The sequence below is a fragment of the Sutcliffiella horikoshii genome (assembly GCF_002157855.1).
Taxonomy (GTDB): Bacteria; Bacillota; Bacilli; order Bacillales; family Bacillaceae_I; genus Sutcliffiella_A; species Sutcliffiella_A horikoshii_C.
Window position 1 is genome coordinate 461,370 of the sequence record NZ_CP020880.1, and the last position, 56,437, is coordinate 517,806.

The following is a 56,437-nucleotide window of genomic DNA, read 5'->3' on the forward strand; positions in this document are numbered from 1 at the left end:
AAGCTAACAAAGTATTTCCCTTAATTCAAGCGATTAAAACCTTTTTCAATAGGAAGAAAAACACGCTACCCCTTGATACAATGGGGATACTTCCCACTTGACAATTAATTAAAGTAAAACTATTCAGAATTATCAAACACGTAATATTGCTGTAATATTTGCAACCATATTTACCATCACTCTACCCAGAATGCCCACTTATTTTTCCTCAAAAAAACCGAAACATACCACACCCAAAACAAAAACGATTATAGAGAGGAGAGAGAGGGTTTCTTTAGTGCACTAACGCATTGAGGGTCCCCCCCTCTTTACCCAACTAAAGAAATTTCCGCCAATATCCCGTGAGAATTGCTTGTGGGGGTTAAAGTTTAGTATGATAGGGGTATTGTGCAAGTTCGATTTTTTGTGGAGGTGAAAGAGGATGTCACGTATTTCGGAGGATCAGGTGAAGCATGTGGCGCATTTGGCCCGTCTTGCGATCAGCGAGGATGAGGCAGTTATGTTCACAAGTCAATTAGATGCAATTATTTCATTCGCGGAGAAGCTGAATGAATTAGATACAGAAAATGTTCAACCAACTTCTCATGTTCTACATATGAAGAATGTCATGAGGGAAGATGTGGCGAAAGACGGCCTTCCGGTGGATGAGGTATTGAAAAATGCTCCAGACCACAAAAACGGCCAGATTCGCGTACCAAGCATTATCGAATAGGAAGAGTGAAGAGTAAGGAGGGAACCCCCATGTCATTGTTTGATAAAAAGCTATCGGAATTACATAGCCTTTTACATAAAAAAGAAATCAGCGTTTCTGACCTTGTTGATACTTCCTACAAACGTATCAACGAAGTCGACGATAAAGTACAAGCATTCTTGACACTTGATGAAGAGAATGCCCGCAAATATGCAAAAGTCCTTGACCAAGCGTTAGGACTGGAAAAAGATCATGGCCTATTATTCGGCCTTCCAATCGGTGTTAAAGATAACATCGTCACTAAAGGCATCCGCACAACAGCTGCGAGTAAAATCCTTGGTGACTTTAATCCAATCTACAATGCAACAGTGGTTGAAAAGCTGAACCAAGCGGAATCTGTCACCATCGGAAAAATTAACATGGACGAGTTTGCCATGGGATCTTCCAATGAAAACTCAGCCTTCGCTGCAACGAAAAACCCATGGGACCTTGAACGTGTTCCAGGTGGATCAAGCGGTGGATCTGCAGCGGCAGTAGCAGCAGGGGAAGTATTTTTCTCCCTGGGCTCTGATACAGGTGGATCAATCCGTCAACCTGCAGCATTTTGTGGCGTCGTCGGCCTGAAACCTACTTATGGACGCGTTTCCCGTTACGGTTTGATTGCTTTTGCATCATCGCTTGATCAAATCGGACCAATTACGCGCACGGTAGAAGACAATGCCTACCTTTTACAAGCGATCTCTGGACTTGATCCAATGGATTCAACATCTGCAAACGCCGACGTACCGGACTTCCTTTCTAGCTTGACAGGTGATATTAAAGGACTGAAGATCGGTGTGCCAAAAGAATATCTGGCAGAAGGTGTGAGCGAAGAGGTGCGCAAGTCTGTTAAAGATGCACTGAAAGTATTAGAAGGACTCGGCGCAACATGGGAAGAAGTGTCCCTGCCGCACTCCCAATATGCTTTGGCAACTTACTATCTATTGTCATCATCAGAAGCATCCGCGAACCTTGCTCGCTTTGACGGTGTTCGCTATGGCTACCGCACGGACAATGCGAAGAACCTGATTGACATGTACAAGCAGACGCGCAGTGAAGGTTTCGGACCTGAAGTGAAGCGACGTATCATGCTTGGTACATACGCACTGAGCGCAGGACACTATGATGCTTATTATGTAAAAGCACAAAAGGTTCGTACGCTGATTAAGCAGGATTTTGAAGACGTTTTTGAAAAATATGATGTCATAATCGGACCAACTACGCCGACTCCGGCATTTAAAGTGGGCGAAAACACAAAAGATCCACTCACGATGTATGCAAATGATATCCTGACCATCCCTGTCAACCTTGCCGGCGTACCGGGAATCTCTGTACCAGCAGGCTTTGTGGACGGACTGCCAGTAGGCTTGCAGATCATCGGAAATCATTTTGACGAGAGCACCATTTATCGCGTTGCCCATGCGTATGAGCAGGCAACCGACCATCATAAAAAGAAGCCACAGCTGTAAGGGGTGAAAAATAGACATGAATTTTGAAACGATTATTGGCCTTGAAGTACACGTAGAATTGAAAACAAAATCTAAAATTTTCTCGGCAAGTCCAAACGAATTCGGCGCAGAACCGAACTCCAACACGAGTGTTGTGGAACTTGGCTATCCGGGAACCTTGCCTGTCCTGAACAAACAGGCGGTGGAATACGCAATGAAGGCAGCGATGGCCCTGAACTGTGAAGTCGCAACAGACACGAAATTTGACCGTAAGAATTACTTTTACCCGGACAACCCGAAGGCTTACCAGATCTCTCAACATGACAAACCGATTGGGGAAAACGGCTGGATTGATATTGAAGTAAACGGAGAGAAGAAGCGCATTGGTATCACGCGCCTTCACTTAGAAGAAGATGCAGGAAAACTTATGCACACAGGCGACGGCTATTCCCTTGTCGACTATAACCGCCAAGGAACACCGCTTGTGGAAATCGTATCCGAACCAGATATTCGCACTCCGGAAGAAGCGTATGCTTACCTGGAAAAGTTGAAATCCATCATCCAATATACCGGCGTTTCCGATTGTAAAATGGAAGAAGGGTCGTTGCGCTGTGATGCGAACATTTCCTTGCGTCCAGTCGGCCAAGAGGAATTTGGAACAAAAGCGGAACTGAAAAACCTGAACTCCTTTAACTTTGTCCAAAAAGGGCTGGAGCATGAAGTGGTTCGTCAGGAGCAGGTTCTTTTAGCTGGCGGAGTGATTGAACAGGAAACACGCCGTTATGACGAAGCGACGAAAAAGACGATTCTGATGCGTGTTAAAGAAGGATCTGACGACTACCGTTACTTCCCGGAGCCGGATCTTGTAGCGCTTCATATTGATGATGACTGGAAAGAGCGCGTTCGCGCAGACATTCCTACTCTTCCAGATGAGCGCAAAAAGCGTTATGTAGAAGAGCTTGGCCTTCCTGCATACGACGCTCAAGTTCTGACCATCACGAAAGAAATGTCCGATTTCTTTGACGGGACTGTTGAAGCTGGAGCTGACGCGAAGTTAGCTTCCAACTGGCTGATGGGCGAAGTGTCAGCTTACTTGAACGCCGAAAATAAAGAACTTGATGATACAGCTTTGACTCCAGAAGGGCTTGCAGGCATGATCAAGCTTCTTGAAAAAGGCACGATTTCATCCAAAATTGCCAAGAAAGTTTTCAAAGAACTAATCGAAAACGGCGGCGATGCAGAGAAAATCGTCAAAGAAAAAGGCCTTGTCCAAATCTCGGACGAAGGCACCCTTCGTAAAATGGTCGGTGAAACATTGGATGCAAATCCTAAATCGGTCCAGGACTACAAAGAAGGAACAGAACGCGCCATCGGCTTCCTTGTCGGCCAAATCATGAAAGCTTCCAAAGGCCAAGCCAACCCGCAAATGGTGAACAAGATCTTGATTGAGGAAATTAAGAAGCGATAAGTAATATAAGTAGAACCCCAACACAGGATGTCGGGGTTCTGTTTTTTTATGGGTGGTTTGTGTCGGTTTGTGTCGAATAGCGGTTATTCACGCTGACTTCGCGGATAAAATGAAAAGTTCGCGGATAAAATGAAAACATCGCGGTTAAACAAAAAATATCGCGGATATATATACAATATCGCGGATAACGCGTACTCTCCCATCCTATCCAAACCTAAAACTCCCTAACATCCCCCATATATTCCTCAAAAGTAAGCCCCTTCGTATAAATCTCCCCAGCAACATCCACACCAACATACCTAAAGTGCCACGGCTCGAACGCATAACCCGTAATATTCGTTTTCCCTTTCGGATAGCGCAAAATAAAACCATAATGATGGGCATTCGCAGCAAGCCACTTGCCCTCAGCTGTCCCCTCAAATGCCTCCACTAGCTCAAGCCCCACACTCTTCGCGGTAATGTCCATCGCAAGCCCAGTCTGATGCTCGCTTGTCCCAGGCAGTGCCACATAGAGGACCGCCTGCTCATAACCGAATGTTGCTACCTCATTTTTAAAAATAGCCTCCTGTGTTTCATAAGAACGGAAGCCAGACCGCGCATAAAGCTCGATGCCCTCACCCTTTGCGACATTGAACATAATCTCTAACGACTCAGCCGCTTCTGCACGCAATTTGGAGCGGTCGCTGTTTTCATCGCCAAAAGAAAACAGCACATTTGGCTTGATCAAGTCAGCTGGGCGGTAACCTTCCGGAAGCGACCAGAATTTGTTGACCATGACATTCATCGCGCCGGGGTTGGCGACAACTGGAATCGCTTCAGGCTCCGCTGATTCCTCAGGCTCTTCAGTTTTTTCCTCCTCTGCCGGTTCCGCAGGTTCCTCCTCGTTCGCAGGATCTTCCGTATCGTCTTCCGCCGCAGCCACATCGTCGCCATCGTCCGGTTCTTTTTCAAAAAACACATTCCAATCCATATCGTAATCTGCCATTTGCGGTACCGCCGTTTTAGTGGCGTGCTGAGTACCGATCAACACTTCTTTTTCATCTAATAAACTTTCAAAACCCGTACAACCAGCCAGCAAACTCAGGCCCACGCCGCAAATAATTCCTTTTTTTAGCATAAGTAATAGTTTTCCCCTTTTATATGGTTTATGATGGAATAGGTAAAAGTTTGTAAATTCCTACTATTATTTTACACCTATCATTGTCCTAGAAAAAGGTAGAAAAATAGAAATATTTTTGAAACCTTTAGGAGATTTGACCCGTATATAATAGCGGAAGGAAGTTTTGGAAAGGGGATCAGGATTCCAAAGGTGGTTGCCTTCAATACAACAGGAAAGGAAACGATGGCTTATGACGATGTTTGGAATGGACATGATGACACTCTACTTCTGGTGTCTCATCATATTTGGCGGCTTGACGCTGATTTACGTTTTATTGTCTGACGTAGTGGACGGAATATTCGATGCGTTCCCTATTGATCCAGCTCTTATCTTTTCATTTTTTACCGTGTTTGGAGCAACGGGCTATCTAGTCGAAAAATATTCGCCACTATCAGGGTTGCTGGTGTTGGCCATTGCCACCGTCCTTGCACTTCTACTAGTCATACTGCTTCACGTCTTTGTTTTTGTACCAATCAGGTCCGCAGATTCTTCACTCGGTTACACAGACGATGACTTAAAAGGAAAGCTTGCACGAGTCATCATCTCGGTTCCGAAAGACGGGTTTGGGGAAGTGGTACTAAGCATCGGAGGAAGCACCGTTTCGCGATCTGCACAGAGCTTCGAAAATGAAGAAATCCCTTACGATACGGAAGTCCTGATCATCGACGTCCAAACTGGAGTGGTCTCTGTCACTCCATACGAAAAGGTATTAGAAAACTATAATAAATAGGGGGAAGAGAAGATGGGAATGGAATTAATAATTGTCATAGGTGCCGTTGTTGCATTAATTTTCGTACTGATTGTCGTGTTCATCGCGCGCTACAAAACTGTCGGTCCTGATGAAGCGTTAATTATCACAGGAAGCTACCTTGGTGGCAAAAATGTTCATACAGACGAAGCCGGTAACAAAATCAAGATTGTACGAGGTGGCGGTGCATTCATCGTGCCGGTATTCCAACAATCAGAGCCATTAAGCTTACTATCTATTAAACTAGATGTAAAAACGCCGGAAGTGTATACAGAGCAAGGTGTACCGGTTATGGCAGACGGGACAGCCATCATCAAGATCGGCAATTCCATCGGGGATATCGCAACAGCTGCCGAGCAATTTTTAGGAAAAAGAAAAGAGGACCTGGAAAACGAAGCACGTGAAGTATTAGAGGGTCACCTTCGTTCTATCTTAGGTTCTATGACAGTAGAAGAAATCTACAAAAACCGTGAGAAATTCTCTCAAGAAGTACAACGTGTTGCATCCCAGGATTTAGCGAAAATGGGATTGGTCATCGTATCCTTCACCATCCGCGACATCCGTGACAGCAATGGATACTTAGAATCTCTTGGTAAACCACGTATCGCGCAAGTAAAGCGTGACGCAGACATTGCAACAGCTGAAGCGGATAAAGAAACACGTATCAAGCGTGCCGAAGCGGCTAAAGACGCACAACGCGCTGAGCTTGAGCGTGCGACGGAAATCGCAGAAGCGGAAAAAACCAACCAAATGAAGGTTGCCGAGTACCGCCGCGAACAAGACATCGCAAAAGCACGTGCTGACCAAGCGTACCATCTTGAAGAAGCACGCGCGAAACAAGAAGTTACCGAGCAACAAATGCAGATCCAAATCATCGAGCGTCAAAAGCAAATTGAGCTTGAGGAAAAAGAGATCCTGCGTCGTGAGCGTCAATACGACTCTGAAGTAAAGAAAAAAGCCGATGCAGACCGTTACGCTGTTGAGCAGGCTGCATCTGCAGATAAGATGAAACAAATGGCTGAAGCAGATGCAAACAAATACCGCATCGAAGCAATGGCCAAAGCGGAAGCGGAAAAAGTCCGTATCGACGGTCTTGCGATTGCCGATGCACAAAGAGCACAAGGGGAATCCGAAGCAGAAGTTATCCGCCTGAAAGGTCTTGCAGAAGCGGAAGCGAAAGAAAAGATCGCAGAAGCATTCGAGCAATTCGGTCAAGCGGCTATTCTAGACATGATCATCAAAATGCTTCCTGAATACGCGAAGCAAGTTGCAGCTCCACTTGGCAACATCGACAAAATCACGGTTGTGGACACTGGCGGAAGCGGGGAAAACAGCGGTGCCAACAAAGTGACCGGTTATGCAACAAACCTGATGTCCACGCTTCAAGAGTCTTTAAAAGCGTCATCAGGAATTGATGTAAAGGAATTAATCGAAAACTTCTCCGGTAAAGCAAATGTTCGACACAGCATTGATAGCTTAACGAGCGAAATCGCTACAAGCAAAAAGAGCGAAGAGAAGAAGACAGAAGAATAATTAAGAGTTTGGTGCCTCCATCTGCAATTGCTACTCACGATAAGTGGTAGTGCGGGTGGGGGCATTGTTTTCGGAAGCAGTCGCCCGCATTTCTCAAAATTTTCATTTTAATTGCATATCCATACTCAAATAGGCTAATATGTTATCAGTAGTGGGTTACAGGTTCACTACTTAGTGGTATTGGTAAATATAACTATTCTATATAACAACATACAGAGACAGACTACACATAAATATAAAAGAGGGCTTAGTTAAATATACGTTTAGGATGATGGGAAATGAAACGAGCTAGGGTAATATACAATCCAACATCTGGCCGCGAGCTGTTTAAAAAGCATCTGCCAGAAGTGTTGGTTCGATTAGAAAAAGCCGGCTATGAAGCATCCTGCCATGCCACAACCGGACATGGAGATGCGACAGAAGCAGCCAGGCTGGCAGTTGAACGCAGGTATGAGCTTGTGGTGGCAGCCGGTGGAGATGGAACAATAAATGAAGTAGTCAACGGTATGGCAGAACAGGACTATCGTCCACAGCTTGGAATTATTCCAGTGGGAACGACCAATGACTTCGCCAGAGCCCTTGACCTGCCGCGTGATGATATATTAGCATGTGTCGACGTCATCGCAGAAGGCGTTCCGATGCCAGTGGATATTGGAAAAGCAAATGAACAGTACTTCATGAACATTGCCGGTGGCGGAAAAATGACCGAGCTATCATATGAAGTGCCAATCAAAATGAAGACAATGCTTGGCCAGCTTGCCTACTACCTAAAAGGAATCGAGATGCTTCCATCTATTCGCCCGACGAACGTAACAATCGAATACGACGGAAAGATCTTTGAAGGCGAAATCATGTTGTTCTTAGTTTCCTTATCGAATTCAGTAGGCGGTTTCGAAAAGCTTGCGCCAGACTCCTGCATGAATGACGGCATGTTTGATATGATCATTCTTAAAAAAGCAAACATCGCAGACTTCATCCGTATAGCTTCCATGGCATTGCGCGGAGACCATGTGAAAGATGATTTAGTCATCTACACAAAGGCGAACAGGGTTAAAGTGAACACGCAAGAGAAAATGCAACTAAATCTGGACGGCGAGTACGGTGGACTGCTTCCAGGTGAGTTCGTCAACCTTTACCGTCATCTAGATGTCCTTGTTACCGAAAAGCGTAAGAAAATCGAAATGGCTAAATGCGAATAGTAATAAGCAGCGGAGGAGAAAGCCGCTGCTTATTTTTTTTGAAAATAATGCGGGGTCACTTCTCCATAGGAATCTCGCATCATTTTAATTTTATTGCAACATACGCAAGGAAAAATATGTTAATGTTGAATAAAATGGGAATGCCAGGAGGGGTTAGTAGTGGTTAGGAAAAAAAGAATGAAGTCTAATGGAATGTTTAAGAAGGTTAGCTTAAAAAGTCTAGCCGTTTTGTGTGTTCTCACCATCCTGTTAGCAGGTTGTAATATGTTCGCACAAACAGATCCGGACCCTGAATTCACCATTTCCTCCACTTCTGTCGGCATGGGTGGAAATGAGTTGGAAACCGTGCAATATGTGCGCTACTCCATGATTCTTACATACAACGACAGCCTGAATATAGCGGAAGATACGGTGGAGCCCTTGCTTGCAGGCTGGTTAGAGGAGCGGATGCTTGACCATGAAATTGAATTGGCAGAGGAAATAGGGAATGGTCAATTTAAGTTAGAAGGGAAAGTGACGTTTGATCCAAACGGCTTATCAAAGGTGGATATTACGAAACTTGAAGAACAAGAAGAAACCGTACAAGGTGTTCTTTTTGAAACGACCGCGGGGGATTCCTATCAAGCGGCAATCATTGATTCGGAAACCAAGCTTACAAAGATTGGGGAATGAAGTAGCTTACTAGGACCAACTTCCTAAAAATAAAAAAATCTAAAAAAACAGTCAATAACATTGTTGACAATTCATATAAGTATGGTAGGATTAATTTTATCAAAAACAACAAATGAATCGACGCTTATCTAGAGCGGCTGAGGGACTGGCCCGTTGAAGCCCGGCAACCTGCGAACAGCAAGGTGCCAATTCCAGCAAAATGGATACCCATTTTGGAAGATAAGGTGCAGTATACATACGATGCGCCTTTTCCATAATGGGAGAGGCGTTTTTATTGGCTCTTTTCTCAAAGGTTGTTGTGATTCACTGTAAAAAGACGGCAATTAGACTTTTTACTTCTTAATTACTCTAGAAATAGCAAGAAGTAAGCTTTATATGACAGAGAAAAGAGCACGACAGTAAGTAATATTATCGCTAAAATAACTATGCGAAACAGCAACAAGGTTTACGAAAACAGCTTTTTATTTGGTGAAATGGAGGCGAGCCAACTGGCAAAATCAGAATGGGAAGACGTTGTGACCCACTTGGAAAGAATGCTGCAGTCTATCAAATTTGGATCTATCACCCTAGTCGTACAGGATGGAAAAGTCATTCAAATAGAAAAAAACGAGAAGGTTCGCCTTCAGAAAAAATAAATACTCGCTGACCAGACAAACTGGAGGCGGTCACTTTACATGATGCTTGGCTTGGAACAACCAGCCAGCACCTGTAAAGGGACTGCCTTTTTTCGTTGGAAAAGAAAGGAGCCGTTACACCATGACGCAGAAAATAACGTACGAAAACTGGGAGGAGATCTCGTCCACCTTTGTGGTCGATGATGACTCAAAAGGGGCCAAAGCTGTTTTAAAATGGGCGTTTGGAACTTATGAATCCGATGAAATCATTTATGCCTCAAGCTTTGGGGCCGAGGCGGTGGTATTAATCGACCTGATCCAAGAAGTAAAGCCCGATGCGCAAATTGTTTTTTTAGATACCGACTTGCATTTTCCAGAAACCTACAAGGTCATTGAACAGATAGAAAGTAGATACCCAACTTTACAGATTGAAAAGAGGAAACCTGCGCTCACCTTGGATGAGCAAGCTGCAGCGCATGGCACGGCTCTTTGGAAAAGAAATCCCGGACAGTGCTGTCAAATCCGCAAGGTCGAGCCATTAAGAGAAGCATTCTTGCCAAGAATGGCCTGGATCTCCGGCCTGAGAAGGGAGCAGTCACCAACGCGTGCAGGCACGAATTTCCTCAACCAAGATGACAAATTTCAAAACATCAAGATTTGTCCGCTCATCCACTGGACATGGGAAGATGTTTGGAATCATATTCGAAGCCGGGGACTTCCGTATAACGAGCTCCACGATCATGGCTATCCAAGCATCGGCTGTTTTCCCTGTACCCAGGCAGTCGGTGTGGAAGGTGATTCCCGTGCTGGCCGTTGGGCGGGGAGCGGGAAGACGGAGTGCGGCCTGCATACAAATTAAGGCTGGTTGTGAAGTGGAGGAGGAAAAAACATGTTAGTTATCATAGCTGTCATCGTTGGTCTATTTTTCGCCATGAATATCGGGGCGAGCGGTGCGGCAGCATCCATGGGAATTGCCTATGGTGCAGGAGTTGTTAAAAGGAATGTGGCCTTGGTACTATGCGGGATTGCGGTGTTCTTTGGGGCGTGGCTCGGCGGTGGTGAAGTCGTTAAGACGATGGGAAGCGGCATTGTCCCACAGAGTACCTTTACGGTGGCCATTGCCCTGATCGTGATTGCATCTGCGGCCCTGTCTTTATTTTTAGCCAATGTATTTGGCATCCCGCTTTCCACCAGTGAAGTAATAGTCGGTGCAGTGGTCGGTGCCGGAATTGTCTATCAATCAGTGTTTGTCGGAAAGCTCGCCTGGATTGTTTCGTTCTGGCTGTTGACTCCGGTTCTGGCGTTTCTGCTCGCAATCGGTGCTACATGGGTGCTGAAAAATAGCGTGATCGATCGCTGGGTGAAATCTTCTAGGGCCGTTCCGATTTTGTCCGTGCTAGTCGTGGTGATGGGAGTGTTCGAAGCATTCTCAGCTGGTATGAACAATGTCGCAAATGCAGTGGGACCGCTTGTTGGAGCGGGTATCATGAGCACCAGCCAGGGAATTCTCTGGGGAGGTTTGTTTGTGGCTTTAGGCGCACTGCTGCTCGGCCATCGCGTCATGGAAACGAACGGCAAGAAGATTACGAAGCTTCGGCTGGAGGAAGGATGCGTCATTTCCGGGACAGGTGCCGGGATTGTCACCGTCGCCTCGGTGTTTGGGATTCCGGTGCCACTGACTCAGATCACGACGTCATCGATTATCGGGATCGGCTTTGTAAAGCAAGGACGGTCTGTTTTGAAAAAAGACATTGTCGTGCAGCTTCTGGTGGTGTGGGTCGTTTCGCCGGTGTTATCAATGGTTCTTTCCTACACGCTGATACAGCTGTTGATTGAGCAGAATGTGTATCCTGTGATTGCGATGATCGGGGTGCTGGTGTCAGTGTTCGGGGTGAAGTTTTTGATGCAGCGAACGGGCGGATCTGGAAGTGGTTCCGGGGCGGCGGTGGTGTCAGCTGGGAGCGAGGAGTGACGGAGTGGGGATTTCGGTTTCTGTGCGGGTTGTGACGGCCGGGCAAATGAATGGCTCTCAGAACAAATAGCAAATGTACGAAGTTTCGCTGAAAGTGACCGAAGATTTCGTTAAATTTTCCGAACCAATTTTTAAATGACCGAACAGCAACCCAAATGGCAGTGATTATGTCCGAACATATCCTAAAGTTGTCCGAACGATTTCAAATCACTAAAAAACTACAAAAAAGCGAGGTAAACAAATAATGACCTTACCAAAACCACATGGCGGCACGCTTGTGCAGGCCTACCAACCAAACCATGACACAACCAACATAACAAAAGAAATCCAAATCGATGCCATCGCCTTAAGCGATCTGGAGCTCATCGGAGTCGGGCTCTTCAGTCCGCTCACAGGATTCCTCACAAAATCGGACTACGAATCTGTCGTGGAAAACCTGCGACTAGAAAGCGGCACCATCTGGTCGGTCCCGGTCACACTGCCGGTCACCAAAGAAGTCGCCAACACCTTACAACAAGGAGAAACCTACAAGCTGACCCACCAACAAGCCACATACGGAATCATCACGGTCACCGAGTGGTATGAGCCTGACCTACAAAAAGAAGCCCGCGAAGTCTATAAAACGGAAGAGCTCGCACACCCCGGGGTCAAACGACTTTTCGAAAGGGGCGACATTTACGTCGCGGGGGAAGTAATCCTGACGCAAAAACCAAACAAAGGTGTAGCCCAAGATGTTTGGCTAGAACCTAAAGAAACCCGTGAACTTTTCCAGCAAAAAGGCTGGAAAACAGTCGTCGGCTTTCAAACGAGAAATCCTGTCCACCGTGCACACGAATACATTCAAAAAGCGGCCCTTGAAACGGTAGATGGACTTTTCCTCAATCCACTCGTGGGCGAGACAAAATCAGATGACATTCCGGCGGATGTCCGCCTTAGAAGCTATCGCGTACTCTTAGAAAACTACTATCCAACAGACCGTGTCGAGCTTGCAGTTTACCCAGCTGCGATGCGCTATGCCGGACCGAGGGAAGCAATCTTCCACGCCATTGCGAGAAAAAATTTCGGCTGCACCCATTTCATTGTCGGGCGGGATCACGCGGGGGTCGGCGACTATTACGGCACCTATGATGCGCAGCATATTTTCCATCAGTTCACTGAAGAAGAGCTTGGCATCAAACCATTATTTTTCGAGCATAGCTTTTACTGCAATAAATGCGAGGGCATGGCTTCTGATAAAACGTGCCCACATCCACCAACAGACAGAGTGATATTGTCAGGAACGAAGGTGAGGGAGCTGCTGAGAGCAGGAGAGCTGCCACCGTCCACCTTCAGTCGAAAAGAGGTTATCGAAGTCTTGATTGACGGACTAAAACAACAGAAAACAGCGGCCGTATAAGGGAGGAAATTAAAAATGAGTGCAAAAGCAACCAACATCACTTGGCACGAACAGACGATCACAAAAGAGGAGCGCCGGGCACAGAACGGGCATGGCAGCTGCGTCCTTTGGTTCACCGGTCTTTCTGGATCCGGAAAATCGACTATCGCAAACGCCGTTTCCACGGAATTATACCGCCAAAGCATTAATGAGTATGTTCTCGACGGTGACAATGTGCGCCATGGACTCAATAAGGACCTAGGATTTTCAGATGCGGACCGCAATGAAAACATACGTCGCATCGGGGAAGTGGCAAAGCTTTTCGTGGACAGCGGCAAGATTGTGACGACCGCGTTCATCTCGCCATTCCAAGCAGACAGGGATCAGGTGAGAAAGCTGTTTGAAGCGGGGGAGTTCATCGAAGTGTTCGTGGATTGCCCGCTAGAAGAATGTGAAAAGAGAGATCCGAAACAACTGTATGAGAAGGCGAGACGCGGGGAAATCAAGGACTTTACAGGCATTGATTCCCCCTACGAGAAGCCGCCACAAGCTGAAATAAATATAGAATCCGGCACACAGACCGTGGAGGAAGCTGTCAGCACGATACTCCAGTACTTAAGAAATCAAAAAATTATCTAGAAAGGGGTTGCACTTATGGCATATGTAAAACACTGGGCCGACAACGAAAAAATCAATAAAACGGAAAAAGCAAAACTGGAGAAGGATGGTCTCCGAATACTCGATGACATCCCTCATTATGCGAAAAATGGATTCGATTCGATCCCTAAGGAGCAATGGGACTTGTTCAAGTGGGCAGGGCTTTATCTGCAACGACCCAAAGAGGACGGCTACTTCATGATGAGGGTCAATGTTCCATCCGGCATCCTCACCAAGCCTCAGGTCGAAACACTGGCAGGCATCGCGCGCGACTACGGCCGTGGCGTGTTTGACATCACCACACGTCAGGCGATTCAGTTTCACTGGTTGGAAATCGAGCAGATCCCAGACATCTTCAATCGTCTTGAAGCAGTGGGACTATCCAGTGCAGGGGCGTGCGGGGATATCACCCGTACCATAGTCGGCAACCCGATTGCGGGTCTTGATCCTGACGAACTTTTTGACACAACGGCGATTGTAAAAGAGGTCTATGATTTCTTTCAAAAGAATGAGGACTTCTCCAACCTGCCGCGAAAATACAAGATGTCCATCAGTGCCAATACGAAAAATGCGTCCAACGCCGAAATCAACTGTGTTTCTTTTACACCGGCGACAAAAACGATAGATGGTGTTACAAAAAGTGGCTTCCACCTGAAAGTCGGCGGCGGACTTTCCTCCAGACCGTTTCTGGCAGAGACCATCGATGTGTTTGTGGAACCGGAGAGAACGCTTGAAGTCGCCATTGCCGTCACGACGATTTTCCGAGATTTCGGGTATCGTGAAAAGCGCCATCTTGCCCGCTTGAAATTTTTAATTGCTGATTGGGGGCCGGAAAAGTTCAAGGAGAAGCTGCTAGAGTACACGGGTCCGCTACCTTCCAAAGGCGATGAGCCAAAAGAAGAATGGAACGCGGGTTACTTTTACGGCATCCATGACCAAAAGCAAGAGGGCTTGAAGTTCCTCGGCTTCAATGTACCCGTCGGGCGACTGGATTCCGAAGAAGTTTTTGAGCTTGCGAGAATATCAGGAAAGTACGGAAACGGGGAGATCAGAACCTGTAACTCTCAGAATCTCATTATTCCGAACATCCTGGCGGAAAACGTGGAGACGCTGTTAAAAGCGCCGATTTTCGAACGCATTTCCATCAATCCGAACTCCTTTCTCGGGCATGCGGTTTCGTGCACCGGTATCGAGTATTGCAACCTGGCCTTAGTAGAAACGAAGGAGCGCATGCGCCTTATTGCAGAGGAACTTGATCAGCGCATCAGCTTGGACGTTCCAATCCGCACGCATATGGTCGGCTGCCCGAACTCATGCGGTCAGCGTCAGATTGCCGATATCGGCCTGCAGGGGATGAAGATGCGAAATGAGCAAAAAGAGATGATCGAAGCCTATGAGATTTATGTCGGCGGTACTCTGAACAAGGGCGGCAAGTTCAATGAAAAGCTGAAGGGGAAAGTGGCGGCAGAGGAATTGACGGATGTCCTTGAAGAGCTACTAATCTACTTCCGTGACCAGAAAACAAAAGGAGAATCCTTCTTTGATTTTGTCGGACGTGTGGGGGTATCCACTTTGCAAGGCGTACTAGATACTATTTTAGGAAAAGAAACCGATGGCATATCTGTATAGATTCGACGTAACGATAGAGGCCAAGGAAATTGTATCCGTCATCTTTGCAGAGAATGATGAAGCGGCTTTTGAACACCTGGATGTGGAGCTCGAGAAATTTTATTTGAAAGAGCCCGAAGTAAAAGAAGTTATTTTACGAGAGAAAAAACGTCTTGGAAAGAAGAGTGGCTATATTTTAGATCCAGAGGAGAAAGGGTGGTAGCGTATGACCGGAAAAGTATATTTGGTGGGAACGGGTCCTGGGGATCCCGATTTGATTACAGTGAAGGGGTTGCGCCTACTTGAGCAGGCGGATGTCATTCTTTATGATCGCCTGGTGAACCCGGAACTACTAAACTATGCAAAAAAAGAGGCGCAGCTTGTCTACTGCGGAAAGCTGCCTCATTACCATACGATGAAGCAGGAAACGATCAATCATTTTCTTGTGAAATATGCGAAAAAAGGGTTGCAGGTCGTGCGCTTAAAGGGTGGTGATCCCTTTGTGTTCGGCCGTGGTGGCGAGGAGGCAGAGGAATGCTTCAAGCAGGATGTCCCTTTTGAAGTCATACCGGGAATTACCGCTGGGATCGGAGCGGCTGCTTACGCAGGCATTCCTGTTACCCACAGGACCTTGAGCAAAAGTTTCGCATTCGTTACTGGACACCAGGCAGGCGACAAGGAAGCCGAGCATCAATGGGCAAACCTTGCGCATGCGGTGGATACAATCTGTGTTTACATGGGTGTGTCCCAGCTGCCAAATATACTTAAACGTCTGCAGGAGAATGGGAAGTCTTCTAAAACACCAATTGCCCTTGTACACTGGGGAACTTTACATGAACAGCGGACAGTCGTCGGCACGCTTGCCAACATCGAGCGAAAAGTGAAGGATGCCAACATCTCCAATCCAAGCATGATTGTAATTGGGGAAGTGGTGAAGCTCCATGAAAAACTGAACTGGTTTGAAGAAGAGGTCGTGCCTCATCTGCCGGTTGTGCACGGTTAGAAGGGAGGGGCTAATGTGACTAGAGCCATTTTATATGTGGGACATGGAACGAGGTCGAGAAAAGGCGCGGAGGAAGCGAAAGAATTCTTGGGGCGGGTGATTGCCAGAGTGGATGCACCAATTCAGGAAATCAGCTTTCTGGAACTGACCGAGCCATTTATCCCGGAAGGATTCGAACGCTGTGTGGCAAAGGGAGCGACCGAAATCACCGTCGTTCCCATCTTTCTTTTAACAGCAGGGCATATAAAAGAGGACATACCGGAAGCGCTAGCGGGGTTGCGCTTGAAATATCCGAATGTAAGAGTGGATGTTGCCTCTGCATTTGGGGTGCAGGAGCGGATCGTGGATGCGATCAGTGAATTAGTGAGAGCGACTGTTGGGCAGGTGGATGCGGAGGATTCTGTTTTACTGGTTGGCAGGGGGAGTAGTGATTCCGCCATTCATGAGGCTTTTTCACAGATAAGGACGGGGGTTGGTGAGCGGCTTGGGGTGTCACGAGTGGATGTCTGTTATTTGGCGGTCACCACACCATTATTCGCTGAAGGCATAGAATCGATTAGTTCTGACGCAGCTGGCCGGGTGCTGGTGGTGCCGTATCTATTGTTCGCTGGCTTGTTGTTAAGTGAAGTAGAGCGGGAAGTCCGGAAAAGGAAGCTTAGGGGACAGGATATCCTGTTGATTGAACCGTTGAGCCGCCACGAGGTAATTCAGGATATTGTCGTGGAGCGGGCTACTGTTTCAGGAAAGGAGGAGACGAGCGTTGCAACCGTTAATCATTGATTTGAAGGGAAAGAAGGTAGTCATAGCCGGTGGCGGGAGGATTGCAGCACGGAAAGCAAAGGTCCTGGATGCGGAGCGGGCGAATATCACGTTTATCGCACCGGAATTTTCAGAGGAAGTGCGGGAGTTGTCTGTATTAAGGGGTTACCGGCTGGTGGAGCGGGGAGCGGAGGCGGAAGATTTTGCGGAAGCTTTTCTGGCAATCTTGGCGACGAACAACAGAGAGGTGAACGCCTCTTTGGTTCGCGGATTGCGGGAGTCACAGCTCGTTTGTGTCGTAGACGAGTCGGGTGAAGGTAACGTCACCTTCCCGGCCACCGTGAGGCGCGGAAATCTGCAGATCGCCGTCACTTCCAACGGATCGAGTCCGAAATTGACACGTAAGTTGAAAAGAGAGCTTGAGGAACAGTTCGATTTTTCCTGGATTTCTTATACGGAATTTCTGGCAGAATATCGGGAGGTGGTAAAGCGGCTGCCGTTGTCTTTTGAAGAAAAAGGGGAGCTGCTTTGGGGGATCTTGGAGGATAAGTACCGGTTGGATGAAAAGGCTAGGGGGGAGAAACTGGGGGAGTTGTTGCGTTTGAAGCAAAGGTTGATATCATAGAATTTGTGTGAAAAGCGGTCGTACTTGTCGGATTGTACGGGCGCTTTTTCTGTGTGAAAGAAGTTTAAGATTCAAAAATTGACGTATACTAGTAAAATAATAGATTGACAAATTTTCCAACAAACCTATATAATCTTCTCAATATCAAACGTCGAAGAGGACCAGTAAAATGATTTTGTCTATCCAAGAGAGGGTGCCGAGTGGTGAGAGGCAGCCATAGATGAGCATTTGAACCTGCCTCAGAGTTCTGCATCAGAAACGGTGCAGCGGTTCAAAACCGTTACCATGAAAGAGAGTGAAGCTTTGCTTTGAATGAGGGTGGTACCGCCAGAAATGGTCCCTTATTTTTAGCGGGGCTTTTTTTATTTTGATGGCTGAAAGGTGGGTTTGGCACGAACTCGGGGTGTTTTGGCACGAACTGGACTTCTGTCAAGAAAATGGACACTTATATGCCTTGAATTGGCGTACTTTTTTCCTTCCGCGCTCCGTGTTCCACTACGCTTGCACGCCTCTACATAAACAAACAATAAAGTTCACATTGTTTCTTTATGCAGAGGTTTTACGACCCAAATTGGCATCCTTTTGTTGTGCCATTTCATACGCCATTTCGTACTCATTTGGTGTGGCGTATTCTAGGGTTGAATGGATTCTTTTTCTGTTGTAAAACTCCACATAAAATTGCACAGCTGCCATAGCCTCTGCTTTTGTGGTGAAACGAAATTTATTCAAGTATTCTTTTTTCATGGAGGCAAAGAATGATTCCGCACAAGCATTGTCGTATGGAGTGGCTTTCCTACTCATACTGATCTTTGCTTTGGCATCTTCTAGGACGTCGATGTAATCTTTGGAACAGTACTGCGACCCTCTATCTGAATGGTGGATCCAACCTTTTTTCGGTTCCCTTAATTTTATTGCCTCCTTTAACGCTCGAAGAGGTAAACTACGATCCATTCGGTCGCACATTGAATAACTAATAACTTTTCGTCCAAATAAGTCTAGAATTGGATTGAAATAGATGAAACCTTCCATGGTAGAAATATACGTGATATCAGTGACCCAAACCATATTTGGGGCCTCTGGGTTAAACGCTTGTTTCAAGTTGTTTTTAAACGTTCGGTTAGAGTGATCAGAATCTGTAGTGGCAATGAAACTCTTAGGCGGAGTGGCATACAGTCCTAGTACCTTCATTCGCTTGGCTACTGTACTAGCTGATACATTAAAATCGTCATAGTCTACTAACTTTTGATGTATTCTCACACTTCCATACGTCTCTAGATTGTCATAAAAATGAAAACGGATACGGTCATCAAGTTGCCTTCTCCACTGTTCTCGTTCCGTTTCTTCTCGTTCTAACCGTTTCACATACAAATAGTATCCAGATGTAGTCACACCAAGGGCTCTGCACATCATCACTACAGTGTGTTCATCCCGATGGGAATGAATAAACGCAAACCTTACTTCTTTTCTTGCGTGAAGATGTGCATGGCCTTTTTTAAGATCGTTAACTCTTCTTCTAATTCAAGTTTACTTTTTCTTTCTGCTTCAAACATTTCTCTGTATTCTGTAGCTGTTAGTAGTTGATTTTGAGCATTTTTTTCTTCTGCTTTCTTCTGATCCCGGTACTTCTTTAACCATTTTTGTAGGGTATCATAAGGAATATCTAGGTTTTGGCTCACATCGACTATTTTATGTCCGTCTAATTCAATTTGTTTCACTACAAATTCCTTGAATTCTGGGGAGTAGGATTTGTATTTTGCCATGATTAACACGTCCTTTTTATTGTTGATTATGATTAAATCATGACGCCAATAGGTGTGTCCACTTTTTATACTACATCCAGAACTCGAGCCATTTCAGCACGAACTCAGGTCATTTCGGCACGAACTTTTCAAAAAAGGAGCAAACTCACATGTCTAACAAAAATTTTGTAGAAAAAATCACTAATATGGACGAAGACTTCGCCCAATGGTACACAGATGTCGTCACCAAAGCAGAACTTGTCGACTACTCTAGCGTCCGCGGCAGCATGATCATCCGCCCGTACGGCTACGCACTATGGGAAAACATTAAAGACGCGCTCGACAAACGGATCAAAGAAACCGGTCACGAAAATGTCTATATGCCTCTTTTCATACCGGAAAGTCTTCTGCAAAAAGAAAAGGATCACATCGAAGGCTTCGCACCGGAAGTAGCGTGGGTTACACACGGTGGAGACGAAAAGCTACAAGAACGCTTAGTGGTCCGCCCAACTTCTGAAGTGCTTTTCGGCGAGCATTACAAAAACATCATCCATTCCTACCGCGACCTGCCAAAGCTTTACAACCAGTGGGCAAATGTGGTGCGATGGGAAAAAACAACTAGACCGTTTCTGAGAACGCTTGAATTCCTTTGGCAAGAAGGACACACCTGTCATGAGACAGACGAACAGGCACACGAAGAAACCGTGAAAATGCTCAATGTTTACGCGGAAATCTGTGAGAACATCCTGGCCATTCCTGTCATCAAAGGGCAGAAAACGGAAAAAGAAAAATTCGCCGGAGCGAAATACACCTACACGATCGAAAGCTTGATGCATGACGGCAAAGCATTGCAGTCAGCCACATCTCATCATCTTGGGGACGGTTTTGCCAAAGCGTTCGGCATTCAATTTTTAAACCGTGAAGGCAAGCAGGAATATGTGCAGCAAACTTCTTGGGGCTTTACCACCCGTATCATTGGAGCCATGATCATGGTCCACGGTGATGACCGAGGTTTAGTTGTTCCTCCAAGGGTTGCGCCAACGCAGGTGATGATTGTCCCAATTGCTCAACACAAAGAAGGCGTCCTTGATTTTGCTTATGATTTAAAAGAAAAACTGGCTAAAACCATTCGCGTGGGAATTGACGCCAGCGACAAAAAGCCGGGCTGGAAATTTAACGAGTACGAAATGAAGGGAATTCCACTAAGACTCGAAGCGGGGCCACGAGATATTGAACAACAACAAGTTGTCCTTGTCCGCCGTGACACCGGGGAGAAATTGATTACACCTATGGAAGGACTGGAAGCGAAGATTCAGCAAATCCTTGAAGATATCCAGAAAAACCTTTTAGAAAAAGCACGTTCCCACCGCGAAACCAAAACGAATGTGGCCATGACTTTCGACGCCTTTAAAGAGCAAATCGAAGAAAAAGGCGGCTTCATCAAAGCCATGTGGTGCGGCGATCAAGCGTGTGAGGACAAAATAAAAGAAGAAACAAGCGCGACGTCCCGTTGTATGCCATTTGAACAAGAACAGGTAGCCAAAACTTGTGTGTGTTGCGGAAAAGAAGCGAAACATATGGTATATTGGGCTAAAGCATACTAGACCGAGTAAGGGGAGAAAGCCATGCAACTGGAAAAATTCATCGACCGCAGAAAGACGCATTCTGTCAAATGGTTCATCGAAGATCAAGACATCATCCCGCTTTGCATCGCAGATATGGACTTTCAAGTTTCAGAAGAAATTGTCAGCGCAATCAGCCAAAAAGCGACGCACGGTATTTATGGCTACAGCACGTTTTGTGCCAGGTACTATGACGCAGTTGAATATTGGTGGAAAACACAGTACGACTGGGAGCTGAAGCGGGAGTGGATCTCGTTCAGCCCTGGCATTATCCCCGGGATGAACCTTTTGCTGAAGGCGTTAACGAAACCGGGTGACGCGGTAATCGTGCAAGATCCTGTGTATTATCCTTTCTTTTCTGCCATCCAAACACAAGGTTGCACCATCTTGCATAATTCCCTCCTCTATTCGGAGGACGGCTATAAAATGGATTTTGAGGACTTTGAAGAGAAAGCAGCCCAGCCTGAAACAAAGGTGTTCATCCTCTGCAGCCCGCACAATCCGGTCGGCAGGGTTTGGACTCATGAAGAGTTACGAAGGATTGGGGAGATTTGTGAAAAGCATGGAGTGATTGTCATCTCGGACGAAATGCATGGTGACCTGACTTATCCTGGGCATAAGCATATCCCATTTGCAAAAGTACATCCGGACCATCTGGACTTTTCCATCACCTGCGCGGCACCGAGCAAGACGTTCAACATTGCCGGAATGCAAAGTTCTATTTTCCTCATACCCAACAAAGAGATCAGAGAGCATTATGAAACATTGTTAACCGGATTTGGGTTGATGCGCCCCAACGCATTCGCCGTAGAAGGAACCATCGCTGCCTACTATAAAGGATTGCCGTGGCTGCAAGAGGTGAAAGAATATTTGAACGCTAACTTGGAGTACGTCTGCACCTACTTAGAAGAGCATATTCCTTCTATAAAAGTAGTGAAACCAGAGGCAACTCATCTAATTTGGTTGGATTGCCGGGAACTTGGAATTCCTGCTGATGAGTTGCACACCTTCTTTTTGGAAAAAGCGGGAGTCCGCTTAGATGAAGGAATGAAGTTCGGCGCAGGAGGCCAAGGGTTTGAACGCATAAATATTGCCTGTCCTCGCGAGGTGCTGACGGAAGCGCTGCTAAGGATGAAGGCTGCTATAAAAGAAAGGGAGACCTGCTGACGCATATTTTTGCGGGCAGGTTTTTTCGTTGTGGGTTTAAAGTACTTTGAGGGGGGGATGAAGACGTGAGTGGGCTGGATATCGAGTGAGAGATGTCTTCATGGAGGTTATGAAGACATGAGTGGCCGGGAATTTGAGTGAGAGATGTCTTCATGGAGGTTATGAAGACATGAGTGGTCGGGAATCTGAGTGAGAGATGTCTTCATGGAGGCTATGAAGACATGAGTGGCCGGGAATTTGAGTGAGAGAAGTCTTCATGGAGGCTATGAAGACATGAGTGGCCGGGAATTTGAGTGAGAGATGTCTTCATGGAGGTTATGAAGACATGAGTGGCCGGGAATTTGAGTGAGAGATGTCTTCATGGAGCCTATGAAGACATGAGTGGGTTGGAATTTGAGTGAGAGAAGTCCTCATCAACCATTTTAAAGCCCTCTCTTTAAAAATTTAGAAATAACCACTTAAACATTTGAAATATTTGGTATATTAAAAGAAAAGAAAAATAGGAGACCACACAATGAATCTACTAGAACACAACATATAAAACCGCATCCGCGGACCTCCGAGCCTATCAGGCACCAGCTACTGAATCTTAAAAATGGAGGGTAATTAAATGAAAACAGATCAACTTTTCCAACACTATTTAAAAGAAGCAGAAACCGATTTTTCAGGATGGGATTTTTCCCATGTAACAGAAACAGGTCGCCTTGCATCTGGAATGCTTTCCTGGTCATATGGCAGCATGGCGAAAACTTTGATGGCAGAATCCACTTCCATGCTCGATATGGGAACAGGTGGGGGAGAACTGCTTTCCAAGCTGCAGCCATTTCCGCCGAGAGTATGTGCAACGGAAGGCTACAAACCAAACTTTCCTATAGCAAAAGGAAGACTTGAACCATTTGGTGTAAAGGTGGTCGAAGTGGAGCCGGACAACCAGTTGCGTTTTCCAGACAAGCACTTTGACCTGATCATCAATAAGCACGAGGAGTACGAACCGAGCGAGGTTAGAAGAGTTTTGCAAGACGGAGGGACTTTTCTGACTCAGCAGGTCGGCTGGAGCGATTGCCAGGATATCAACAGACTGCTCGGTGCACCGGTTAATGAAGAGTATGCTCATTGGAACCTTGAATTTGCACACAAACAATTGGAGGGTCACGGTTTCAAGGTTCTCCTTAGCAAACAAGAATTCCCGGTGCAGCGCTTTTACGATATCGGTGCACTTATCTACTATTTGAAGGCCATTCCGTGGCAGGTGGTAGATTTCAGTGTGGAAGATTACGTGGATCTATTGTTTGAGCTTCACCTGAAAATAAAGCGGGCAGGGTATTTGGATATCAAGCAGGACCGGTTTGTGTTGAGGGCGGTAGGAATATAACCGGGTAATCTAATTGTTTGTCGAATCATGTCGGTTGGCATGTATTGAATTGTTTTTGGACAGTATTTGGTTCGGAACGGACAGTAAATGCCCCGACTTGGACAGTATTCAACCGAATTGCGACAGTAAATGCCTCGGTTCCGACAGTAAGTAGAAAGCCTTTCAAAATGCTGCGAGAGTTCTCACTCTAATTATCAAAATAGTGTGATAAAATTTATGTTGAGTCCTTAACCGCATATATATTGTCACCCGTCCCCCCAGCCAATAGGATAAAAAGGGGTTTAATCTCAATGAAACTAAAAAACGTAGAGTTAGAAACAATTTTAGCTAACATGGTACAAGAAATAGACTTTTCAGGTGTTATCCATGTGGAGAACGATACCGGAGTGATTCATACTAGTGCCCACGGCTTCTGCAATCGGTCAGACGCCATTCCCAACACTACCAATACGAGATTCGGAATCGCTTCAGGCTGTAAGCTTTTCACGGCAATTGGCATTTGTCAGTTGGTGGAGAGGGGCAGCAGCATATCGTTCCATTCAAAATTAAGCAATTTGTTGGATCATTCTTTTCCTCTTTTCGATGAAGAAGTTACAGTTCACCAGTTGCTGACACACTCATCCGGAATTCCTGACTACTTTGACGAGGATGAAATGGAAGATTTTGAAGAGCTTTGGGTGAAGAATCCAATGTATCACATGAGAGAACTAGAGGATTTCCTACCGTTGTTCCAGAAACAACTGATGAAATTCATCCCGGGAGAAAAATTCTATTACAATAATGCAGGCTATATAGTATTAGGGTTAATTATTGAAAAGGTAACACGGGTTCCTTTTACTGATTATGTGGAGGAGCACATCTTCAAGCCGGCACAAATGGAGGAATCTGGTTACTTTTCTTTAGATTCTTTACCTGCCAAGACGGCTCTTGGGTACATTGACAAAGAAGATGGTACTTGGAAAACTAACAGCTACTCCATCCCGATAAAAGGCGGTGCTGACGGTGGCGCTTATGTTACGGCAGGCGACTTTGCAAAACTTTGGCAGTCCCTACTGAATGGAAAGCTATTAAGCAAAGAAATGCTCGATAAAATGATGACACCATGGATTCAAACGAATAATGATAACGATTACTATGGCTATGGAATGTGGATGGAGAAGGCCGAAGACAAAATCGTAAAATATCATGTCATGGGTTATGACCCGGGCGTAAGTTTTGCGTCTGCCTACTATCCGGCTTCAGAAACAATCGTAGTGATTCCGTCCAATAAGGAACATGGCCCCCACAAGCTGATGTACTTGCTTGAGGACCGTATTTAAATAAGGAGGGAGGCATACCTGGTAGTTGCAGGTATGTCTTTTTTAATTTCCTAAGTGTCGATGTGTGTCGAATGACGGTTATCTAGGCAAAAGTCGTGGATAAAATGAAAAAGTCGCGGATAAATCTAAAAGTTCGCGGATAAAATCCAAAAGTTGTTGGATAAATGTAAAGATTACCTTGAAAATCTCATATGTATGGCTGTACAACCTCAAAACTACCTGCATCCCCGCCCACCCTTCACAATCTCTTAACCAAAACAACACCCTCTAAATGTATCTTTTTACGTTTCATTTTCCTTTAATAGGGTAAAGAGTAATATTTTCAACTTAATCACCCAAAAGGAGGAACACCAACATGACAAAAGCACTTTTCCTTAACTGTTCACTCAAATCTTCCAGCGAAGAATCTAATACAGAAGCACTTATGAAAGAGGTCATCAAGCACTTCAACAACGAAAACGTTGAATCTGAGATTGTAAGAATAGCTGATTACAACATAAAATTCGGTGTTAGCGAGGACGAAGGGTATGGCGATGAGTGGCCGGAAGTGTTCAACAAGGTAATGCGTGCTGACATTCTTATTATCGGGACTCCGCTGTGGCTTGGTGAGAAGAGCAGTGTCGCAACAATGGTGATGGAGCGGCTTTATGGCGGAAGTGGACTAACGAACGACAAAGGGCAATATATTTACTATAACAAGGTGGGAGGTGTGGTCATAACAGGAAACGAGGATGGCGCAAAGCATGCAGCCTCATCCATCCTTTCCGGCTTGACACATATGGGCTTTACTATTCCGCCAAATGTGGATACATACTGGGTTGGTGAAGCGGGACCGGGAGAGTCGTATATTGAAGCGGAAGGACATAAGAATGATTTCACGAGGGAGCATGCCAAAATCATGGCCTATAACCTAAAGCATTTTGCCAACATGCTGAAAGAAAATCCAATCCCTGCAGAAGGTAATGTGGTCGAACAAAGCTAGAATCCAATAAAAGGGGCGGTATCCATGGAAACACAAACGATAAAATCATTATCACAACGATTTATGAATGTGCGTGACCTCACCATGAAGCTTGTTCAACCATTAGAAACAGAAGATTTCATTATTCAATCACACCCAGATGTCAGTCCGCCAAAATGGCATCTGGCCCACACTACGTGGTTCTTTGAGCGCTTTGTCCTTAAAGAGTATTTCGAAAACTACCGAGAATTCCATCCAAAGTACGATTTTCTTTTTAATTCCTATTACGAGACGGTTGGGCCATTTCAGCCAAGGCATCAACGCGGCGTCCTCTCCAGACCAAGCATCCAAGACATCTTTCAATACCGCAGTTTTATCGATAATTATATAGTGGACTTGCTCGAGCAACACGAGGAAAGCAAGTCCGAACAAACGGACAAAATTTATAGCCTCATAGAAATCGGCATGCAGCATGAACAGCAGCACCAAGAGCTGATCTTAATGGATGTAAAATACAACTTTTTCGTTAATCCGTTGCACCCTGTTTATAAAGAATCCAACTCCGCACCATCTGTAAAAAGAGAACCCTCCTACCACACTTATGACGGAGGTCTCGTTGAAATCGGTCATAACGGCGATGGTTTTTCTTTTGACAATGAAAGCCCGAACCATAAAGTGTGGCTCGAGCCGTTTAAGCTGGCTGATCAACCTGTCACGAACGGTGAGTACCTGGAATTCATCAAAGCAGGCGGCTATCAGAAGCCTTATTACTGGCTGTCCGACGGCTGGAATACGGTAAAAAAGAATGACTGGCAGGCTCCGCTATATTGGAGTAAGGACAATGATGGTGAGTGGTTTATCTTTACACTCGGAGGAAAGAAGAAACTCGACCCAAATGAACCGGTAGTCCATGTCAGCTTTTATGAGGCGGATGCCTTCAGCAGATGGAGAGGCAAACGTCTTCCTACAGAGGCGGAATGGGAGCATGCGGCAAGAGATCTCGAGATAAACGGGAATACGATGGACACCGGCCACTATCATCCTGCAGCAACCAAGCAAACAGCCGGGTCCAGGATGTTTGGCGATGTGTGGGAATGGACGGCAAGCGCCTACTCGCCATACCCGGGCAGCAAGCCGCTTGAAGGGGCGCTTGGCGAATATAATGCTAAATTCATGTGCAATCAGATGGTGCTGCGCGGAGGATCCTGTGCTACCCCGCAAGACCATATCCGAAACACCTACCGCAACTTCTTCCCGGCGGACAAACGCTGGCAGTTCAGCGGATTCCGAATGGCGGAGGATGCGCTATGAGATTATTAGAAAATAATATTCAGAGTTATGATTTTTATATAGAAAAAGAGAATATGCGTGATGAAATCATAAAAGGTCTCTCAGCTCCAGTGAAAACAATTTACTCTAAGTTTTTATATGACCATAGGGGATCAGAATTGTTTGAATTGATCACGGAGCTTGAGGAGTACTATCCGACGAGGACGGAAATGAAGATCTTTAACGAAAAGATCCAAGAAATTACGTTGGCTGTTGGCGATGTTCACACCCTGATTGAGTATGGCAGTGGAAGCAGCAACAAAATCAAGGCGTTGCTTCACAATTTTGCAAGTCTAAAAGAATATGTACCAATTGATATATCACGGGAGTATCTCTTCCAATCTAGCTTAGAGCTTGCGATGCTTTTCCCTCACATTAAGATAAAAGCAGTTTGTGGGGACTACACCGGACCACTGACCTTGCCGTTAGAGGCGGAAGGCAAGAAGGTCATCTTTTTCCCCGGGTCTACAATCGGTAACTTCGAGCCGGTGGAGGTGCGGAATTTCCTAATGAAGTCCGCAAAGTTGTTGGATGATGGTGATGGATTCCTCATCGGTGTTGATACGAAAAAGGATACGGTAACACTGGAACGGGCTTACGATGATGCGAAAGGCATTACGGCTGCATTCAATCTTAACCTTTTGACCAGGATGAACAGGGAGCTTGGGGCCAATTTTAACGAAGATCAGTTTGAGCACCTTGCCTACTATAACGAGCAACAAGGCAGAATTGAAATGCATCTTGAGAGCCAAAGAAATCAAACCGTGAAAATCGGAGAGAACGAATTTTTCTTCCAAGAAGGTGAAACCATTCACACCGAAAACTCTTATAAATACTCCATTGGTCAGTTTCAGACGATGGCATTGGAGTGCGGTTTCAAGCCGAGGAAAGTGTGGACGGATGCTGAGGAGAAATTTAGTGTGCATTATTTAGAAAAGTAAGCATTAGAAAACAGTGCCTGAAGGTTAATCGGCACTGTTTTTTTCCTTTATAAATCTATACTCCAGCAACCAAAACCTCTACCCCGGCAGCCTTCAAGGCATCGACTTTCTCCTTATCGGTCTCCGAATCCGTTATTACCACATCCAATTTTCCAGTCGGATACATGCCAGCAAACATCTCCTGGCCGATCTTTGTGTGCTCAAACATGGCGACCAGTTTCTTGGAATTTTCATAAACCGTCTTATAAAATATAGCGACTTCCGGCGTTGCAGTGCTCAGACCTTTTACAGAAAGCGCCCCTGCCGTGGAAAAGCACAAATCTACTGTGAACTGTCTTGCGAATTCATTTGCCAAAGCATCGGTAATGTTACCTGAGCTTTTCACATTCCCACCAATCAAAAAGGTAGAGATATTTTCAGATCCACTTAAAGTATAAGCAACTTCAAGTGAATTGGTCAGCACCGTGAACGGAATATCCTTTGGTAAATATTTTAGCAGTACATAATGAATCGACGCTCCGCCGATAAAAACGGTTTGGTTTGCTTTCACATAGCCTGCAGCCATTTTTGCGATGGCATTCTGGTGTTCGGTGCCGTCCCCAAAACGCTCCGCTGGTGGGCGTGGCATGGTACGAACGGATGCTACAGGAATCGCACCTCCATGTGTTCTTTTCAATAATCCCTGTTCTTCCATGATGGAAAGGTCTCTGCGAATGGAATCTATAGACATATTGAATTGATCAGCCAAATCCTTCGCCAACACTCTTCCATCCTGCTCTAAAACTTTCAAAATTTCTCCCCGTCTTTCATCAGTAAACAAAATCATCACCCCAATGTTTAGTTTCAACTTCTTTCCTATTATTTCATGTTTATTCCTATTTAGTCAATATATAATTGCGTGTTTATGCTTGTTTATTCTGTTTATCTGTTTATAAAAGGATAAAACATGCAAAGAGTCGAAAAGTGTAGAATGCGTATTTTTGAAAGAAAAGGTGATAGAAATGTACAGGATTCCAGATAGTGTTAGTGTACAAAAGGTTTTAGATCTTTTTATAGATATGTGTAATAAAGAGTTACCAGGATTGTTAGTTGGACTGTATCTTCATGGATCCATCTCTATAGATGGGTAGCTAGAAGGGGAAAGTGACATTGATTTCGTTGCGGTGACAAGCCGGAAGCTGACGAATGAAGATGCAGCTATATTAAAAGATATTCACTTGAGTCTTGCAGAAACATGCAAAAAACCGCAGTTGGATGGCATTTACGTGCAATCTTCTAACTTGGCTGCAGAGGGTTACTTTTATAATGAAGGGTCCTTTGGCAAAGAGGTGCATAATATCCCGGTGACATGGTGGTTGCTGAAAAACAAAGGGGTAACAATCTTGGGTCAGCCAGTTGGAGAACTCTCCCTTAACGTAACAACGGAAGACCTAACAAACTATGTACGAAAAAACATGAACGAGTACTGGGCAAAGAGAGTTTCTGTCATGGAGAAGAGGAAAGAGGAACTGATCGACTATCCAGTCCAACAGGTAGAAAAAGAAATGGAATGGACAGTCCTTGGGCTGCTGCGGCAATTGTACACATTAAGGGAGCGGGACATCATCTCAAAGCTAGCTGCAGGGGAGTATGGACTGCATGAACTTGAATCGAAATGGCATGACCTCATCCAAGAGGCAATCAATATACGAACAGGAAATCCAAAACGAAGCTTTACGACAAACAAAGAGAGAGTGAACGTTACGATCCAATTTGCTAAGGAGCTTATTAGAACATGTAGTTTAAATGAGGTAAAACTAGAAAACTATCAGCCAAAACACTTAGAAGAACTAATAAAATATAAGCTCACTGAAAGTCAGTTGGAATTCACTTCACACCCCAAAGATGCGTTATTAGCTTGTGAAACAGATAAGGGAAGGCATCCCATAGTTATTTTAGAGAAAGGGCAGATTGCAGGATTTTTCGTTTTATATCAGGGGGAGGAGCTTACTAAATATACAGACAACCCAAATGCGATTCTTTTACGGGCATATTCCATTTCGGTCCCTTTTCAGGGTAAAGGTGTGGCAGGAAAATCCTTGGATCTTCTCCCTGATTACGTGGAGCGGAATTTCCCTTATGTGGATGAGGTGGTGTTGGCGGTAAATCTAAGAAATGAAGATGCACAGCGAGTGTACTTGAGGTCAGGGTTCAAAGACAGTGGAAGAAGGGTGATGGGGCGGATGGGAGAGCAGTATGTGTATCAACTGAAGATGAAAGGAGAATGATTATGGATTATGAAACAGCATTAAGCCAATACATAAAAGCAACAAACACCCACAACTTTGATAACGTGGAAAAATTGCTCCACACAAATGTCGTTTACTGGTTTACCAATAAATCCTGTACGACCATGGAAGAAATCCGCGCTTTTTTTGAAAACGCATGGGACACGATTAAAGAGGAAGTCTACTCGGCAAAGAATGTGCAGTGGATTGCGGTGGATGAACACACGGCCACTTGCCTCTATACCTTCCATTATGAAGGTTACATGAACGGGGAGTACATCTCGGGCAGCGGGCGTGCAACTAATGTCTTTGTAAAAGAAAAGGAAGAATGGAAGTTGATTCATGAGCATTTGAGCCGATAAAAAGAAAAATGGTTTATAAAAGGGGATTGTTATGAACTGCAAAATAGTATTTTTCGATATTGATGGTACCATCACGCATCATGAGGATGGCAGTATTTCAGAGAGAACAAAGGCTGCTATTCAAACGTTAAAAGAGCAAGGAATTATTGTGGTAGCAGCAACGGGCCGCCCGCTATCGATGTGCAAGGAGATTCGGGAGCTCGGGATTGATACATTCATCACAGCTAATGGAGGATATGCCAAACATCTAGAAGAGGTCATTCATAAAATCCCTCTGGACAAACAGGTGATGGAAGAAGTGGTTCAATTTGCTTCCGAACAGAAACACGGACTTTCTTTTTATACGGAAGGCTTTCATATGAACGAAGTGGAGGAACCGAGGATTGCCCAAGCGTTGAAAGAAACACTAGGGGTACTTGGGTTAGAGGATTTTTCTAAGATGGACCATAGCAAGGAGCAGGAAGTCTATCTCATGTGCTTATTTGCTGCGGAAGAAATGATGGATCCATATAAAGAAAGATTCCCACACTTAACTTTCAGAAGGTGGCACCCTTTCATTTTGAACGTCCTACAAGAAGATGTGTCCAAATCTGTCGCCATTATGAAACTGTTAAACTACTTCGGGATCGACAAGTCCGAGGCGGTTGCATTTGGGGACGGGGAGAATGACATCGACATGCTGGAGTTGGTTGGCTACGGTATCGCCATGGGCAACGGCAGTGAAAGGTTGAAATCAGTCGCTGACTTTGTTACGAAGAAATCCAGTGAAGATGGAATTGAATATGCATTGAAAAAACTTCAAATCATTTAGGGGGAAAAAACTATGTTCATACATAAAATTGATGAGGAACTATCTTTGAAACTAGCAGAAGAAAAAGATGCGGAGCGATTGTTTGAGTTGACCGACAACTCCAGGGACTATTTGCGTGAGTGGTTGCCATGGCTGGACTTTACAAAGAAGGTGGAGGACTCCAGGAATTTTATAAAAGGTACGAGACAAGGATATGCGGAAAATAAATCAATGACGTCGATGATCCTTTACAAAGGCGAAATAGTTGGTTCGGCAAGCTACAACACTCTCGACTGGACGAACAAAGTGGCCTATATCGGTTACTGGCTGGATAAGGATTATCAAGGGAACGGCATCATGACGAGGGTGGCGGAAGCTTTGACGGACTATGCCATCACGGAGCTTGGTATGAACCGAGTCGATATTCGTGCGGCTGTGGAGAACGTGAAAAGCAGGTCGATTCCAGAACGACTCGGATTTACGTTGGAAGGGGAAATCCGTCAGGCGGAATGGCTTTATGATCATCATGTCGATCATGCCGTGTACGGAATGCTTGCGGAAGATTGGAAAAAACGAAAAGCTGGAGGAATGTAAGCTGAAGAGAAGATTTTTATGGTGGGGGTCAGGGGGAATCATCCTGGCCCTGTTCCTGTCATTTGTCTTTTGGGGGTCGCCTTGGGGGCTTTGGACGAACAAACAGGCGTTTGAAGTGTATTTGGAAGAAAAGTATAAGAAGGATTTTGTAATTGATGAAATCTCTTTTGATTTTTTTAATACAAGAAAATATCAGGCTTATGCCTATGCAAAAGACGATCCGGAACTTTTGTTTTATGTGGGGCAGGATCGGTATACAGGACAAACCGAAGATGGGTATCGTTATGAGGCCTGGAGTGCGGAGGCAAATGAGGAAATAGGGGCGATTGTGAGAGAACATTATCCTAGTACCACAAACTATGGGGTTGATTTAGTCTTTTCTGAAACGGAGCCAACGGAGCCAGTGGTGGGAGGGTACAAAAAGTATGGAAAAGTCGAAGTAGGTGTTACCTTGGACAAAATCCTTCTAACAAGCGCTAACAGTAAGACTGAAATGCAGAGGGCTTTTCTTATTTTCCAGGAATTAAAAGAAATGGGAGTTCCTCTGCATCAATTTGGAATAAGCTTTGAGAATAAGACTCTCCAACTGCATAAAGATGACATTTCAAAGGTTAATAGTGCGGAGGAATTGGCGGAGTATTTAAAGTTATATCGACGATAAAGGTGTAATGGAGGTTAAGGAATATGGCTTTTCATATATGGGAAGGTACAGCTGTACGTTTACGGCCTATCCAGTCTTCAGATTGGGAAAAGTTTCACCAGGACGGAATGGATTCAGAGGTTGCTAGATTAAATGATGCCATCTATGGACCAAGGTCGGAAGAAGGAACAAAGAAATGGACTGAAAGGGAGTCGGAAAAGGGCTGGGATGGCCATAACTTTAGGCTTGCGATTGAGAACTTAAACAGTGAACTTGTCGGCAGTATCAGCACAAATAGTTGCGACCCGCAAAACGGCACGTTCAGCTACGGCGTCAGTATTTTTCGGGAGCATTGGAAGAAAGGATATGCGAGTGATGCAATCCGGGTTGTGCTTCGCTATTTCTTCGGGGAACTTAGGTATCAAAAAGTGAATGCACATGTGTACGCCTTTAACGAAGGATCTGTTAGGTTGCATGAACGTCTCGGGTTTGTGGAAGAGGGACGCTTGCGAAATATGGTGTATACAGATGGAGGCTACCATGACGTGTTATTGTTCGGACAAACTTACGAAGAATTTATGGCGAGGAGGGGAACGCATGAGTGCACTATTCAAAAGAATTGATACGGTATTTCTAGAGGTTACCAATATGGAGAGATCAATTGGGTGGTACACAGAGGTACTCGGCTTTTCGGTCAGGTGGCATGATGTAGAAAACGGATATGCAGCAATCGAGATGGGGGAGACACCTCTGACGCTTGTGCGGGCGGAGAAAGTGACACCGGGATCTCATTGTCTATTGAACTTCTATTCTTCAGATATTTATGATGCGCATAAGAAGCTGCTGGAGAGTGGTGTTCAGGTAGAAGATGTCATAGATTACGGGACAGTTCTGTCGTTCGAATTTAAGGATCCTGACGGGTATATTCTTGGAGTTTGTTATTTTGAGGAGGAGCAGGTGACGACGCGAGAGAATTTATAAGTTGTAGAGAGTACTTTAATCGTGGGGCGATGATTCATTAAAATGGATATATCATTTTTACAATGGATATCTTGCCTCTTACAATGGATATATCATTTTTATAATTGATATATTGGTTTTACAATGGATAAATCGAATTTACAATGGATATCTGCATTTTCACGATTCAAACAGTCAGTTCCGGTCCCGCAAATAGACGCTGCCCCTGAAATCAAACCTAGTTACCCAAAACCACTTTCAAAATGACCTTTTTGCACATAAAAAAGAAGCCTTTCCATATCCGCGAAAGGCTTCTTGCTCATTTTACTCTCTTAATCAGAAACTCGACTCTCTCCTCATAGCCTTCATCAAGCGATGACAGCTTTGGAATCGCAATCCCATCCTGAAACATTACCCGCAAGGAAGAATTCATCCCCCTCCTGGTACTGCACCACCATCTCCTCATCATAAATGGGCTTCCTTACCAAAATGACTCCAGCAATAAAAGTGATGACCTTTATAAAAAGGAACGCAACCACCAACGGAACCAGAAATGCCATAATGGCTGACATGGCAAACAGTCCAGTAGATACTTCACCGTAAACTTTAAGTAAATCGAAAAAAGAATAAATGCTGAAAAGCAGAGCCCCTACATAAAAGAGGATTCTTCCATAGCGCCAAGGTTTATAATGATCAACCAGCGCGGATAAAGCGTGTCTTGTGACTTCGTATTTAAATTGTATGTGGCGCATGGTAGGTTCCTCCGTTTTCTTCATAATTATTATCCTACCACTGGAAAGAGAAAAGGAAACATTATTAAAGTAGTTTTACTGCTGAAAAGAGCTGAATTATAGCCAAGCCTGCCCGAGTTGTATACTCATCAGGTCACCAAAGCCACACTCTGATTACCCCTCTATCACTTTTCCTCATACTCTAGGTCACCAAAGCCACACATTGGTTACCCCTCTATCACTTTTCCTCATACTCTAGGTCACCAAAGCCACACATTGGTTACCCCCCTATCACATTTCCTCGTACTTTAGGTCACCAAAGCCACACTCTGGGATTAAGTCTATATAATTGTGTAAAAAGAAAGGCCATTATCAATGTCCGTGTTACAATGTGTTCGACGAAAAACAATCACACACGGAGGCAATGATAATGACCAACATTAATATTACTATAAATTTGGAACAACTTAAAGCCGAGGTAGAAAAAAGCTCTTTAGGATCCCCGGTAAAAGCATCTTTAGCCCTTGTATTGAATTCGCTTATGGAGAAAGAAAGGGACGAATATATTAATGCTCTCTCTCACGAGAGAACGGATGACCGCAGAGGATATCGGAATGGCTACTATGAACGAGAATTAATTACCGGCACTGGCTCACTCACATTAAAGGTTCCCCGAACTCGTGATGGTGAATTTTCAACTTCTGTATTCCAAAAGTATGAGCGATGCGAACAAGCTCTGATTCTTTCTATGATTGAGATGGTTGTAAATGGAGTCTCAACTCGTAAAGTTACCAAGATTGTAGAAGAACTGTGTGGAAAAGGTGTATCTAAATCACTAGTATCTAACCTCACTAAATCATTGGATCCAATAGTAAATGAGTGGAGAAACCGCCCATTAAACACCCTTTATTATCCATACATATATGTTGATGCCATGTATATTAAAGTTCGTGAGAACGATAGGGTTGTTTCAAAAGGAGTACTTATAGCTTGCGGTGTAAACGAAGAAGGACATAGAGAGATTATTGGGTTAAGGGTTACCCATGGGGAATCAGAAGAAAGTTGGTCTAATTTCTTTGATCACTTAAAGTCAAGAGGGATACAATCACCTAAGATGGTGATTTCTGATGCACATGCAGGATTAGTGGCTGCTATAAAAGAATCCTTTTTAGGAACCTCTTGGCAAAGGTGTTGTGTTCATTTTCTTAGGAATATAATGGACTCTTTTCCTAAGAAAAACTCTTCAGAAGCAAAAACAGAACTCAAGGAAATCTTTAGAACATCCAACATTAAATTGAGCCGAGAACTGAAGCGCGACTTTATTGAGAAGTATTATGAAGTAAAAGGGTTTACTAAGGTAATTGAAACGTTGGATGCTGGCTTTGAAGATGCAATGCAGTTTCATTCTCAAAAAGCTGAGCTTCACAAACACTTACGTACAACCAATATGCTAGAAAGAGTAAATAGGGAAATAAGAAGAAGAGAAAGGGTAATTCAAATTTTCCCGAACGATCAATCTGCAATACGTATAATTGGATCTGTACTGATGAAAATGGAGGAGGAATGGAGTAAGTCAAAGTATATACACCATATCTAAGTAAAATAGTTTTTTAATTCCCTAAACGGAATTATGTGAACTGTCACATTAATGTTTGCTACCTAAATAAAAAAGCGCTTACAGTGACTGGGCCATAAAAAGGGGAAATTTTACCCCCTAGGGGGTAAAGAATACACCCTAAACCTTTAAGAAGAACAAGACCTGAAAACATAACCCCATAACACATTTAGCATTAGATCTCATTGTAACTATTTTTACACATTAATATGGACTTGACTCACTCTGGTTACCCCTCTATTACATTTCCTCGTACTTTAGGTCACCAAAGACACACTCTGGTTACCCCTCTATCACATTTCCTCGTACTCTAGGTCACCAAAGCCACACATTGGTTACCTCTCTATCACATTTCCTCGTACTTTAGGTCACCAAAGACACACTCTGGTTACCCCTCTATTACATTTCCTCGTACACTAGGTCACCAAAGACACACTCTGGTTACCCCTCTATTACATTTCCTCGTACTTTAGGTCACCAAAGACACACTCTGGTTACCTCTTTCATCAGCTATGTCCAACCGCCTTATCCTCATACTGCCCCCAATTCGTCACCTTTTCCAACACAATCGAAAGCAGCACGCCCATGATTAATCCATTCGCCAAGAATGGTTGCAATAGCACTGGCAGCGGACCAAACACGGCCGGCGAGGTGTTCATCAAACACACTCCCAACAAAACTGGTGCTGCCAAACGGAAAATGGTATCGGAATTGAAAACAGCGCCACGCAAACTGCCATACGCCGTCCCGAACAATTGTAGGTATGCCACAAACAGCACCGCATTCCCGACCGTCATCGGCATCGTCACCAAGAACGAGGTCAACGGTGGTACAAGGCCAATGGCTGCAAGCATGATGCCGCCAATGAAAAATGGTTTCCGGTCTAAAATTCTCGTACTCTGCAAAAATCCAATCGTCGAGGTGAACGGCGTATACGGGACGAGTCCGAACAGGGACGCAAATACTGAAAACAATCCGGTAAAAAAGAATGAGTTTCTGAATTGTCCTGGTTTGGCTGTTTCACCGTAAAGGTCTGCTGCAGCCTGAACAGAGGCGATCGTGTTACTCATATTCAATACACCTGCAAAGAACGCGACCGCTATAATTCCGTATTCAAGGTTCGGTGCTCCAAGCGGGAACAGATCAAACGCAAAGGCCGCTGCTGGCGCTTCCTGACCGCTACCTGGGAACAGCAGCACATAGGCGATCCAACCAACTACAATTCCTATGAGAATCGCGAAATTCCCGATAACCCTTGGTGCCTTTATTTTCAACACACTAACAAAAATGACCAGCACCACAGAAAGGATGCTGACAGGCACATTCATTACGCCATCCTCTGTCATCCCAAGCATTCCTTGAAAAAATACCATCATCAATTGGAAGGTTAATAGGAAAAGATACACCGTCATGACCATCGGTGTGAATACCCGCGGCAGTACCGAAGTCCATCCAAACACCGCGAGCAGCATCGTAAATCCGCCTGCAAGCAAGAGTCCTGTGGCAACCCCTCCACCGATTTCCGTGAAACTCATTCCTAGGGACGAGGCGGTAAGTCCAAGGTTCAGCATTACCCCCCACAACAAACCAGAGTGTCCTTCGAGCAGAGGGTAGCGGTGGCCCATCCACCCTTGGAAGATGCATGCCAGCCCAGTGAAAAGCAGGGAGGCACTCAGCATCATCCGGCTTACTTCCGGTGACACATCAAAAGCGGCCCCCACAGATAGCGGAACCACAACTGTGTTGGCGAACATAAAAAAGAGCCATTGTAACGAAGAAAACATCGTAAACGATGAGGTTAATTTATTCATAGATGTTCCTTTCCTGGTTGCAAATGTTCTACAGCATACACATGAATAGGATGATGCACATTTACTTTGGCATCATCACTTGTTGTTTTTGCGTCTATAAGTAAAGCAACCATCACAATTAAATTAAGTATGATAAGAATCAGAATCGCTCTCATGTCGTTCTTCTCCTGCCTTTCTCCAAATATATGGTATCATATGTAAAACCATATGGATGATATTTGTTTTGTTGTGAAATCATATGAAAAACATATAGGAGATGAAAAGGGAATGGATATTCGGCAATTGCGTTATTTTACTGTCATTGCGGAAGAAAAAAATATTTCACAAGCTGCCCGGAAATTACATATGTCCCAGCCCCCATTAAGTCAACAATTAAAGTTGATGGAAGAGGAATTAGGAATCAGACTTGTTCACCGTGAAGGAAAGAGGCTTCGGCTGACAGAAGCGGGAGTAAAGCTTTATCACCATGCTGTTCAGGTCACAAAGCTGATGGAAGAGGGCATGGAGGAGGTAAAGGAAGTAGGGGAAGGATTGAAGGGTTCCTTAAAAATTGGGGTGAACACGCTGTCTGAGATGTCGCTCAGCAGATTGTTGTTTGCATTCAAGGAAAAGTATCCTGCGGTAACTTATGAAATTCATCAAAATGAATCAGGTCAGCTGTTTCAATTGCTGCGTGAACGTGCTATAGACTTGGCAGTGATTCGTTTTCCCGTTCAATCAGAAGAATTTGGACATTTTATGCTGAAGAGGGAACCCTTCTATTTTGTCAGCCGGGAAGCTTGGAATGGACCGGTGACTTTAGAGAAGATTGCTGGGGAGACGCTGCTTTTGCCAAGCACAAAGGGACAAGGCCTGTACGATTATATCCTTCAGTCCTTTGCACAAAGAGGATATGAACCAAACATTGTGTGTGCGAGTTCAGATTTAACTTTGCTTGCTGGTCTTGTCCAACAAGGCTTTGGAGCAACCTTAGTTCCAGAGAGCGCCATGCATATTTTTTCTGAAGCAAAAGTCCATTCGTATTTGGTGGAGGATGAGGACTTGACAACTCAATATGGGGTTGCCTGGATGAAAAAGTACTATTTATCAAAGGTGGCAACCAGATTTCTGGAGATGTATAAGGAAATCTCTCGAAACCCTTTGGGAAGTTGATGTATAATAGAACAAGTTATATCTTTTAATTTCTGAAAGAGAGTGAATATATATGGGTCGTAAATGGAACAACATTAAGGAAAAAAAGGCGGCAAAGGATCAGAATACGAGTAGAGTCTATTCTAAATTTGCCCTTGAAATCTATGTAGCAGCAAAGCAAGGCGAGCCGGATCCAGAATCCAACATGGCACTGAAATTCGTACTTGAGCGTGCAAAAACGTACAACGTACCACGTAACATTATCGACCGCGCGATCGACAAAGCAAAAGGCGGCGGGGAAGAAAGCTATAACGAGCTTCGTTACGAAGGTTTCGGACCGAATGGATCAATGGTAATCGTGGACACACTGACAAACAACGTGAACCGTACAGCATCCGAAGTGCGTGCAGCATTCGGAAAAAATGGCGGAAACATGGGTGTAAGTGGATCTGTTGCTTACATGTTCGACGCAACGGCTGTATTCGCATTCGAAGGCAAAAATTCCGACGAAGTGCTTGAAGTGTTGATGGAAGCAGACCTTGATGTGCGCGATATCTTGGAAGAAGAAGAAACGGTAATTGTGTACGCAGAGCCCGACCAATTCCATGCCGTGCAAACAGCGTTAAAGGGTGCAGGAGTGGAAGAATTCTCCGTAGCGGAGTTGACGATGTTGGCGCAAAACGAGGTAGAGCTTCCAGGTGACGCACAAGAACAGTTTGAAAAGCTGATTGATGCGTTGGAAGACTGCGACGACGTGCAACGTGTGTACCATAATGTGGATTTAGGTGAATAAGTTGATTTCTGGGACAGGCTTCTATCTTTAGGGATGGGGCCTGTTTTTTTCTAATATAGCAATCTCAAAAGTTAATTTAAAATTTTCGAGTGAAACCGTTGGGGCGCAAGAGGTTAGTTTTTTCTTGAACAAACGATTGTTTAAAAATTGTTATACTAGTATAAAAGATGCATTCTCTTGATCTGAGGTAGAATTTTTTGTGAAATTGTGCAGCGTTCAATCCTTTGATGGGAATTAGTCGAAAAACGAGGGGAATTAGTAAAAAAAGCGGTCCAATTAGTCATAAAACCTTCTCAATTAATCGAAAAAACACTTCAATTTATCGAGAATCCAAATATCGCCACTAAGAGATCTGAATCAAACAAAAAATGAAACTAAAACTCTATTAAAAACGTAAATTACTTAATTACCTAACTCAAAGGAGCCTTTACGTATGACAACATCTACTTCAACCACCATCCAAGGAACCAAAATTCAACTAAAAAAGCTTACCATCCAAGACTTGCCGGTACTCTACCTTCTAATGTACGGCGACCCGAACCCGGAATATAAAAAGTGGGACGCGCCATACTTCCCACTCGAAATGATCGATAAGGAAACATATATCTCCAAGATGACAAAACAACTAAACGATGGACTGGACTCGATTTACCTGATACAAACGCAAGACGCCGAGCCTCAAACCATCGGCAGCCTCACCTATTACTGGGAGCACGAACCGTCCAACTGGCTTGAAATGGGCATCATCATCTACCTGCCCGAATATTGGAACGGAGGCTACGGAACCGAGGCCATCAAACTATGGACCGATCACCTTTTCCAAACAAAACGGCAAATCCCGAGAGTTGGTTACACAACCTGGTCCGGCAACCATCGCATGGTCAAAGTTGGCACCAAACTGAACTTCACACAGGAAGCCAGGATCCGAAATGTCCGCACCTATCAGGGCAAACTGTATGATTCCATCCGCATGGGCATGCTGCGCGAGGAATGGGAGCAATCCAAGTCCGAATCAACTCCAACACCAACACATAACGGAGGCATCTAACCAACCATGCAAACATACACCGAACTCACAAAAGAGAACGAATACCAGCTTGTCCATCTGCTAACAACAGAAACTTGGCCTTATCATGGCACCGAAAACCCGACAGAGGAAGCCATCCTAACTTCCATCCAACAAGGCAACTACACAAAAGAAGGCACCAAAACCTTCCTCATCCAAGACAAAAACAATACTGTCATTGGCATGTTCCGACTTTTCGACCTAGAGGATCCGACCTGCCTTTTTGACATAAGACTCAAACAACAAGCGAGAGGACAAAACCGAGGAGCCCATGCCGTAAAATGGCTCACAGAATTTGCATTCACCAACTATCCGCACTTAATAAGAATCGAAGGCCATACCCGCCACGACAACCTGGCGATGCGCAAGACATTCCACAACAGTGGGTACGTCAAAGAAGCCTACCACCGAAGTGCCTGGCCTCAAAACGAGAAGCTATATGATTCAGTGGGCTATGCCATCACGCGCAACGATTGGGATCAGAACATCACTACGCTAATCCAAGACAGCGTCAATTTCTAATAATTCTTTGGACAGATAATCAAAGCGGAATGTGACAAAATCTCGATTGCCCGTTCCAAGTCAGAAGTATCGAGAAACACATTCGTGTTCTCACCTAAATACATGCTTTCTACCTGCAGCTCACACCAGAGCGCACCAAAAAGGTCGTTGAGCTGTCCGGACTGTCCCGCCGGCAGCTTTACCACCTGGATAACCTGTCTTTCTTTAAAAGGAATACCGTAACAGCGCAAAACTCTGCGCATCCCCTGAAGGTCCTTTGTTGTTTCGCCCATGCTGCTGCCAAGCACTATTTTTACAAGGTGTGTATCCTCATCCAGTTTTGTATGAAAATAGGCATTTACATTAACCTCTTGCTCTGCCAAGCCATCCAACATAAAGCTTAATGCCCAATTGTCCACCTGGAAAGAAAATTGCGTCCGAATCAAATAATCAAAAGACTCCACCACTTCCGGCATTTCCCGCATCGCCCACAACTCCCTCTACCTGAGTTTACGATATACTATGCAACACTCAAGCAAAAGGCTATCACATCAGTCAAGGCAACGAAGCGGGTCCTCTTCAGACAGCAACCGAATGGCGTATCCGATATTTGAAACATCCAAAAAAATATTATTATCCTCCCCAAGATAAACCGCGCGAACCTGCATCTTGCACCAAAGCGTGCCGAAGATTGCATTGACTTGCCCAGGTACACCAGAAATACTATCAAGAAGTTGGATTACCTGGTTCTCTCTGTAACGAACACCCACCTGCTTCATCACCTTGCGAACTTTGCGAATATCAAGCTCGCTCTCTTCAGCCGAAGTACCAACAACCATGCGGACAAAATTGAAATTCTTACCGGTAAGCGTCTGGAAATAGCCGTTGATATTCACGCTTTCCTCAGCTAGTCCATTTAAAATACGGCTAAGATCCCGATCACTCACGGTAGAAGTAAATTGTGTTCTGATATTGAAATCTAGGCATGCATTTCCCATCCCATTTCACTCCCATAAAAAGTCTTATCTATAGGATATGAGAAATGGCTCGGCATGCTTGGACTTTTCACTTTTCCCTATGCAGCTTTTTTGTCTTTCCACCATTTAAAAAGAGAGAAAAGCAGAATCACGGCAATTGTGCATAAAATGACTATGAATTTGTTTGGCTGGGCCTCTGAGGAAGTAATAGGGGTGGATGCGACCTCCCCGTAAACAGCCTGTGGAAACCACAGCATTAAAAATATACTTATAAATAGAAACCGGTAGTTAGCCAGTAATCCCATTTTAACCATCGCCCCTTTTATTTTATATCGTGAACAATGACCTAGTATTTAGTTTATTAGATAATTTTCTGATAAATTCGTAGGTTAAAACGAAATTGATGCAAATAAGTAGATTATAATAATAGAAAAAAGGGAATGGGGGAATAGAGATGGACTTTAGTACTACATAATTATTTTATAGAGATAGGATGCATAATCCATAGAAGGGAACCGTGCAATGCAAAACACTTCTTATAGTCCACAGAAAATGATTTACAAAAATTTTGATGAAGCAGCGGATAATATCTTGAAAATGATGAGCAGGCTACTCGACATCAATACCCTGTTCATTGCAAAGAATGACCGCTGTACGAACAAAATTATGAAAGTACTAAATAAAAAGGATATTTTGCTAGAAGAAGGTGGAACCCTTCCTTTTGAGCAGACATTCTGCAAGCTATCTGTGGACCACGGCACCAAGCCTTTAATCATTCCGGATATTACACAAAGTGACCTGACAAAGGACATGGTTGTCACCAAAAGTCTAGGTGAGGGTAGCTTTATAGGTATACCTATTTACTATGAAGATGGAGAAAATTACGGCACGCTATGCGGCTTGGATAATAGACCATATAATTTTCGGGAAGAACTAATTGAAATTTTTGAAACAATGGGATCGCTGCTTACATATGTCCTTGAACTGGATGAAGCCTACCAACAAATCCGGAGTCTCTCGGTTCCGTTCATTCCTATAACTAAAGGTGTTGCCATCCTTACTATTACAGGTAATGTCAATGAACAACGAGCAGATACAATCATCTCCCTTGCGTTAGAAAAAAGTCAGGATCTAGCCTTGGACTATCTAATTATTGACCTTTCGGGAATTGGAAAAATAAATGAAATAGTCAGCTATTCTTTACTTAAAATAGTCAATCTTCTTCAAATAATAGGCGTAAAACCAATCTTAACTGGAATTACCCCCGATGTTGCCATCAAAGCTATTGGCGTCGGATTTGAGACAGATGATATCCTCGTTCAATCCAACTTAGAACAGGCATTAAAGAAAATTGGGTTAACTTTGTTAAAGAATAAATAAATAATCTACTTGAAAAAAGCAACCAAGATGATGGTTGCTTTAAGCTTGTCGAAATGTGTGTGGATTTATTGATATATTGTGGGATTTCTCGATATCCACCTTATTTTTCTTGATAAATTCCGAAATTTCTTGATATCCACCCTGAATTTCTTGATATATCGCAAAATTTCTTGATATCCGTCACTTCCGCCGACTGCAGCGCAGCCGGCGATTTTAGAAGTCCTAATCCTGAAAGCAACCAATTCGATGGTTGCTTTTTCCTCCTTAGCTAACATTTAAATTTAACAAGTTCATCCCAAAAACAAGGATGACTGAAACAAGTAATATTACCATGTCACTAATGGTTAAAATCGCTTCTTTTGGATTATCAGTATATCTCCATTCAAAGAAAGCCCGCACCAAATAGTCCGAAATAATTAATAATACAAGAACCAATGAGATACTCAAAATAGAAATGCGCTCATAAGAAATCAGGAAAATTAGAATGAAGTTTACAACCACAGTAACTAACCTCAAACCCCAATCGATTCTTGCGTGCCATTTATTAATATGATTATATGAAAAGAACTTCTTTTTAGTTTTTTCAATGTTAAATAGACTCCGTAATAACCTCTTTATTAGATACATGATGGGAGAAACGATAATAACAATAAAGAAAATATTTAACCAAAACATATGTAACCTCCATTTAAGAAAACTCTCTATAGATAAGTGTATTCCATTTATTTCTAGATTACCATAGCCTAATATGGTATTTTTTGAGTGGGGGGAGAGCAAATTGAACAAATTTAATATCATCAAAAACAAGCAAGAATACTGGCTAGTGGACCAAGTTAGAAAGGGAGATGTTTCAACGGAATTATACATACACGGATTGGCAGATATCCTAGAGGAGTGGACCCGGTTAGAAATTGGCTACTTGTCCTTGCTAATCGATGAACAATTTGAAAGCTGGTTGCTTGAAAAGAAGTTTCACAAGATTTCAAGTATCGTGGAATACACAAGAAAACTAAACGACTTACCTTTAACGAACGACCAAATAGTCTGCTATTCCCTTGCAGAAGGATTAATGGATGATCAAAAATACGCTGAGCTATATGAGCTTTGCCGATCGGGAAGTGCTAACAAGAATACGAAGCAACCTATAGCCCAGGTGATGAGTTCACTAGAAAATGAACTAGGACCGGAATGGCGCAAACATTGCTATTATTTTTTAAAAGATGGAGCTTTTGCCGGCATAAGTATCCCTCACATTGAAATGGGAACAGAAGATGAAGGGAGACTATTTTATTTCGGAGTAGTTCCTGAGCTAAGAGGACAAGGGATTGGTGCACAAATTCATCGAGTAAGTATGGAGTTACTTAAGATATTCCATGCCACCTATTATGTTGGCAGCACAGATGTTAACAATGCTAATATGATAAAAATCTTTGAGAAAAATGGTTGCCAACTCCGGGATAAGAAAGGCATTTATAAGATAGTCAGATGAGCTCATTTTAAAAGGAGTGTAGTTATGAAATTATTGCTAACATCTGCAGGGGTCAATAACAAAAGTATTCACGAAGCTTTGGTTGATATGTTGGACAAGCCTATTGCCGAATCCATGGCCCTGTGCATTCCTACTGCGATGTATGGACATCCCTGGGTTGGTCCCGGCGAAAAAGCCTGGGAGTTCATTCGGGGTAGTTCTGATAATCCCATGGTCAGTCTGGGGTGGAAGTCTGTCGGTGTGCTTGAGCTCACAGCTTTGCCAAGTATCGACCAAGACCGCTGGGTGCCGTTGGTCCGGGAGACGGACGTCCTGCTTGTATCGGGCGGAGATGCGCTTTACCTGTACCACTGGATGAAGGAATCGGGACTTGCAGAGCTCTTGCCGGAGCTGAACGCAGTTTATGTGGGAATGAGTGCGGGGAGCATGGTGATGGCCCCGAAAATTGGAGAGTTCTTCGTTGGCTGGACTCCGCCAAACGGTGAGGATAAAACGCTTGGGCTCGTTGATTTTGCAATTTTCCCGCATCTGGATCACGAAATGTTGCCGGGAAACACCATGGCCGCTGCAGAGAAATGGGCCGCAGGAATGCAAGGACCAGCATATGCGATTGATGACATGACAGCTATCAAAGTAATAGACGGAGCAGTAGAAGTTGTTACCGAAGGACATTGGAAGCTACTTTAGCTCTAAAACGAACAGATTATAATCCTACAAAACGGTGCACAAAATATCGGATGACTAGTTTAAACTCCTGTTATTCTATTGATGAAAGGGGGTCATATTAATGGATTTGCTTAAGAACATGAATATTGCCATGAAGTATATCGAGGAAAACCTTACTAATGAAATAGATTTTAAGGTCGTGGCAAGGACGGCTCATTGTTCTGAATATCATTTTAAAAGAATGTTTTCTTTCCTTGCGGGTATAACCCTATCAGAATATATACGCCGCAGACGACTTAGTTTGGCAGCATTGGAGCTTCCTAATAGTAAGGTAAAAGTAATCGATGTTGCAATAAAGTATGGATACAATTCACCTGATTCTTTTACTAGAGCCTTTTTTAATTTACACGGCATTACACCATCAGAGGCAAGAGAAAGTGGTCAGCAGCTAAAAGCCTATCCTCTTATGACCTTTCAATTATCAATTAGAGGAGGAAATGAAATGAATTATCGAATAGAACAGAAAGAAGCGTTTCACATCATTGGAATCATGAAACGGGTACCCATCGTTTTTCAAGGGGAAAATCCCGAAATTGCAGATATGTGGAAATCCTTAGATGCTGATAAAATAGCTCATTTACAAAAGCTCTCCAATGTGGAACCAAAGGGTATGATTCAAGCATCTACTAATTTCTCGGAAGGACGGATGGAAGAGAAAGGTGAGTTGGATCAGTATATTGGAGTCGCAACAACTCATGAGAAACCTGAGAATTTTTCAAAACTGAAAATCCCTTCCTTAACATGGGCCATATTTGAATCAACCGGACCATTTCCTCAAACCCTCCAGGAAACTTGGGGAAGAATCTATTCTGAGTGGTTCCCATCTTCAAACTATCAAGTAACAGAAGGGCCTGAAATATTGTCGATTAAAGGTAAAGATTTATCAGCACCATCAGTGAAATGTGAAATATGGATTCCGGTTTTAAAGAAGTGAATAAAGGACGTAAAGCGCAGGGGGTAATCTCCTGCGTTTTTCTATGTATTGGATTTCTGTCTTCAAGCAAATTAGAAGAAAAGAAAACATATTTTTGTTAAGGTTATTTCGAACAGATCATAAGGAGGTAAGATAAGGATGTCTACTTTGCTCGAAGAAATTAAAGCTTATAAAGAGGTATTTAAACAAAAGGCTTCAGAGGAAAAACAACGTTTAATGGCACAGGCAACAAAAGAATTAGAGGAGTCCGGAGTGGCAAAGGGGCTAAAAGAGGGAGAGAGAGTACCGGATTTTACCCTTCCTGACGCAACTGGCAAAATGGTGTCCATGAAGGAAGAACTTGAAAAAGGCCCGTTAATCTTGACATTCTATCGAGGCGGATGGTGCCCATACTGCAACCTTGAATTAAAAGCCTATCAGCGAGAAATAGACTCTATCAAAAACGCTGGCGCAACTATAATTGCCATCAGTCCTCAGACACCTGATGCTTCCCTGTCTACAAAGGAAAAAAATGAACTGGAATTTTTGGTGCTAAGTGATGAAGGCAATCAAGTTGCAGAACAATTTAATTTGGTATTTAAAATGCCGGATTATTTAGTAGAGATATATAAAGGTTCAGGCTTAATGGTTTCGGACCATAATGGAAATGATGATTGGGAACTACCAAAACCAGCGACATTTGTTATTGATCAAACAGGTAACATTGTATTTGCAGATGTAGATTCAGACTATACAAAACGTGTAGAGCCGGGTAAAGTGATTGATGTTTTAAAGAGTATCTAAAAATAAATATTATAGAAAAATGGCCTGGGATTCTATTCTTAGGCCATTTTTGCTCTTTTTTAAGAGCTAGAAAAATTTTACAGAGTAACGTGAAACTTTTCAACTGGATCCCCGTATAAATACTAAGGAACACCCAGTAAATACAGGGAGGTTTATCATGAAGAAATTTTTCAGGTATTTTGTCTGGACAATAGTTATCGGGTTAATATATTATGCCGGATTAAGGTATGAGTTGTATTTACTGAATGAAGCGCAAATGAACTATAATTTTTGGCCGCAAGTGATATTTGCCGCTTTATTCCCGATTTTAATCGGAATACTCCTTCGCTTGCCTAAATTAATAAAAGAGATACAACAGGAAAAAGTATGGTCAGTGAACTGGATGAAGCTACTGGCAGTCGGACTCCCAACACTTTACGTCTCTTTGGTTCCTGTACTTTTACTTACGGGCCTATTTAAATACATTCCGTTTGCAATGGACATCATACATTTTGATTTTGCAACTTTAGCTGGGGTGGTTTTTGGATATGTGTTGTTGGATAGCTTGAAGGAAGATTAAATAACTTTTTATATTTATGAAGACCTCACAAGCAAGAAAAGCGGACGTGTCAGGTCTTCATCGTGAACTGCCCCCTGTCAAGTAGACACTCGAAATAATAAAACAAGACTAAGCGGTCTTAGCCCTGTATTCTAAAGGGCTAAGACCGTTTAAACGTTTTTGATAGCGGTCATGATTATAAAAATGAATGTACTCATCAATCGCCTCTTCAAGATCGTCGAACGTTTCATATTTCTCCAAATAATACTTCTCGCATTTCAATGTCCCCCAAAAAGACTCTATTGGACCATTATCAATACATCGTCCAACTCGGGACATACTATGAGTCATCTTTGCTGTATCAATTTTTCTTTTGAATTCAAGGTGGGTATATTGAAATCCTCGATCACTATGTAAAAGCGGCTGTTCACCATTCAACATGGCAGTTGCTTGATCCAAGGTTTTAAACACTAGCTGATTGTTATTTTTAAGTCCTAACACATAACTAATAATAGCCCCATCATATAAATCTCGAATGGCACTCAAATAAGCCTTTGTAGCCTTACCGAACTTAAACTCCGTAACGTCCGTCACCCACTTTTCATTTGGCTTTTCCGCTTGGAATTCCCGGTTTAACAAGTTTTGGGCAATATGATTAGGGGTCGCTTTTTTGTAACGGCTCTTTTTTCTTCGAATAATGCTTTGAATGCCTAAAACACGCATTAATCTATAGATACGTTTATGGTTATAAGCTTTTCCTAACTTTCGATTCAAAGTAATGGCCACTCTACGATATCCATAAATCCCCTTCACTTTTTGGAATATAGTAGAAATCTCTTTCATTAACTTTTCACTTTCCCGTTCACGTTTTGAAGGCTCGCGCTTCAACCATTTGTAATAGGCAGACCGGGCAATCTCCGCAATGTCACAGAGCATCACGATAGAAAATCCTTCTTCCTGTTCCAGTTCCTGAATAGCTAAATATTTCTCCTCATGGCGTACCTGACTTATTTTTGCCTCCTTTCGATCTCCTCTAACTTTTTTAGAAATGCGTTCTCAGCTCGCAATCGTTCATTTTCCCTTTCTAGCCTATGCATCTCTCGTTGTATTTTCTGTTCATGAGAAAGTTCCACTTCTTCCTTTTTCCTCCCACGTTTATCTCGGAGGGCTTCTTCGCCACCATTCTCATACTTTTTAACCCATTGATACACTTGTTGGTAAGAGACCTGGAAGGTCTCAGCTGCCTTATGGAAATCCATGCCGTTCTCTAGATAATAGTGCACAATCTCTATTCGTTCATTTAAGGTAGTTTTTCTTTTGTTAGTCATAGTGAATTTCCTTCCTTTTGAAGTATCCTTTAACTCTCTATGGCTATTATAATTCTTAATCCACTTTTGGAGGACAGATTTACTTGATATTTCATACTTCCTAACAAGTTCTTTTTGAGAATACCCACCGTTAAGGTATTCATGGACTACCTTCAGCTTATATTCCTTCGAATACGCTTTTGAGGTAGGGTGTAAACCTTTCTCCCCCAGACTTTCATATCTATCGATCCAATTATATATAGTGGATGGACTAACATTATTTATATGGCCTAAATCTGTAATAGTGTGCGTGCGATTTTCCCAGGCTCTTATGACATTGATTTTGACATCGAAAGAGTTAGCTTTTTTTGACATAATAAATACTCCCCTTAGCAGAAACAGATTTTTAGTTTTTTATCTGTCTACTTAAAAGGGAGCATATCATCGGGGCTATGAAGACTTCACAAGCAGGAAAAACGGATGAGTCAAGTCTTCGTCGGGGCTATGAAGACATCGGAAGCAAGAAAAGCGGATTGGTCAGGTCTTCATCGGTGTTATGAAGACATCACAAGCAGAAAAAACGGACGGCTCAGGTCTTCATCCGGATTATAAAACATTATTTACTTAAAAAGGCAATCCCAGTCTATAAACGGTATAGTTTCAAGAGCGCTATTAAGGAGTCTGGGATAGCGCTAATTTTTCTTAGTAAATGGAGAGTGGGTTCATTGAATAACCTTTTCGAGCAAATGAAGACCGGCAATATACAGCAACAGAAGGCTTATTCTGCCATTCTTGAATTGAATATTTTAAATGACTTACATATTTATAATCCTGTATTATGTGGAACGCTTCCCATCGGAATTGATGTAAAAGGTTCAGACTTAGACATCATTATGGAAGTAAGAGAATTAGATATTTTCTCAAACAAATTACATAATCTTTACGCTGATAAAGAAAATTTCACCTTAAAAAGGACCGTGATCCGAGGGAGAAATGTTGTGAAGGCGAATTTTACGTTCCGAAATTTTGAGTTTGAATTGTTCGGTCAAGCTCAACCTGTCCATAAGCAATTTGCGTATTTGCATATGATGATTGAATATGAACTGTTGCAAAGAGATCCAGATTTAAGAGAAAAAGTGATAAGTCTTAAAAAGCAGGGATACAAAACGGAACCCGCATTTTGTAAACTTCTTAACATTAGCGGTGATCCTTATGAAGGCCTTCTTTTATTCGGTGTGGAAGAAGGGATGGTGTAGGTATGGATAGGCTGTTACATAAGGTTCGAGCAGTACCAGAGAAAAAGTCGTTCTTAATAGGTATGACCCTAATATTAATAACACCTTTGCTCTCATTTTTAATAGTAGATTTATTTCTAATGTCTAATTGGATAATGATTTTTGTAGGAGTTTTCATTAACTTTTTTTCTCTTTTATTTATTTTGAACGCGGCTGATAAACGACATTCACGGTTGGCTAAGAGGTAATTAGTAATCGGTAGTGCAAAGGAGGAAACTATTTTGGCAGAATACAAGGTCATTCTATTCGATTTAGATGGAACGCTTTCCGATCCAAAAGAAGGAATCACTAAATCGGTTCAATTTGCATTAGAGAATATGGATATTGTGGAACCTTCTATAGATAGACTAGAGACTTTTATCGGTCCCCCACTCCAGGTTTCTTTTGCGGAGTATTATGGTTTGGATGGAATAGAATCAAAACGTGCTATTGGTTTTTATAGAGAAAGGTTTAAGGAGAAGGGAATGTTTGAGAATGTCCTATACCCTGATATTTCCTTACTTTTAGAGGCGTTAAAGGAGAGGGGCTTTGTATTAGTGGTGGCAACCTCAAAGCCTACCGTTTTTGCTGAGCAGATAATAAAGTACTTTGAGTTAGAGAAGTATTTTCAATTGATTGTCGGAAGTAACCTCGATGGAACAAGGTCATCCAAAACGGAAATCATTCAATACATACTTGATAAATATACTGATTTTAATCGTAGTGACTTTGTCATGATTGGAGATCGGAAGCACGATATCATTGGGGCGAAAAATACAGGGATTCACTCTATTGGAGTGACGTATGGGTACGGATCTCAGGAAGAAATAAGGGATGCAGAGCCGAATTACATCGTTTCTAGTATTGATGATTTAATGGGTTTGTTGCTGGGAAGCCGGGTAAAGGATGACTACTTACTCCGGAAATAGTTCTAATATACAAGGCGAAGAACACAAGAAAACATAAGGTTACTATACTGTTAAAGATGCACTCGACGCGAAAAAACAATAGAGGCTTAAGCGAGCAATTAGCATTCGTGAACCAACTCATGGGTGGTTAAAGGTACTAAATATTTTTAAAGTGAAGAGGAGAGGCATTGAAATGCTTATCATTATTACCATAGCTGTTTTTATATTTTTATTCGACTTTGCCAGAATTAGAAAACAAAATGATACGTTAATAGAACAAAATGAAAAGGTAATATCTTTATTAGAAGAAATTAAAAACAAATAAGAGAAGGGGTTCAAGGGTGCTAAACATAGAGATAAGAAGGCCAAGAACGGAAGAAATAGTTGAGTTGCATCAATTTTTCAGAACGGTGATTGAAGATACATTTAATAAAGAGGGTATCGGGGATCAGTTAGAGGATCTAGAAGCGGAGGTTGAGTCCAAGAAAGCTTACTTAGCTGGGGACCTGACAAGCAATGGAGAGGATCGATTTTTTCTGCTGACATTAGAGAGAGGCCAGATTATTGGCACGATAGAACATGGTGCAGCTAGCGATCTTATTTGTAAATGTACAGATAACGCTTTAAAGGAATTGCATGAGGTGGGTACAGTGTTTGTTCATCCTGACTACCAAGGGATGGGAGTAGGGAATTTACTTTTAGAAAATATGTATCAAACACTGCGGAATAAAGGGATTCGTGAGTTTTGCTTAGATAGCGGGTATGCACGTGCACAAAGTATTTGGAACAAGAAATTTGGGGAACCTGCTTATTTGTTAGAAAACTATTGGGGCGAAGGCTATCATCATATGATTTGGAGAGTTAAATTTGAATAGGTCAAGGGGGGATGAGAGTGTCGAAAGAACTTCTTAGGATTGATTGTGGAGATATTTATCTCCAAGAGTTTTCCATAAAAGATGCAGACAGTATATACAAAATCTCCAATCAACCTGAGATATCTAATTTTCTGCCAGATTGGAAGTCGACGAAAGAGCAAAGAATAGATTGGGTTACTAACTATGAAATACCAGCGAACAAGGAGTTTCTTGAAGCGGTTAAAAGCACAGCTGATATAGAAGGTCACTTTCTAAAACTAGGAGTATTTATAAGTGCAACAGATGAATTCATTGGATGGTGTTGTACTGGCATAAAAGAGGAACTTCCTGCTCCGAATAGAGAAATTATGTATGCCATTTCAGCTGAGTACCATGGGAAGGGTTACGCAAAGAAGGCCTCTTTAGGGTTAATAAACTACTTATTCACAAACACAAATTTAGAGATTCTTAACGCGGTAGCTTTACCACATAACCCATTATCTATCAAAGTGATTGAGAAATGTGGGTTCACTTTTCAAGGGAAGCGTATGATAGAAGGTGAATTGTTTAATCACTATACATTAACTAGAATGGACTGGAAGTATGACACAGGAGGATAACATATGCTACTAGCTTGTAGGAAGTACTTCCTGTATATCATTGAACATAAATTAAATGTGCTTGTCGAGTGTTGGAAAGAAGGGCTGTACCTACAAGGAATAATTCATGATTGTTCAAAGTTTTCACCTCAAGAGTTTTTTCCTTATGCAAAGAAGTTCTTTTACAATGAAGATAAAAGCGCGGACGATGAATTAAGGTGGAAATACGCTTGGCTACACCATCAAAATAAGAATAAGCATCATTGGGAGTATTGGGTGGTAGACCCGCGTACTAAACAAGCTTTGCCTATGCCAAGAAAGTATCTCATTGAAATGGTCTGTGATTGGCGTTCTTTCTCAAGAAAGTGGGGAAGGAAAGTTAAAAGTTATAACTTGAATCTTGGAGATAAAATCATACTGCATCCAGATACAAGAATAGAGCTAGAAATATTGTTAAGGGATTATAAAGATACATTTGAGACAGATACATAGATAAAAAATACCGTTCTTAAGAGACTATTAAATTTCCTCAAAGACCCAGTGTTTAATGACCCTGGGTTTTTGTATTTTAACCCCTTACTCCAAAGAGTGTAAAATAATTTAAGGTATTTTTGAAACAATTCCATCCACTCAATCGTCCAACGGGTGCTTATAGAGAAAAAGAGGGGATATTGTGAACGAAAACGAGAGAGCGCGATTATTAGAGAAGGTTATGCTGGAGTATGGCGATCAGTTGGCAAGACTTGCTTATTCTTATGTGAAAGAAGAGGAGATTGCAAAAGACATTGTGCAAAATACATTTTTCAAGTGTTATTCAAAAATAACAAGCTTCAGACATGAGTCTACTCTGAAAACATGGCTTTACAGGATTACCATCAATGAATGTAAGGATTATCTAAAGAGTTGGGCCTATAAAAGGTCAAGAATGATGGAGATTTATCAAGGGAATAGAAGTAGCGCCATGTCATCGGAAGAAGAGGCGTTGAAGAAGTGGGAAATGGGTAGGGTGAAAAGCTCAATATTTACATTGCCACCAAAATACCGTGAAATTATTTTCTTATATTATTATGATGAAATGACGATGGAGGAAATTGCTGAACTACTAGGTGTGCCAATTAGTACTGTTAAGAGCAGGATAACGAGAGGAAGAGAGAGGTTAAAGCAGGAAGTGGAAAGGAGAGAAATCTATGAACAATAAGGAGAAAGATACGTTTTTCGAGGGCTTTGACCGAGTGGAGTTTAGCGCTGATGATAGAAAGAAAGTTTTCGAAAAGCTTCATACCAGAAAGAATAAAAAGTTTTCTTTTTTTCGATTTAAGCCTGTTGTGCTTACCTCTTTCCTTGGAGTTGCAACCGTATTTTTATTAATGGTTTTGTTGTCTTTTCCTAGCGAAGAGAAACAGGATAACCTTAATAGCGCATCCACTAAACATATACAGACAGGGGTTCTTTTAGTAACAGATGAGAATTTTAGAGCCTCATTAAATATTGTTTATTCCTATAATACGAATTTGAAAACTTTAAATGTGCTGTCTGTTCCAAGAGATCTTTATGTACCTATTTTTAATGGGGAAGGTAAAGAAATAGGACGGGATAAAATGTTACATGCCTATGCGTATGGGGGACAGGAGGGAGTTAAAAAAACGCTACTAAATTTCTTTCAGATTAGAGATGATGCATTTTCAGTGTTAACGGAAGATGAGTTTACAAAGTTTATTGATCAAATTGGCGGAATTACGATGGAGTCAGGTGGAAAAGTATTAGGAGGAGAAGAAGTGTTAACCTCCCTTTCGATAAGAGATCTATTAACGGAGAACGAGGAAAAGGAACATTATGAACTATTATCAGCTGTATTAGGGGTTATGTCGGAAGAACCGATTGAATTAGATGTTTTAGAGGGGATTCCGGAAGCAGTAGAAATAAATACAATCAATATTGCGGAGAAAGCAAGTGCAGAAAAAATGGAGGGGATCTATTATTACAAATTAGAAGGGGAAGAGTTGGAGGAAGTGATAAGTAGTTTGAAGCAATAGAAAAACGTTATAATGAACTAAACAAGAGTGGTAGTTTTACGTCCCCAAACGTAAAAACCACTCTTTTTTGCATCCAAGTGAAACATACAAGCAAAAGAATCGTATAACTTACAAAGGGGTGAGAGCGGTGGGAAGAAAGTGGAGGAAGTACCTAAACCCGTTAAGAATCAGGAATGGAATTGTGTGGATGTTGTTTGTGGGAGGGTTTTTCAGTTTTTTAGGGCAGGTTTTTGAAAGTGTCTGGTTGTTTTATTTATCTATTATTATTGTAATGTTATTCACTATCGTTTCCCTCATTTTCTGGAGATGTCCTAATTGTAAGAAGCGGCTTCCTCTCCAGTATGACAAGGAAATCGAGCTGTCTTACGCGTATGTTTACCCTAAATGTGAGAAGCGTTTTTTTGATGACGGGACGATGGAGTAGGCAGCCAGTCTAGCAGGCTAAACGGTTAAATTCATGTTATCCTTGTAACAGAGGAGTGATTTTTTTTGGAAGAAAAGAAAGAAGTAGTTTCTGTAAGTGGAGTAATTAGTAAGGAGATTTTCAAGAAATTCTTGGGCTATCATATTCAGTCGTTGAACAAGATATTGCTGACTGTCTTGTTATTGGGCTTCTTTTTGTATACTTGGCTAATCCTTGATTTAGGATGGGTTTTTGCCTTGATTACTGCCCTCATCCTGTGGGGTATCATTAAACTAATGCTAACAATTGTAATGAATTTTCGTTCTGCAAAAGAATACAAAAGTGACAAGCTGATGCAAAATGAGGTCTTTTTGACAATCAGTGAGGATGGTATCCAGCAGAAACGACGGAAAGCGGAAGCGTTTTGGGAGTGGGATGATATCCTTTCCATTCATGAACAGAAGGAAATGTTCCTATTCTATGTTTCGAAAAATAAGGCGGTCTTGTTGCCGAAAAGCTTTATGGTCAACCATGAGATGAATAAGCTGAGAAAAATTATACATAATAACGCATTGACTCAGAAAGTGAAATTGTTAGAGGAAACGGTGTAGCCATGACGAGGAACGTTTATATCATTTCCGGGCCGTGCGGTGTTGGGAAATCGACCATTACAAAGGGATTGGCCTGCAAATTAAAGAAAGCGGTTTTGATTGAGGGGGATCTCATCAGCGCTATGTTTGTTGGTGAGGAGCAACCTGCTTGGGAAGAGAAGCTCTCCATCGTCTGGCAGAACTTAAGCAGCCTGACCAAGAGTTTTCTGCTGAATGGCTATGATGTTGTAATCGATTATGTGGTGGAGGATGAGTTGGAATGGTTTTGCAAGGAACTCCATCAGACACGTTTGGATATAATACTTCACTACTATGTCCTGCGCGCCGACCCTGATGCCCT

64 protein-coding genes, 1 riboswitch and 1 other annotated feature (1 of these 66 running past the window's edge) are annotated in these 56,437 nt (G+C 43.1%); of the genes, 53 read left to right on the plus strand and 11 right to left on the minus strand.

Going from position 1 to position 56,437, the window contains the following annotated elements:
• Nucleotides 1-421: 421 nt before the first annotated feature.
• Genes gatC through gatB form a run of 3 tightly spaced genes read left to right on the plus strand, consistent with a single transcriptional unit; the run spans nt 422 to nt 3,646 of the window.
• Entirely contained in the window at nt 422-712 is a 291-nt protein-coding gene (gatC, locus tag B4U37_RS02410) for an Asp-tRNA(Asn)/Glu-tRNA(Gln) amidotransferase subunit GatC (RefSeq protein ID WP_088016902.1), read from the plus strand.
• Nucleotides 713-741: 29 nt separating this feature from the next.
• Nucleotides 742-2,199: an Asp-tRNA(Asn)/Glu-tRNA(Gln) amidotransferase subunit GatA gene (gene gatA / locus B4U37_RS02415; RefSeq protein ID WP_088016903.1), complete on the plus strand. Its 1,458-nt coding sequence runs from the start codon at nt 742-744 to the stop codon at nt 2,197-2,199.
• A 16-nt stretch (nt 2,200-2,215) separates the two neighbouring features.
• On the plus strand, nt 2,216-3,646 hold the full coding sequence (gene gatB, locus B4U37_RS02420) for an Asp-tRNA(Asn)/Glu-tRNA(Gln) amidotransferase subunit GatB (protein WP_088016904.1): 1,431 nt from the start codon (nt 2,216-2,218) through the stop codon (nt 3,644-3,646).
• Nucleotides 3,647-3,860: 214 nt separating this feature from the next.
• Here gatB and B4U37_RS02425 read toward each other — a convergent pair whose 3' ends face one another.
• On the minus strand, nt 3,861-4,736 hold the full coding sequence (locus tag B4U37_RS02425; RefSeq protein WP_245840037.1) for a M15 family metallopeptidase: 876 nt from the start codon (nt 4,734-4,736) through the stop codon (nt 3,861-3,863).
• 223 nt (nt 4,737-4,959) lie between these two features.
• Between B4U37_RS02425 and B4U37_RS02430 the strand changes: the two genes are divergently transcribed.
• The 14 genes from B4U37_RS02430 to B4U37_RS02495 all read left to right on the plus strand — a co-directional run bounded on the left by B4U37_RS02430 (nt 4,960) and on the right by B4U37_RS02495 (nt 17,570).
• Complete coding sequence (locus B4U37_RS02430) at nt 4,960-5,535, plus strand: NfeD family membrane protein (RefSeq protein ID WP_245840038.1); 576 nt, start codon at nt 4,960-4,962, stop codon at nt 5,533-5,535.
• Nucleotides 5,536-5,547: 12 nt separating this feature from the next.
• Entirely contained in the window at nt 5,548-7,086 is a 1,539-nt protein-coding gene (locus tag B4U37_RS02435) for a flotillin lipid rafts scaffold protein FloT (RefSeq protein ID WP_088016906.1), read from the plus strand.
• Nucleotides 7,087-7,364: 278 nt separating this feature from the next.
• A complete protein-coding gene (locus B4U37_RS02440) occupies nt 7,365-8,285 on the plus strand; it encodes a diacylglycerol kinase (RefSeq protein WP_088016907.1) in 921 nt (306 codons plus the stop codon).
• A 159-nt stretch (nt 8,286-8,444) separates the two neighbouring features.
• Complete coding sequence (locus tag B4U37_RS02445) at nt 8,445-8,957, plus strand: hypothetical protein (protein WP_088016908.1); 513 nt, start codon at nt 8,445-8,447, stop codon at nt 8,955-8,957.
• A gap of 121 nt (nt 8,958-9,078) precedes the next feature.
• Nucleotides 9,079-9,183, plus strand: a riboswitch (SAM riboswitch).
• Nucleotides 9,184-9,490: 307 nt separating this feature from the next.
• Nucleotides 9,491-9,592: a YezD family protein gene (locus B4U37_RS22670; RefSeq protein WP_237665134.1), complete on the plus strand. Its 102-nt coding sequence runs from the start codon at nt 9,491-9,493 to the stop codon at nt 9,590-9,592.
• A gap of 121 nt (nt 9,593-9,713) precedes the next feature.
• On the plus strand, nt 9,714-10,430 hold the full coding sequence (locus B4U37_RS02455) for a phosphoadenylyl-sulfate reductase (RefSeq protein WP_088020101.1): 717 nt from the start codon (nt 9,714-9,716) through the stop codon (nt 10,428-10,430).
• Between the two features lie 30 nt (nt 10,431-10,460).
• Nucleotides 10,461-11,543: a sulfate permease gene (locus tag B4U37_RS02460; RefSeq protein WP_088016909.1), complete on the plus strand. Its 1,083-nt coding sequence runs from the start codon at nt 10,461-10,463 to the stop codon at nt 11,541-11,543.
• A 244-nt stretch (nt 11,544-11,787) separates the two neighbouring features.
• Nucleotides 11,788-12,939, plus strand: coding sequence for a sulfate adenylyltransferase (gene sat / locus B4U37_RS02465; protein WP_088016910.1), 1,152 nt, complete (start codon nt 11,788-11,790; stop codon nt 12,937-12,939).
• Nucleotides 12,940-12,954: 15 nt separating this feature from the next.
• Nucleotides 12,955-13,557, plus strand: coding sequence for an adenylyl-sulfate kinase (cysC, locus tag B4U37_RS02470; protein ID WP_088016911.1), 603 nt, complete (start codon nt 12,955-12,957; stop codon nt 13,555-13,557).
• Nucleotides 13,558-13,572: 15 nt separating this feature from the next.
• On the plus strand, nt 13,573-15,204 hold the full coding sequence (locus B4U37_RS02475) for a nitrite/sulfite reductase (protein ID WP_088016912.1): 1,632 nt from the start codon (nt 13,573-13,575) through the stop codon (nt 15,202-15,204).
• Nucleotides 15,188-15,406, plus strand: coding sequence for a DUF3906 family protein (locus B4U37_RS02480; protein ID WP_010191873.1), 219 nt, complete (start codon nt 15,188-15,190; stop codon nt 15,404-15,406). The genes B4U37_RS02475 and B4U37_RS02480 overlap by 17 nt, the downstream gene beginning before the upstream one ends.
• Nucleotides 15,407-15,409: 3 nt before the next feature.
• Nucleotides 15,410-16,186 (plus strand): uroporphyrinogen-III C-methyltransferase, encoded by a 777-nt coding sequence (gene cobA / locus B4U37_RS02485; RefSeq protein ID WP_088016913.1) that lies wholly within the window; start codon nt 15,410-15,412, stop codon nt 16,184-16,186.
• A 15-nt stretch (nt 16,187-16,201) separates the two neighbouring features.
• A complete protein-coding gene (locus B4U37_RS02490; protein ID WP_088016914.1) occupies nt 16,202-16,966 on the plus strand; it encodes a sirohydrochlorin chelatase in 765 nt (254 codons plus the stop codon).
• Between the two features lies 1 nt (nt 16,967).
• On the plus strand, nt 16,968-17,570 hold the full coding sequence (locus B4U37_RS02495) for a precorrin-2 dehydrogenase/sirohydrochlorin ferrochelatase family protein (RefSeq protein ID WP_245840039.1): 603 nt from the start codon (nt 16,968-16,970) through the stop codon (nt 17,568-17,570).
• A gap of 142 nt (nt 17,571-17,712) precedes the next feature.
• Nucleotides 17,713-17,915: a binding site (T-box leader), on the plus strand.
• Between the two features lie 201 nt (nt 17,916-18,116).
• Here the strand turns inward: B4U37_RS02495 and B4U37_RS02500 are convergent.
• On the minus strand, nt 18,117-19,088 hold the full coding sequence (locus tag B4U37_RS02500) for an IS3 family transposase (RefSeq protein WP_157663874.1): 972 nt from the start codon (nt 19,086-19,088) through the stop codon (nt 18,117-18,119).
• Nucleotides 19,025-19,330, minus strand: a complete 306-nt coding sequence (locus B4U37_RS02505) for a transposase (RefSeq protein WP_088016917.1) — start codon at nt 19,328-19,330, stop codon at nt 19,025-19,027. Before B4U37_RS02505 ends, B4U37_RS02500 begins: the two co-directional genes overlap by 64 nt.
• A gap of 149 nt (nt 19,331-19,479) precedes the next feature.
• Here B4U37_RS02505 and proS point away from each other — a divergent pair, with 149 nt between their 5' ends.
• The 7 genes from proS to egtD all read left to right on the plus strand — a co-directional run bounded on the left by proS (nt 19,480) and on the right by egtD (nt 28,020).
• Nucleotides 19,480-20,913, plus strand: a complete 1,434-nt coding sequence (gene proS / locus B4U37_RS02510) for a proline--tRNA ligase (protein ID WP_088016918.1) — start codon at nt 19,480-19,482, stop codon at nt 20,911-20,913.
• Between the two features lie 21 nt (nt 20,914-20,934).
• Complete coding sequence (locus B4U37_RS02515; RefSeq protein WP_088016919.1) at nt 20,935-22,098, plus strand: MalY/PatB family protein; 1,164 nt, start codon at nt 20,935-20,937, stop codon at nt 22,096-22,098.
• A gap of 610 nt (nt 22,099-22,708) precedes the next feature.
• The gene (locus tag B4U37_RS02520; RefSeq protein WP_088016920.1) at nt 22,709-23,470 is read left to right on the plus strand and encodes a methyltransferase domain-containing protein; all 762 of its coding nucleotides are present in this window, start codon (nt 22,709-22,711) and stop codon (nt 23,468-23,470) included.
• A 290-nt stretch (nt 23,471-23,760) separates the two neighbouring features.
• Entirely contained in the window at nt 23,761-24,789 is a 1,029-nt protein-coding gene (locus B4U37_RS02525; protein WP_088016921.1) for a serine hydrolase domain-containing protein, read from the plus strand.
• Between the two features lie 355 nt (nt 24,790-25,144).
• A complete protein-coding gene (locus tag B4U37_RS02530; RefSeq protein WP_088016922.1) occupies nt 25,145-25,771 on the plus strand; it encodes a flavodoxin family protein in 627 nt (208 codons plus the stop codon).
• Nucleotides 25,772-25,795: 24 nt separating this feature from the next.
• Nucleotides 25,796-27,061 (plus strand): ergothioneine biosynthesis protein EgtB, encoded by a 1,266-nt coding sequence (gene egtB / locus B4U37_RS02535; protein WP_088016923.1) that lies wholly within the window; start codon nt 25,796-25,798, stop codon nt 27,059-27,061.
• Nucleotides 27,058-28,020 (plus strand): L-histidine N(alpha)-methyltransferase, encoded by a 963-nt coding sequence (egtD, locus tag B4U37_RS02540; protein WP_088016924.1) that lies wholly within the window; start codon nt 27,058-27,060, stop codon nt 28,018-28,020. Before egtB ends, egtD begins: the two co-directional genes overlap by 4 nt.
• Before the next feature lie 55 nt (nt 28,021-28,075).
• Here egtD and B4U37_RS02545 read toward each other — a convergent pair whose 3' ends face one another.
• Complete coding sequence (locus tag B4U37_RS02545; protein WP_198317101.1) at nt 28,076-28,840, minus strand: DeoR/GlpR family DNA-binding transcription regulator; 765 nt, start codon at nt 28,838-28,840, stop codon at nt 28,076-28,078.
• Between the two features lie 181 nt (nt 28,841-29,021).
• Between B4U37_RS02545 and B4U37_RS22525 the strand changes: the two genes are divergently transcribed.
• The 8 genes from B4U37_RS22525 to B4U37_RS02580 are packed head-to-tail and all read left to right on the plus strand — an operon-like array spanning nt 29,022 to nt 33,654.
• The gene (locus B4U37_RS22525; RefSeq protein WP_281252769.1) at nt 29,022-29,150 is read left to right on the plus strand and encodes a hypothetical protein; all 129 of its coding nucleotides are present in this window, start codon (nt 29,022-29,024) and stop codon (nt 29,148-29,150) included.
• 33 nt (nt 29,151-29,183) lie between these two features.
• On the plus strand, nt 29,184-30,287 hold the full coding sequence (locus tag B4U37_RS02550) for a GNAT family N-acetyltransferase (RefSeq protein ID WP_088016926.1): 1,104 nt from the start codon (nt 29,184-29,186) through the stop codon (nt 30,285-30,287).
• Between the two features lie 2 nt (nt 30,288-30,289).
• Nucleotides 30,290-30,649, plus strand: coding sequence for a YybH family protein (locus tag B4U37_RS02555; RefSeq protein WP_088016927.1), 360 nt, complete (start codon nt 30,290-30,292; stop codon nt 30,647-30,649).
• A gap of 31 nt (nt 30,650-30,680) precedes the next feature.
• Nucleotides 30,681-31,460 (plus strand): Cof-type HAD-IIB family hydrolase, encoded by a 780-nt coding sequence (locus tag B4U37_RS02560; protein ID WP_088016928.1) that lies wholly within the window; start codon nt 30,681-30,683, stop codon nt 31,458-31,460.
• A gap of 12 nt (nt 31,461-31,472) precedes the next feature.
• Nucleotides 31,473-32,033, plus strand: coding sequence for a GNAT family N-acetyltransferase (locus tag B4U37_RS02565; RefSeq protein WP_088016929.1), 561 nt, complete (start codon nt 31,473-31,475; stop codon nt 32,031-32,033).
• Complete coding sequence (locus B4U37_RS02570) at nt 31,966-32,694, plus strand: hypothetical protein (protein WP_157663686.1); 729 nt, start codon at nt 31,966-31,968, stop codon at nt 32,692-32,694. Before B4U37_RS02565 ends, B4U37_RS02570 begins: the two co-directional genes overlap by 68 nt.
• A gap of 23 nt (nt 32,695-32,717) precedes the next feature.
• Nucleotides 32,718-33,296, plus strand: a complete 579-nt coding sequence (locus tag B4U37_RS02575; protein WP_088016931.1) for a GNAT family N-acetyltransferase — start codon at nt 32,718-32,720, stop codon at nt 33,294-33,296.
• Nucleotides 33,271-33,654: a VOC family protein gene (locus tag B4U37_RS02580; protein WP_088016932.1), complete on the plus strand. Its 384-nt coding sequence runs from the start codon at nt 33,271-33,273 to the stop codon at nt 33,652-33,654. The genes B4U37_RS02575 and B4U37_RS02580 overlap by 26 nt, the downstream gene beginning before the upstream one ends.
• A gap of 347 nt (nt 33,655-34,001) precedes the next feature.
• Here B4U37_RS02580 and B4U37_RS02585 read toward each other — a convergent pair whose 3' ends face one another.
• On the minus strand, nt 34,002-34,385 hold the full coding sequence (locus tag B4U37_RS02585; RefSeq protein ID WP_198317070.1) for a hypothetical protein: 384 nt from the start codon (nt 34,383-34,385) through the stop codon (nt 34,002-34,004).
• Nucleotides 34,386-34,794: 409 nt separating this feature from the next.
• On the opposite strand from B4U37_RS02585, the gene B4U37_RS02590 reads away from it, so the two are divergent.
• Nucleotides 34,795-35,961 carry an IS256 family transposase gene (locus tag B4U37_RS02590; protein WP_088016864.1) on the plus strand — a complete coding sequence of 389 codons (1,167 nt, stop codon included), beginning with the start codon at nt 34,795-34,797 and terminating at the stop codon, nt 35,959-35,961.
• 524 nt (nt 35,962-36,485) lie between these two features.
• Here B4U37_RS02590 and B4U37_RS02595 read toward each other — a convergent pair.
• Together B4U37_RS02595 and B4U37_RS21780 are read right to left on the minus strand one after the other, a co-directional pair.
• The gene (locus tag B4U37_RS02595; RefSeq protein ID WP_088016934.1) at nt 36,486-37,790 is read right to left on the minus strand and encodes a uracil/xanthine transporter; all 1,305 of its coding nucleotides are present in this window, start codon (nt 37,788-37,790) and stop codon (nt 36,486-36,488) included.
• Nucleotides 37,787-37,945: a hypothetical protein gene (locus B4U37_RS21780; protein WP_157663687.1), complete on the minus strand. Its 159-nt coding sequence runs from the start codon at nt 37,943-37,945 to the stop codon at nt 37,787-37,789. Before B4U37_RS21780 ends, B4U37_RS02595 begins: the two co-directional genes overlap by 4 nt.
• Nucleotides 37,946-38,057: 112 nt before the next feature.
• Here B4U37_RS21780 and B4U37_RS02600 point away from each other — a divergent pair, with 112 nt between their 5' ends.
• From B4U37_RS02600 to B4U37_RS02615, 4 genes are all read left to right on the plus strand, one after another.
• Nucleotides 38,058-38,942 (plus strand): LysR family transcriptional regulator, encoded by an 885-nt coding sequence (locus tag B4U37_RS02600; RefSeq protein WP_088016935.1) that lies wholly within the window; start codon nt 38,058-38,060, stop codon nt 38,940-38,942.
• A gap of 52 nt (nt 38,943-38,994) precedes the next feature.
• Nucleotides 38,995-39,714, plus strand: coding sequence for a YebC/PmpR family DNA-binding transcriptional regulator (locus B4U37_RS02605; RefSeq protein WP_088016936.1), 720 nt, complete (start codon nt 38,995-38,997; stop codon nt 39,712-39,714).
• A gap of 433 nt (nt 39,715-40,147) precedes the next feature.
• On the plus strand, nt 40,148-40,762 hold the full coding sequence (locus B4U37_RS02610; protein ID WP_088016937.1) for a GNAT family N-acetyltransferase: 615 nt from the start codon (nt 40,148-40,150) through the stop codon (nt 40,760-40,762).
• A 6-nt stretch (nt 40,763-40,768) separates the two neighbouring features.
• Entirely contained in the window at nt 40,769-41,302 is a 534-nt protein-coding gene (locus B4U37_RS02615) for a GNAT family N-acetyltransferase (protein ID WP_088016938.1), read from the plus strand.
• On the opposite strand, the gene B4U37_RS02620 is transcribed toward B4U37_RS02615, so the two are convergent.
• Nucleotides 41,299-41,766 carry a hypothetical protein gene (locus B4U37_RS02620; RefSeq protein ID WP_088016939.1) on the minus strand — a complete coding sequence of 156 codons (468 nt, stop codon included), beginning with the start codon at nt 41,764-41,766 and terminating at the stop codon, nt 41,299-41,301. The genes B4U37_RS02615 and B4U37_RS02620 overlap by 4 nt on opposite strands.
• Before the next feature lie 66 nt (nt 41,767-41,832).
• The gene (locus B4U37_RS02625; RefSeq protein ID WP_088016940.1) at nt 41,833-42,279 is read right to left on the minus strand and encodes a hypothetical protein; all 447 of its coding nucleotides are present in this window, start codon (nt 42,277-42,279) and stop codon (nt 41,833-41,835) included.
• A gap of 501 nt (nt 42,280-42,780) precedes the next feature.
• On the opposite strand from B4U37_RS02625, the gene B4U37_RS02635 reads away from it, so the two are divergent.
• On the plus strand, nt 42,781-43,638 hold the full coding sequence (locus B4U37_RS02635; protein ID WP_088016942.1) for a GAF domain-containing protein: 858 nt from the start codon (nt 42,781-42,783) through the stop codon (nt 43,636-43,638).
• Between the two features lie 264 nt (nt 43,639-43,902).
• Here B4U37_RS02635 and B4U37_RS02645 read toward each other — a convergent pair whose 3' ends face one another.
• On the minus strand, nt 43,903-44,313 hold the full coding sequence (locus B4U37_RS02645) for a DUF4181 domain-containing protein (protein ID WP_088016944.1): 411 nt from the start codon (nt 44,311-44,313) through the stop codon (nt 43,903-43,905).
• A gap of 103 nt (nt 44,314-44,416) precedes the next feature.
• Between B4U37_RS02645 and B4U37_RS02650 the strand changes: the two genes are divergently transcribed.
• The 5 genes from B4U37_RS02650 to B4U37_RS02670 all read left to right on the plus strand — a co-directional run bounded on the left by B4U37_RS02650 (nt 44,417) and on the right by B4U37_RS02670 (nt 48,129).
• Entirely contained in the window at nt 44,417-45,127 is a 711-nt protein-coding gene (locus B4U37_RS02650; RefSeq protein WP_088016945.1) for a GNAT family N-acetyltransferase, read from the plus strand.
• A 24-nt stretch (nt 45,128-45,151) separates the two neighbouring features.
• A complete protein-coding gene (locus B4U37_RS02655; protein WP_088016946.1) occupies nt 45,152-45,814 on the plus strand; it encodes a Type 1 glutamine amidotransferase-like domain-containing protein in 663 nt (220 codons plus the stop codon).
• A 100-nt stretch (nt 45,815-45,914) separates the two neighbouring features.
• Nucleotides 45,915-46,787, plus strand: a complete 873-nt coding sequence (locus B4U37_RS02660) for an AraC family transcriptional regulator (RefSeq protein ID WP_088016947.1) — start codon at nt 45,915-45,917, stop codon at nt 46,785-46,787.
• Nucleotides 46,788-46,925: 138 nt separating this feature from the next.
• A complete protein-coding gene (locus B4U37_RS02665; protein WP_088016948.1) occupies nt 46,926-47,570 on the plus strand; it encodes a peroxiredoxin-like family protein in 645 nt (214 codons plus the stop codon).
• 157 nt (nt 47,571-47,727) lie between these two features.
• Nucleotides 47,728-48,129: a hypothetical protein gene (locus B4U37_RS02670; protein WP_088016949.1), complete on the plus strand. Its 402-nt coding sequence runs from the start codon at nt 47,728-47,730 to the stop codon at nt 48,127-48,129.
• Nucleotides 48,130-48,237: 108 nt separating this feature from the next.
• Here the strand turns inward: B4U37_RS02670 and B4U37_RS02675 are convergent.
• A protein-coding gene (locus B4U37_RS02675; RefSeq protein WP_088016950.1) for an IS3 family transposase occupies nt 48,238-49,790 on the minus strand; the annotation gives its coding sequence in 2 pieces (ribosomal slippage) (nt 48,238-49,154 and nt 49,154-49,790; 1,554 coding nt in all).
• 371 nt (nt 49,791-50,161) lie between these two features.
• On the opposite strand from B4U37_RS02675, the gene B4U37_RS02680 reads away from it, so the two are divergent.
• From B4U37_RS02680 to B4U37_RS02730, 10 genes are all read left to right on the plus strand, one after another.
• On the plus strand, nt 50,162-50,671 hold the full coding sequence (locus tag B4U37_RS02680; protein ID WP_148966200.1) for a DUF4269 domain-containing protein: 510 nt from the start codon (nt 50,162-50,164) through the stop codon (nt 50,669-50,671).
• 260 nt (nt 50,672-50,931) lie between these two features.
• Nucleotides 50,932-51,618, plus strand: coding sequence for an HAD family hydrolase (locus B4U37_RS02690; protein WP_088016953.1), 687 nt, complete (start codon nt 50,932-50,934; stop codon nt 51,616-51,618).
• A 151-nt stretch (nt 51,619-51,769) separates the two neighbouring features.
• Entirely contained in the window at nt 51,770-51,922 is a 153-nt protein-coding gene (locus tag B4U37_RS21785; protein ID WP_157663688.1) for a hypothetical protein, read from the plus strand.
• A gap of 16 nt (nt 51,923-51,938) precedes the next feature.
• Nucleotides 51,939-52,472 carry a GNAT family N-acetyltransferase gene (locus B4U37_RS02695; RefSeq protein ID WP_088016954.1) on the plus strand — a complete coding sequence of 178 codons (534 nt, stop codon included), beginning with the start codon at nt 51,939-51,941 and terminating at the stop codon, nt 52,470-52,472.
• Between the two features lie 11 nt (nt 52,473-52,483).
• Nucleotides 52,484-53,071 (plus strand): GNAT family N-acetyltransferase, encoded by a 588-nt coding sequence (locus B4U37_RS02700; protein ID WP_088016955.1) that lies wholly within the window; start codon nt 52,484-52,486, stop codon nt 53,069-53,071.
• 3 nt (nt 53,072-53,074) lie between these two features.
• Nucleotides 53,075-53,542 carry a DUF5662 family protein gene (locus tag B4U37_RS02705; protein ID WP_010191948.1) on the plus strand — a complete coding sequence of 156 codons (468 nt, stop codon included), beginning with the start codon at nt 53,075-53,077 and terminating at the stop codon, nt 53,540-53,542.
• Nucleotides 53,543-53,723: 181 nt separating this feature from the next.
• Entirely contained in the window at nt 53,724-54,248 is a 525-nt protein-coding gene (locus B4U37_RS02710; RefSeq protein ID WP_088016956.1) for a sigma-70 family RNA polymerase sigma factor, read from the plus strand.
• Nucleotides 54,238-55,083 carry an LCP family glycopolymer transferase gene (locus B4U37_RS02715; RefSeq protein ID WP_088016957.1) on the plus strand — a complete coding sequence of 282 codons (846 nt, stop codon included), beginning with the start codon at nt 54,238-54,240 and terminating at the stop codon, nt 55,081-55,083. Before B4U37_RS02710 ends, B4U37_RS02715 begins: the two co-directional genes overlap by 11 nt.
• A gap of 489 nt (nt 55,084-55,572) precedes the next feature.
• The gene (locus B4U37_RS02725; RefSeq protein ID WP_088016959.1) at nt 55,573-56,097 is read left to right on the plus strand and encodes a YcxB family protein; all 525 of its coding nucleotides are present in this window, start codon (nt 55,573-55,575) and stop codon (nt 56,095-56,097) included.
• A 2-nt stretch (nt 56,098-56,099) separates the two neighbouring features.
• Nucleotides 56,100-56,437, plus strand: the 5' portion of a protein-coding gene (locus B4U37_RS02730; protein WP_088016960.1) for a P-loop nucleotide/nucleoside kinase family protein. 175 nt of this gene lie beyond the right edge of the window; 338 of the gene's 513 nt are visible here — the first part of the coding sequence; it begins with the start codon at nt 56,100-56,102; the stop codon falls past the right edge of the window.

Bases quoted from the DNA above. Each gene is read 5' to 3' on its own strand.
- gatC (WP_088016902.1), top strand. From the start codon at position 422: ATGTCACGTATTTCGGAGGATCAGGTGAAGCATGTGGCGCATTTGGCC.
- gatA (WP_088016903.1), top strand. From the start codon at position 742: ATGTCATTGTTTGATAAAAAGCTATCGGAATTACATAGCCTTTTACAT.
- gatB (WP_088016904.1), top strand. From the start codon at position 2,216: ATGAATTTTGAAACGATTATTGGCCTTGAAGTACACGTAGAATTGAAA.
- B4U37_RS02435 (WP_088016906.1), top strand. From the start codon at position 5,548: ATGGGAATGGAATTAATAATTGTCATAGGTGCCGTTGTTGCATTAATT.
- B4U37_RS02440 (WP_088016907.1), top strand. From the start codon at position 7,365: ATGAAACGAGCTAGGGTAATATACAATCCAACATCTGGCCGCGAGCTG.
- B4U37_RS22670 (WP_237665134.1), top strand. From the start codon at position 9,491: ATGCTGCAGTCTATCAAATTTGGATCTATCACCCTAGTCGTACAGGAT.
- B4U37_RS02455 (WP_088020101.1), top strand. From the start codon at position 9,714: ATGACGCAGAAAATAACGTACGAAAACTGGGAGGAGATCTCGTCCACC.
- B4U37_RS02460 (WP_088016909.1), top strand. From the start codon at position 10,461: ATGTTAGTTATCATAGCTGTCATCGTTGGTCTATTTTTCGCCATGAAT.
- sat (WP_088016910.1), top strand. From the start codon at position 11,788: ATGACCTTACCAAAACCACATGGCGGCACGCTTGTGCAGGCCTACCAA.
- cysC (WP_088016911.1), top strand. From the start codon at position 12,955: ATGAGTGCAAAAGCAACCAACATCACTTGGCACGAACAGACGATCACA.
- B4U37_RS02475 (WP_088016912.1), top strand. From the start codon at position 13,573: ATGGCATATGTAAAACACTGGGCCGACAACGAAAAAATCAATAAAACG.
- B4U37_RS02480 (WP_010191873.1), top strand. From the start codon at position 15,188: ATGGCATATCTGTATAGATTCGACGTAACGATAGAGGCCAAGGAAATT.
- cobA (WP_088016913.1), top strand. From the start codon at position 15,410: ATGACCGGAAAAGTATATTTGGTGGGAACGGGTCCTGGGGATCCCGAT.
- B4U37_RS02505 (WP_088016917.1), bottom strand. From the start codon at position 19,330: ATGGCAAAATACAAATCCTACTCCCCAGAATTCAAGGAATTTGTAGTG.
- proS (WP_088016918.1), top strand. From the start codon at position 19,480: ATGTCTAACAAAAATTTTGTAGAAAAAATCACTAATATGGACGAAGAC.
- B4U37_RS02515 (WP_088016919.1), top strand. From the start codon at position 20,935: ATGCAACTGGAAAAATTCATCGACCGCAGAAAGACGCATTCTGTCAAA.
- B4U37_RS02520 (WP_088016920.1), top strand. From the start codon at position 22,709: ATGAAAACAGATCAACTTTTCCAACACTATTTAAAAGAAGCAGAAACC.
- B4U37_RS02525 (WP_088016921.1), top strand. From the start codon at position 23,761: ATGAAACTAAAAAACGTAGAGTTAGAAACAATTTTAGCTAACATGGTA.
- B4U37_RS02530 (WP_088016922.1), top strand. From the start codon at position 25,145: ATGACAAAAGCACTTTTCCTTAACTGTTCACTCAAATCTTCCAGCGAA.
- egtB (WP_088016923.1), top strand. From the start codon at position 25,796: ATGGAAACACAAACGATAAAATCATTATCACAACGATTTATGAATGTG.
- egtD (WP_088016924.1), top strand. From the start codon at position 27,058: ATGAGATTATTAGAAAATAATATTCAGAGTTATGATTTTTATATAGAA.
- B4U37_RS22525 (WP_281252769.1), top strand. From the start codon at position 29,022: ATGTACAGGATTCCAGATAGTGTTAGTGTACAAAAGGTTTTAGATCTT.
- B4U37_RS02555 (WP_088016927.1), top strand. From the start codon at position 30,290: ATGGATTATGAAACAGCATTAAGCCAATACATAAAAGCAACAAACACC.
- B4U37_RS02560 (WP_088016928.1), top strand. From the start codon at position 30,681: ATGAACTGCAAAATAGTATTTTTCGATATTGATGGTACCATCACGCAT.
- B4U37_RS02565 (WP_088016929.1), top strand. From the start codon at position 31,473: ATGTTCATACATAAAATTGATGAGGAACTATCTTTGAAACTAGCAGAA.
- B4U37_RS02570 (WP_157663686.1), top strand. From the start codon at position 31,966: ATGTCGATCATGCCGTGTACGGAATGCTTGCGGAAGATTGGAAAAAAC.
- B4U37_RS02575 (WP_088016931.1), top strand. From the start codon at position 32,718: ATGGCTTTTCATATATGGGAAGGTACAGCTGTACGTTTACGGCCTATC.
- B4U37_RS02580 (WP_088016932.1), top strand. From the start codon at position 33,271: ATGAGTGCACTATTCAAAAGAATTGATACGGTATTTCTAGAGGTTACC.
- B4U37_RS02585 (WP_198317070.1), bottom strand. From the start codon at position 34,385: ATGCGCCACATACAATTTAAATACGAAGTCACAAGACACGCTTTATCC.
- B4U37_RS02590 (WP_088016864.1), top strand. From the start codon at position 34,795: ATGACCAACATTAATATTACTATAAATTTGGAACAACTTAAAGCCGAG.
- B4U37_RS02595 (WP_088016934.1), bottom strand. From the start codon at position 37,790: ATGAATAAATTAACCTCATCGTTTACGATGTTTTCTTCGTTACAATGG.
- B4U37_RS21780 (WP_157663687.1), bottom strand. From the start codon at position 37,945: ATGAGAGCGATTCTGATTCTTATCATACTTAATTTAATTGTGATGGTT.
- B4U37_RS02600 (WP_088016935.1), top strand. From the start codon at position 38,058: ATGGATATTCGGCAATTGCGTTATTTTACTGTCATTGCGGAAGAAAAA.
- B4U37_RS02605 (WP_088016936.1), top strand. From the start codon at position 38,995: ATGGGTCGTAAATGGAACAACATTAAGGAAAAAAAGGCGGCAAAGGAT.
- B4U37_RS02610 (WP_088016937.1), top strand. From the start codon at position 40,148: ATGACAACATCTACTTCAACCACCATCCAAGGAACCAAAATTCAACTA.
- B4U37_RS02615 (WP_088016938.1), top strand. From the start codon at position 40,769: ATGCAAACATACACCGAACTCACAAAAGAGAACGAATACCAGCTTGTC.
- B4U37_RS02620 (WP_088016939.1), bottom strand. From the start codon at position 41,766: ATGCGGGAAATGCCGGAAGTGGTGGAGTCTTTTGATTATTTGATTCGG.
- B4U37_RS02625 (WP_088016940.1), bottom strand. From the start codon at position 42,279: ATGGGAAATGCATGCCTAGATTTCAATATCAGAACACAATTTACTTCT.
- B4U37_RS02635 (WP_088016942.1), top strand. From the start codon at position 42,781: ATGCAAAACACTTCTTATAGTCCACAGAAAATGATTTACAAAAATTTT.
- B4U37_RS02645 (WP_088016944.1), bottom strand. From the start codon at position 44,313: ATGTTTTGGTTAAATATTTTCTTTATTGTTATTATCGTTTCTCCCATC.
- B4U37_RS02655 (WP_088016946.1), top strand. From the start codon at position 45,152: ATGAAATTATTGCTAACATCTGCAGGGGTCAATAACAAAAGTATTCAC.
- B4U37_RS02660 (WP_088016947.1), top strand. From the start codon at position 45,915: ATGGATTTGCTTAAGAACATGAATATTGCCATGAAGTATATCGAGGAA.
- B4U37_RS02665 (WP_088016948.1), top strand. From the start codon at position 46,926: ATGTCTACTTTGCTCGAAGAAATTAAAGCTTATAAAGAGGTATTTAAA.
- B4U37_RS02670 (WP_088016949.1), top strand. From the start codon at position 47,728: ATGAAGAAATTTTTCAGGTATTTTGTCTGGACAATAGTTATCGGGTTA.
- B4U37_RS02680 (WP_148966200.1), top strand. From the start codon at position 50,162: ATGAAGACCGGCAATATACAGCAACAGAAGGCTTATTCTGCCATTCTT.
- B4U37_RS02700 (WP_088016955.1), top strand. From the start codon at position 52,484: ATGAGAGTGTCGAAAGAACTTCTTAGGATTGATTGTGGAGATATTTAT.
- B4U37_RS02705 (WP_010191948.1), top strand. From the start codon at position 53,075: ATGCTACTAGCTTGTAGGAAGTACTTCCTGTATATCATTGAACATAAA.
- B4U37_RS02715 (WP_088016957.1), top strand. From the start codon at position 54,238: ATGAACAATAAGGAGAAAGATACGTTTTTCGAGGGCTTTGACCGAGTG.